Origin of the sequence: Halomonas sp. IOP_14, from assembly GCF_021021315.1 — a bacterium.
GTDB lineage: Bacteria > Pseudomonadota > Gammaproteobacteria > Pseudomonadales > Halomonadaceae > Vreelandella > Vreelandella titanicae.
On sequence record NZ_JAINWD010000017.1, the window covers coordinates 57,062 to 108,957 of the forward strand.

Sequence of the window (51,896 nt, forward strand, 5' to 3'; positions counted from 1 at the left end):
AGCGGTATCAGGGTGCCCGGTCGCTTTCGCAGCGGCTTGCAGCAGGTTCTGGAACAGGTCGATCTCATAGTTGGAGTGGACGCCCTGCATGACAGCGGCGACACGCTCCAGCCCCATACCGGTATCGATGGAGGGCTTGGGCAGCGGGTTGAGCGTGCCCTGGGCATCGCGATCAAACTGCATGAACACCAGGTTCCAGATTTCGATATAGCGATCGCCATCCTCTTCCGGGCTGCCCGGCGGGCCACCCCAAACCTCAGGGCCGTGATCAAAGAAGATTTCCGAACTGGGGCCGCAGGGGCCGGTGTCGCCCATCTGCCAGAAGTTATCTTCATCCAGCTTGGAGAAGCGCTCAGGGTCGATGCCAATCTCATCTTTCCAGATGCGCTCAGCTTCGTCATCGCTGATGTGTACCGTTACCCACAGCTTGTCTTTGGGAAGTCCCAGCGTTTCGGTTAAAAACACCCAGGCAAAGCGAATGGCGTCGCGCTTGAAGTAGTCGCCAAAGCTAAAGTTACCCAGCATCTCAAAGAAGGTGTGGTGGCGTGCGGTATAGCCGACGTTGTCTAAATCATTATGCTTACCGCCCGCGCGAACGCAGCGCTGCGCAGAGGTGGCGCGCACGTAAGGGCGCGGATCGCGGCCTAGAAACACATCTTTAAACGGCACCATGCCGGCATTGGTAAACAGCAGCGTCGGGTCGTTGCCCGGCACTAATGAGCTGGTGGGTACAATCGTATGCCCCTGCTCTTCGAAGAAGGTGAGAAAGGCCTGTCTAATCTCTGCGCTTTTCATAGGGTATCCGTAACAAGAAAGCGTGATGTCCCAGGGCGCTGTTGCCGCTACCCTCAGGGGTCGCAAAGCAGCCATTATAGCGCAGTTGTCAAACGACTAAAGCCGCACTTAGTGGCAGAAAGGCAAACAGCCACGTAAACAACTGGATGAACAAGCGTATTAGAGCGCTACTAGAAATGTAAGAGGGGGTATTGTATAGGCTGGGGAAAACGTATTACAGACAGGAGAGCGCGTAGCGAATTTGTTCAAAATCGAAGCCGCGACTAGCGAGAAAACGTTCACGCCTAGCGCGCTCTTTGGGGGTCTCACCGGGGCTATCAAAACGCCGCGCCAGGGTTTCCCGGGCCAGCTCAAACCAGTCGACCTGCTCGCCCCCCTCCACTTCTTCAAAAGCGGTGGCAAGGGTTTCCTGGTCTATGCCGCGCTGGCGCAACTCGCCTTTAATACGAATCACGCCTTGGCCACGCAGTATGCGCGAGCGCACGAAACTGGCCGCAAAGCGCGCGTCAGACTGCAGCCCTTGTTCAACCAAGGCGTCCAGGCACTCATCAATAGCGGCATCGTCGAAAGACTTTTTCTTCAGACGCTGAGCAAGCTCGGCGCGGGAGTATTCGCGCCGAGCCAGTAAACCAATGGCGATATCACGGGGCGTAGCATCACGCTGGGAGGTGAATGCCATCAGCTTATCTTAGCTAGCATTAGCTTAGTGAGTATCGTCTTACAGCAGATCGTCATCACCCGCATCCAATTCTGCCGCTGCTTCGGCAGGCGCATCTTCCTTCTCCTTTTTAGGATCGGGCTTGGCCAAGAGCTGCTCACGAATCTGCGTTTCGATTTCGAGCATAATTTCCGGGTGCTCTTCCAGATACAGCGCTGAATTGGCTTTACCTTGACCGATTTTCTTACCTTTATAGCTGTACCAGGCACCGGCTTTGTCGACTAGGTTGCACTGCACGCCCAGGTCGATGACCTCACCGGCGTGGTAGATACCCTTGCCGTAAAGAATCTGGAATTCAGCCTGACGAAATGGCGGTGCCACCTTGTTTTTGACTACTTTCACGCGGGTTTCGTTACCGGTGACTTCATCACCCACTTTCACCGAGCCGGTACGACGAATATCCAGACGCACGCTGGCATAGAACTTCAGCGCGTTACCACCAGTGGTGGTTTCGGGGCTACCAAACATGACGCCGATCTTCATGCGGATCTGGTTGATGAAGATCACCAAGCAATTGGCGTTTTTGATATTACCGGTGATTTTACGCAGTGCCTGAGACATCAAACGCGCCTGTAGGCCAACGTGGGAATCACCCATTTCGCCTTCGATTTCAGCGCGCGGGGTCAACGCAGCGACCGAGTCGATAACAATCACGTCAACACCGCCGGAGCGTACCAGCATGTCGGTAATTTCCAGCGCCTGCTCGCCAGTGTCCGGCTGGGAAATCAGTAGATCATCCAGGTTGACGCCTAGCTTTTCTGCGTAGCTAGGGTCAAGGGCGTGCTCGGCATCCACGAAGGCACACACTTTGCCCTGTTTTTGCGCCTGAGCAATCACCGAAAGGGTCAGGGTCGTTTTACCCGACGATTCCGGGCCAAAGATTTCGCACACACGGCCAAACGGCAGCCCGCCGATGCCGAGGGCGATATCCAGACCCAATGAACCGGTGGAAACCGACGGCATGACGACACGCGGTGCGTCGCCTAGACGCATGACGGTGCCCTTGCCGAACTGACGGTCGATTTGGGTGAGTGCAGCGTTTAGCGCTTTAGTGCGGTTGTCATCCTGAGCCATTCAGAGATTCCTCATAACAAGCTGTATAATTAGCCAGTAGTATGCCAAAGATTGCGCCGTAAACAAATCCTTGATCGCGCTTTCTCTCATCTATTTTATCAACAGCCTTTTTGCATATGCGCCTTTTTCTTACGGCTGGTTCGTCTTGCTCGCCTTCTCGCGCTCATTCAGGCGCACCACCAGCCCAACCAAGGCCTGACGCACGGCCTGCTCTCGCACCGACTGACGGTCACCTGGAAAGTGAAAGCATTCAGCTTCCTGGGCAGCAGCATCTCCCCAGGCCAACCAAACCGTACCCACCGGCTTTTCAGCGCTCCCCCCCTCTGGGCCTGCAACACCGCTAACGGCAACAGCTAAGCCCGCGCCACTTTCATTACAGGCGCCCAGCACCATGGCTTTGACGACCTCCTTGCTGACAGCACCGTGCTCGGCCAGCGTGGTCTCAGGCACCCCCAATAAGCGCGTTTTAGCAGCATTCGCATAGGTCACATAGCCCGTCGTAAAGTAAGCAGAGCTACCCGCCACCTCGGTAATGGCGCTGGCAATGCCGCCCCCCGTACATGACTCAGCGGCGGTCACTTCCACATTCAACTGCTTACACAGCCGCCCCAGCCGCTGAGCTAACAGGGTTAAATCAAGATTTTTCAGGCTAGTTTCGCTGGGCACTATGGTCGCTCCTTCAAGTGAGTCGTCTATTCAGCGTAGAATACTGCGTTTAGCTTTCTCAAAGAAATTGCTCAATCAGGACGCCCATGTCACAGGCCACTCCCCCTAACACGCCCATGATCACGCAATATTTAAAGATCAAGCGCGAGCACCCCGAGGTACTGCTGTTCTACCGCATGGGGGATTTTTATGAACTGTTTTTCGACGACGCCAAGCGCGCCGCCGCACTGCTGGATATTACCCTTACCCAGCGTGGGCAGTCAGGCGGCAAGCCTATCCCGATGGCGGGCGTCCCCTATCACAGCGCTGAGGGCTATCTGGCCCGCCTCGTCGCCGGTGGGGAGTCGGTGGCTATTTGTGAGCAAATTGGCGACCCCGCGACCAGCAAAGGGCCCGTTGACCGCCAGGTGGTGCGTATCGTCACCCCCGGCACGCTCCACGATGAAGCGCTGCTCGATGCCCGCCGCGACAACGTGCTGGTATCCGTTTCACCCGGAAAAGAGAGCTGGGGCCTTGCCTGGCTGGAGCTCTCCAGTGGTCGCTTCAACGTACTGGAAGTAGACAGCGAAGCCGAAATGCTCGCCGAGCTGACGCGTCTCTCCCCGGCCGAGCTGCTGGTACCCGAAAGCTTAACGCTACCCGAGGCCTGGTCGCAGAAACGCAGCCTGCGCCGCCAGGGCGAGTGGCTGTTTGATTTGGAAAGCGCTACCCGTAGCCTCTGCGACCAGTTCGAAGTGCAGGATTTACGTGGCTTTGGCTGTGCGCACTTAACCTCTGCGCTAATTGCTGCCGGGGTATTGATCGATTATGCCCGGGACACTCAGCGCTCGCGCCTGCCCCACGTGACCGCCATCAGCGTTGAGAACCGCGACGACGCGGTGGTGATCGACGCTGCCAGCCGCCGTAATCTGGAAATTGATATCAACCTGGGCGGCAGCAGCGACAACACCCTGGCCAGCGTGCTGGATACCTGTACCACCGCCATGGGTTCACGGCTACTCAAACGCTGGCTTAATCGGCCACTGCGTCAACGCGAGATTGTCCAGGCCCGTCATGCGGGTGTGGCGCTGCTAAGCCTGGATGCCGCCTATATGCCGCTGCGCGAGACGTTGAGCGCGGTGGGCGACGTGGAGCGCATTCTGGCCCGGGTGGCGCTGTATAGCGCCCGCCCGCGCGATTTGGCACGGCTGCGGGATGCACTGGTAACGCTTCCGGAACTGGAGCAACAGCTTAGCGAGGTTGAGAGCGGCAGTGCGCTGGATAACCTGCGCCCGCATATTCGCCCCTACCCAGAAATGGCCGATATGCTCAGCCGGGCGCTGGTAGAAAATCCGCCGGTGGTGATCCGCGATGGCGGGGTGATTGCCGATGGCTTTGATTCAGAGCTCGATGAGCACCGTGGCATGGCCGAAAACGCGGGCGACTATCTTATTCAGCTCGAGCTTCGCGAGCGCGAGCGCACGGGGCTAGCCAATCTCAAAGTGGGCTACAACCGGGTGCACGGCTACTTTATTGAGCTACCGCGTTCACAAGCCCAGCAGGCGCCCGCCGACTATATTCGCCGCCAGACACTTAAAAATGCCGAGCGGTTCATTATCCCCGAGCTCAAAGAGTTTGAAGATAAGGCACTCTCCGCTAAATCTCGCGCGTTGACGCGTGAAAAATGGCTCTACGATCGCCTGCTTGGCGATCTCAACGCAAGCCTTCACGCGCTGCAGAGCACCTCGCAAGCCTTGGCGGAACTGGACGTACTGTGCGCCTTTGCCGAGCGCGCCGAGGCGCTGAACTGGGTGCGTCCAACACTCAGCGAAACCACCGGGATTCAAATTGACGCGGGACGACATCCGGTGGTCGAGCAGGTGAGCGAGACACCCTTTGTGCCCAACGACGTGACGCTCAATCCTGACCAGCACATGCTGATTATTACCGGCCCTAACATGGGCGGTAAATCGACCTATATGCGTCAGACGGCGCTCATCGCCCTTCTCGCTCACTGCGGCAGTTTTGTGCCCGCCGATGCCGCCGAGATCGGCCCGCTGGATCGAATATTCACCCGCATTGGCTCATCGGATGACTTGGCCGGCGGGCGCTCTACCTTTATGGTCGAGATGACTGAAACCGCCAACATTCTCCACAATGCCACCCAGCAAAGCTTGATCCTGATGGATGAAATTGGCCGCGGCACCAGTACCTTTGACGGTCTGTCGCTCGCCTGGGCAAGCGCTGAACATTTGGCAAAAGGACGCGCGCTAACGCTGTTTGCGACCCACTACTTTGAAATGACGGCGCTGCCTGAGCATATGGAAGGGGTGGCCAATATCCACCTAACGGCGACCGAGCATGGCGACAGCATTGTGTTTATGCACCGCATCGAAGCGGGCCCGGCCAGCCAGAGCTATGGTTTACAGGTGGCGCAATTAGCGGGTGTGCCCAACCATGTGATTAAACGTGCCCGCGAGAAGCTGATAAGTTTGGAGCAGCGCGATGTGGATAACACGGCGCAGGCGCCGCGAACCGCACCGCAGCAAAACGATCTGTTCGCCGCTGCACCGCATCCGGTGGTCGAGGCGTTGGAAAACGTCGATATGGATGGTTTAACACCGCGGGAAGCGCTATCACTATTGTATCAGTGGCGAGACCTGATCTAATGGTGCTTATAGCATGAAAGGCGATAAGTTAGATTCAGGTGCCAGGGCAGGTTGAAGCGAGGGTCTTTCGACAGGGCCGGAAAATGTTCCCGACTATTCCGGCATTTCCGCCATCCATGGCGGTCAGATGTCGAAAGTAGCGTCTTCGCGGAAACCTGTACTGGCATTGCTACCAACTGGGATCATATGGCGCTTGCCGCCAGGTATGCGCACCTCTAGAATGTCGTTCAAACTTTTAGCTTATAAAAAACGGCTGATTTATAACCATTCACGATTGACCATGGCTGGGAGTTACCCGGCCCTGCAAGAGGGATAGCAAGATGACGTTTGTCGTTACCGAGAACTGCATCCAGTGCAAATACACCGACTGTGTGGAAGTCTGCCCGGTCGACTGTTTTTACGAGGGCCCGAACTTCCTGGTCATTCATCCTGACGAGTGTATCGACTGCGCGCTGTGTGAGCCCGAGTGCCCCGCCGAGGCGATATTCTCCGAGGATGAGCTGCCGGATGGACAGGAGGCCTTTATCGAGATTAACGCTGAGATGGCCGAAGTATGGCCCAACATCGCCGAAAGAAAAGACCCGCTGCCGGACGCCGAAGAGTGGGATGGCAAGCCCGGCAAGCTTGAGAAACTAGAGCGCTAAACGCTGTGACGGTTTAAAAATCAGCACATAGCTCTTTTTAAAGGCTCTCTTTAAAAATTCTCTTTAAACCAGCGCTGGTTGTTAAAAACAGCGCTGGTTTTTTTGTGTTTTCAAAAGTGTATCGTCAAAAATGTGCTGCCAAATTGCGGGCAAAAAAAGGCGACCCGTAGGCCGCCCGCTCCAAGCACTTCCTCTGACCACTCCCTGGATCAACCTCCTCAGATGACGTCCTTGCCAGGGCTCACCTCACTGTATCACCCGGCGCATCTGACCTACATCCCGCTGCATCCTGACTGAAGCGTCCTTGCCTCCCCTTGTCCTGTGTATATTGTGTCAGATCATGGCCGCTTCTCAACAAAGCCAAAATGCAAAAGGGCGAGTCGCTGCGACTCGCCCTTTTTAAAAAACTACTTATTAAACAATATCTTAAACTTTACTTAGTGGCAAAGTAAGCTATTTCTTACCCTAAACCGAGCGATTCTCGTCGGTATTTGTAAGATATCTCTTACAAAATTTTGAGACATCTCTTACAAGCACCTCTAAAAATTCGCTCGATATTGGCATTTTACTGCCCTTTAATGGCTTTCAAACCTGGGTAGGTCACATCACCCAGCTCTGCTTCAATCACCAGCAAACGGTTGTACTTGGCAACCCGATCAGAGCGGCAAAGTGAGCCCGTTTTGATCTGACCGGCACAGGTACCCACCGCCAAATCGGCAATGGTGGTATCTTCGGTTTCACCGGAGCGGTGAGAAATAACCGCCGTAAAGCCAGCATCCTGCGCCATCTTAATCGCGTCCAGCGTCTCGGAGAGCGAGCCGATCTGGTTGAACTTGATCAGGATAGAGTTACCGATCTGCTCATCGATACCGCGCTTGAGAATCTTGGTATTGGTCACGAATAGGTCATCGCCCACCAGCTGCACTTTATCGCCCAGCTTATCGGTCAGCGCTTTCCAACCCGCCCAATCCGATTCATCCATGCCGTCTTCGATAGACACAATCGGGTAATCGGCACACAGGCCTGCCAGGTAATCGGTAAAGCCTTGGGCGTCGTAGCTTTTGCCTTCACCGGAAAGGTTGTACTGACCGTCTTTGTAAAACTCAGACGAAGCACAATCCAGCGCCAGCGTGACGTCTTTACCCAGCTCATAGCCAGCATCGGCAACGGCTTGTTTAATCACCGCTAGCGCATCAGCGTTAGACGCCAGGTTAGGCGCAAAGCCGCCCTCGTCACCGACGGATGTAGAGAGCCCTTTCGCGGAGAGCACTTTCTTCAGCGCGTGGAAAATTTCCGCGCCCATGCGCAGCCCTTCACGGAAGTTAGGCGCGCCCACTGGCTGCACCATAAATTCCTGGATATCGACGTTGTTATCCGCGTGCTCGCCGCCGTTGATGATGTTCATCATCGGCACCGGCATGCTGTACTGGCCAGGTTGACCGTAGAGCTCGGCAATGTGGGCGTAGAGCGGTACGCCTTTGGCGTTAGCAGCTGCTTTAGCCGCCGCCAGCGAAACGGCTAGGATGGCATTCGCCCCCAGATTCGCTTTGTTTTCAGTGTCGTCCAGCGCCAACATGGCATCGTCCAAGCCGCGCTGATCACGCGCATCCATGCCCATCAGCGCTTCACGAATTTTGCCATTGACCGCATCGACTGCTTTCAGCACGCCTTTGCCCAGGTAGCGCGACTTATCGCCGTCACGCAGCTCTAACGCTTCCCGGGAGCCGGTTGAGGCACCGCTGGGGGCACAGGCTTCGCCGACAGCACCGCTGGCTAGGCGGACGTGCGCTTGCACGGTCGGGTTACCACGGGAATCCAGCACTTCCAACGCACTGATAGCAACAATTTTGGTCATGGCAGTATCCTTTCCTGTTAGTCAGATAAAATTATTAATATAACGACCTGATTAGCTAAATACAGCTTAGCGAATCGTTAGCGGCTCAAACCCTTTGACCAGCGCATCCAACTGGGCAAGCTGAGTCAAGAACGGCTCTAATTGATCCAGCGGCAATGCACAGGGACCATCGCATTTGGCGTTGTCTGGGTCAGGGTGGGCTTCCAAAAACAGCCCGGCAAGGCCGACAGCCACGCCTGCACGCGCTAACTCAGCCACCTGGGCACGGCGCCCATCAGCACTATCGGCACGCCCACCGGGGCGCTGCAGCGCGTGGGTCACATCGAAAAATACCGGGTAGCCGGTTTGCTTCATATCACCAAAGCCCAGCATATCAACAATCAGATTGTTGTAACCAAAGCTTGAGCCGCGCTCGCAGAGCATCAACTGGTCGTTACCCGCTTCCTGGAACTTGCTGAGGATATGACGCATTTCATGGGGCGCCAAAAACTGCGGCTTTTTGATATTGATAACCGCGCCGGTTTTGGCCATGGCGACCACCAAATCAGTTTGGCGAGCCAAAAAGGCCGGCAGTTGGATAATGTCAGCGACTTCAGCGGCTGCTTGCGCCTGCCAAGGCTCGTGAACGTCAGTGATGATCGGCACGTTGTGGCGAGCTTTGATATCGGCCAGTATCTGCAGCCCTTTCTCGATACCCGGGCCGCGGTAGGAGTGAATCGAACTGCGATTGGCTTTGTCAAAGCTGGCCTTAAAAACGTAGGGCATACCCAGCTTCTGGGTCACCGTGACGTAGGCTTGAGCGACTTCGTCGGCAAGATCGGCCGACTCCAGTACGTTCATGCCACCCAGCAGCATAAGCGGCAAGGAGTTACCGGCGGTTAAGCCGGCAACGTTAATATGACGCTCTTGAGATCGGTCTTGAGAAGCCATGCTTCTGCCCTCTTATTCCTGCGAGTTCGCGTGGGCGCGACTGCGCGCTGTTTTGTAATCCAAGGCGGCGTTCACAAAGCCAGAGAACAGCGGGTGACCATCACGGGGAGTAGAAGTGAACTCCGGGTGGAACTGGCAGGCTACGTACCAAGGGTGGTCAGCCAGCTCGATGACTTCAACCAGCGATTGGTCGACGCTCTTGCCTGAGATAACCAAGCCCGCCTTTTCAAGCTCATCGATAAACTGGTTATTGACCTCGAAGCGGTGACGGTGGCGCTCGACAATCTCATCCGAGCCGTAGGCTTCGCGTGCTTTGGTTCCCGATGCCAAATGGCATACCTGGCCACCTAAGCGCATGGTGCCACCTAAATCAGACGCTGCATCACGCAGCTCGACTTTGCCTTCTGGGCTTAGCCATTCGGTGATCAAACCTACTACCGGGTGCTGGGTGTCGTGGGTGAACTCGGTAGAGTTGGCGTCGTTCCAGCCTGCCACATTACGGGCAAACTCAATCACCGCCACCTGCATACCCAGGCAAATACCCAGATATGGCACGTTGTTTTCGCGGGCGAATTGAGCGGTCATAATCTTGCCTTCTACGCCACGTTCGCCAAAGCCGCCGGGCACCAGAATAGCGTCTTTACCCGCCAAGCGCTCGGTGCCATGACGCTCAATGTCTTCGGAGTCAATATAGTCGACATTGACCTTGATACGACCCTGGATACCGGCATGAATCAGCGCTTCGTTGAGCGACTTGTAGGCATCCAGCAGCTCCATGTATTTACCGACCATGGCAATACTGACGGATTTGAGCGGGTTGAGCTTGGCATCAAGTACCTTCACCCACTCGGATAAATCTGCTTCCGGGGCTTCCAGGCGCAGCTTATCGCAAACGATCTCGTCCAGACCGTGTTCATGGAGCATCAGCGGAATGCGATAGATCGTATCGGCATCCTGCAGCGGTACCACGGCACGCTCTTCGACGTTGGTGAACAGAGCGATTTTGCGGCGCTCGCTCTCTTCCAGCTCAACTTCGCTGCGGCAAATCAGAATATCCGGCTGGATACCGATAGAGCGCAGCTCTTTAACGCTGTGCTGGGTCGGCTTGGTTTTGGTCTCACCCGCCGTTTTGATGTAGGGCACCAGGGTCAGGTGCATAAACAGCGCGCGGTTGGCGCCCTGCTCACTACGAATTTGGCGGATCGACTCCAGGAAAGGCAGTGATTCGATATCACCAACCGTGCCGCCGATCTCTACCAGCGCCACATCAAAACCTTCACCGCCCGCGTAAACGCGCTCTTTAATCTCGTCGGTGATATGCGGAATGACCTGGACGGTGCCACCGAGATAGTCGCCCCGACGCTCTTTACGCAGCACGTGCTCGTAAACACGGCCGGTCGTAAAGTTGTTGCGCTGGGTCATTTTGGTGCGAATAAAGCGCTCGTAATGCCCGAGATCAAGATCGGTTTCGGCGCCATCTTCTGTGACGAACACCTCACCGTGCTGGAAGGGGCTCATGGTGCCCGGATCCACGTTGATGTACGGGTCGAGCTTGAGCATGGTGACCTTAAGGCCGCGGGCCTCTAAAATCGCCGCAAGCGAGGCGGAGGCGATGCCCTTGCCAAGAGAGGACACAACGCCGCCGGTCACGAAGATATATCGTGTCATGGATAACCTGTCGAAACGTGATCAGAAGGCACGGCAGAAAGCCACGCCAGGATGGGTCGACAGACTAGCAGATTACGACCTAAGGCTCAATTTGAACTGCACTGCTTAAAGTACGCACTGTCATTCTGAAGCATCGCATCTTGTCATTGCGAGGAGCGCAGCGACGCGGCAATCTAACCCAGATCGCCACGCTTCGCTCGCGATGACATTATGCTAAATATGCGCTGTAATTGTGAAGCATCGCGCCCTGTCATTGCGAGGAGCGCAGCGACGCGGCAATCTAACCCAGATCGCCACGCTTCGCTCGCGATGACATGAAGCTAAATACGCGCTGTAAATTGTGAAGCATCGCGCCCTGTCATTGCGAGGAGCGCAGCGACGCGGCAATCTAACCCAGATCGCCACGCTTCGCTCGCGATGACATTAAGCCTATAAAGGCACTTCTTTCACACGCCCAGGTAATCCAGAATACCTTCTGCAGCCTGGCGACCTTCGTAAATCGCCGTGACCACCAAATCAGAACCGCGCACCATATCGCCACCGGCAAAGATTTTTTCGTTGCTGGTTTGGAAGGCGTACTGGCCGTGCTCCGGCGCGGTGACGCGATCGCGCTCGTCCACCTGAATATTGGCGCTATCGAACCACGGTGCAGGGCTTGCCTGGAAACCGAAGGCGATAACCACGGCATCCGCCGCAATGATCTCTTCAGAACCGGGCACTACTTCAGGACGCTGACGGCCGTTTTCATCAGGTTCACCCAAGCGTGTGCGCACAACCTTCACGCCCTCGACCTTCTCTTCACCGACGACCGCCACCGGCTGACGGTTGAACAGAAACTCAACGCCCTCTTCACGAGCATTGGAGACTTCACGGCGCGACCCCGGCATGTTGCCTTCGTCACGACGGTACGCACAGGTCACGCTGGTAGCGTTTTGACGAATCGAGGTACGGTTACAGTCCATCGCCGTATCACCGCCGCCCAGCACTACCACACGCTTGCCTTCCATAGAGATATAGTCGTTGGGATCTTTTTCAAAGCCCAGGCAGCGGTTGACGTTGGCAATCAGGAAATCGAGGGCCTTGTACACGCCCGGCAGATCTTCACCGGGGAAGCCGCCTTCCATGTATTTATAAGTCCCCATCCCCAGGAAGACCGCGTCGTACTCCTGCATCAAGGTCTCAAACTCGATATCGGTGCCAATCTCGGTATTCAGGCGGAACTCGACGCCCATCTCTTCAAAGACTGCCCGGCGGCGCTCCATCACGCTCTTTTCCAGCTTGAACTCGGGAATACCAAAGGTCAGCAGGCCACCGATTTCCGGGTACTTGTCGAACACCACCGGCTTGACGCCGTTACGGGCCAAAATATCCGCACAGCCCAGGCCCGCGGGGCCTGCGCCAATGATGGCGACTTTTTTATCCGTCCAGGTAACGTGGGACATATCCGGACGCCAGCCCATGGCAAACGCCGTATCGGTGATGTACTTCTCCACCGAGCCGATGGTGACGGCACCAAAGCCGTCATTCAGCGTGCAGTCGCCTTCGCACAGACGATCCTGCGGGCACACGCGACCACATACTTCGGGCAGCGAGTTGGTTTTGTGCGACAGCTCAGCGGCTTCAATAATGTTGCCTTCCACCACCAGCTGTAGCCAGTTGGGAATATAGTTGTGCACCGGGCACTTCCACTCACAGTACGGGTTACCGCAGTGCAGGCAGCGATGCGCCTGGCTCGCCGCATCGGTGGGCTTGTAAGGTTCGTAAATTTCCGCAAACTCTTTGGCACGGGCACGGGCGTCTTTCTTCTGTGGATCCTGACGACCCACATCAACAAACTGAAAATCGTTATTTAAACGGTTAGCCATGATCTCTCTCCTGTCAGCGTGAGGGGCATAAACGGGTTATTGCGGCTGACGCCGAGACTGATCCAGCAAACTACCCAAGCTGGCCGCTTTTGGCTTAACCAGCCAGAAGTGGCGCGCATAGTCGCTGAAGTCTTCCAGAATAGCCGCCCCACGCGCGGAACCCGTCGCGGCCACATAGGCTTCGATCATTTCACGCAGGTGACGACGATACGCCTCCATGGCCTCTGTGTTAACGCGGTGAATCTCGACCAGTTCGTGGTTGTACTTATCCACGAAGGTGCGCTCTTCATCCAACACATAGGCAAACCCACCGGTCATGCCCGCGCCGAAGTTGACTCCGGTCTCACCGAGCACGCAGACCAAACCGCCGGTCATATATTCGCAACAGTGGTCGCCAGCGCCCTCGATCACCGCTGAGGCACCAGAGTTACGTACTGCAAAGCGCTCGCCCGCGGTACCGGCGGCGAATAGCGTTCCGCCGGTGGCACCGTAAAGGCAGGTGTTGCCGATAATGGCCGTTTTATGACTCTCAAACTGGCTGACTTTGGGCGGCACAATCACGATACTGCCGCCATTCATACCCTTGCCGACGTAGTCGTTGGCGTCGCCTTCCAGGAAGAGATTCAGACCCCGAGCATTCCACACCCCGAAGCTCTGCCCCGCCACGCCAACGAAATTGGCCGTGACCGGCGCCGCTTCTAGCCCCTCTTCACCATAGCGTTTGGCAATGGCACCAGAGGTGAGTGCGCCCACGCTGCGGTCACAGTTGGTGATGGTGAAGTGGAATTCACCGCCCGACTGGCTTTCGATAGCATCTTTCAGCGCCGCCAGCACTTCCTGGTTTTTAGCGCCCGGATCGTGGGGCACGTTACGGCTAACCCTGCAGAACTGCGGCGCATCTTTGGGTACAAAATCATTGGCCAGCAGCGGCGTTAGATCGAGCTTACGCTGGGAAGCCGTATCGCCTTCAAGTACTTCCAAAAGGTCGGTACGCCCGATCAAATCAGTGAGCTTGCACACACCGAGCATGGCCATCAGCTCACGCACTTCTTCGGCGATAAAGCGGAAGTAGTTCTTGACCATATCCACGGTGCCGCGGAAGTGCTCGCCGCGCAGGAAGTCATCCTGAGTCGCGACCCCAGTGGCACAGTTGTTGAGGTGACAGATGCGCAGGTACTTACAGCCCAACGCCACCATGGGCGCGGTGCCGAAACCGAAGCTCTCGGCGCCAAGAATCGCCGCTTTGACAACATCCAGACCGGTTTTCAGGCCGCCATCGGTCTGCAGGCGAATCTTGTCGCGCAGCCCGTTGATGCGCAGCGCCTGATGCACTTCCGGCAGCCCCAGCTCCCAGGGTGAACCGGCGTGTTTGATCGAGGTCAGCGGGCTTGCCGCTGTACCGCCGTCGTAGCCTGATACGGTAATCAAATCCGCGTAGGCCTTGGCCACACCGGTGGCGATCGTGCCGATCCCCGGCTCGGAAACCAACTTCACCGACACCTGAGCCTCAGGATTGACCTGCTTGAGGTCAAAAATCAGCTGGGCCAAATCCTCGATAGAGTAAATATCGTGGTGCGGGGGCGGCGAAATCAGCGTGACGCCAGGGACTGCGTAGCGCAGCCGAGCAATCAGTTGGTTTACCTTGCCGCCAGGTAGCTGACCGCCCTCACCTGGCTTGGCACCTTGGGCGACTTTGATCTGCAGCACTTCCGCATTGACCAGATACGCCGGGGTCACGCCAAAGCGGCCTGAAGCAATCTGCTTGATCTTGGAGCTGCGAATGGTGCCGTAGCGGGCTGGATCTTCACCGCCCTCACCGGAGTTGGAACGCCCGCCGGCTTCGTTCATGGCCTGGGCCAGCGCTTCGTGGGCTTCCGGCGATAGCGCACCCAGTGACATACCGGCGCTATCAAAGCGCGGCAATAAATCTTCAACCGGCTCTACGTCTTCCAGCGCAATCGGTGTTTCCGCAGGCTTGAGCTTGAGCAAGTCACGAATAGTGGCCACAGGCCGCTCGTTCACCAATTGAGCAAACTTTTTCCACTTGGTATAGCTGCCTTCCTGAACCGCCGCCTGTAGTGACATCACCACATCGGGGTTGTAGGCGTGGTACTCGTGGCCGTGCACATACTTGAACATGCCGCCCTGGGAGATGCCTTTACGGGGAATCCAGGCATCTTTCGCCAGCAGCGCTTGCTGCATCTGAAGCTCGGCAAAACCGGCGCCTTGAATGCGCGACGCCATACCGACAAAGCAGAGATCCATTACTTCATCTGCCAAGCCCACGGCTTCAAACAGCATCGAGCCGCGGTAGGAAGCCAACGTCGAGATACCCATTTTAGACAGGATCTTGAACAGGCCTTTCTGCAGCCCTTTACGGTAGTTCTCACGACCGTCAGCCGGGTTGCCGGTCAGCTCGCCCGTGCGGTGCATATCCGCCATGACCTGATAAGCGAGCCATGGATAAACCGCCGTAGCGCCCACGCCAAACAGCACCGCCATTTGGTGGGCGTCGCGAGCGTAGCCGGTTTCTATCACGATGTTGGCGTTGGGGCGCAGCGCCAACCGGCCTAAGTGAGAGTGCACGGCACCCACGGCCAGGGCAGCCTGAATGGGGATCAGCCCTTTCGTCAGCTCCGCATCGGTGAGCACCAAAATGACCTTACCGGCGCGGACTTGAGCTTCGGCCTCTTCACATAAAGCCTTAAGCGCTTGATGCAAGCTCTGCTGTTCGGGATCGTAACCCAACGACAGTGTATAGCTGGCAAACGCAGGATCGTCCTGGCTAACCAGAGCGGTAAACTTGCGTGGGGACAGTACCGGCGTGGTCAAGATCAAGCGGTGCGCGTGCTCAGGCGTCGCTTTAAAGACGTTAAGCTCAGCGCCACAGCAGGTTTCCAGCGACATCACGATCGCTTCGCGCAGCGGGTCGATGGGCGGATTGGTGACCTGGGCAAACTTCTGACGGAAGAAGTCAGTTAGCAGGCGCGGGCGGCTCGACAGCACCGCCATGGGCGTATCGTCGCCCATGGAGCCAACGGCTTCCTGACCACTCTCTGCCAGCGGGCGCAGCACCTGGTCACGCTCTTCGAAGCTAACCTGGAACAACTTCTGCTGAACGTTGAGCGAATCGGCATCCATGGTTTGGAAACGCGCAAGCTCGGTCAGTGCCGACTCTAAATAGTTCGCCTCCTGCTTAAGCCAACGCTTATAGGGGTAGGCGGATTTCAGCCGCTCATCGATATCGGTGGTGTGCAGCACTTCGCCGGTTTCGGTATCCACGGCGAGCATTTGACCAGGGCCAACGCGGCCTTTAGCGACCACGTCTTCCGGCTTATAGTCGTAGGTGCCAATTTCAGAGGCCAGGGTAATATAGCCATTCTTGGTCATTACCCAGCGCGCCGGACGCAGGCCGTTACGGTCAAGCATACACACCGCTTGGCGGCCGTCGGTCATCACTACGCCCGCCGGGCCGTCCCACGGCTCCATGTGCATGGAGTTGTATTCGTAGAAGGCGCGCAGCTCGGCGTCCATGGTCTCTACGTTCTGCCAGGCGGGCGGCACCATCATGCGTACCGCGCGATGCAGCTCCATACCGCCGGTCAGCAACACTTCCAGCATGTTGTCCATACTGGAGGAGTCGGAGCCGGTGGTGTTAACGATCTCGTCCAGCTCGGTGATATCCGGCAGACGCTCGTTAACGAAGTTGGCTTTACGCGAGTTCGCCCAGCCGCGGTTGGCCTCAATGGTGTTGATCTCGCCGTTATGGGCCAATAGACGGAACGGCTGTGCCAACGGCCAGCGCGGCGCGGTATTGGTCGAGAAGCGCTGGTGAAACACGCAGATGGCGGTTTCCAGGCGCGGGTCATTCAAGTCCTGATAAAACGCCGGTAGGTCTTCCGGCATCACCAGGCCTTTATAGGAGACCACTTCTGACGAGAGCGAGGCGACGTAGAAGTCTTCTTCACCGCGTAGCGCCTGCTCGGCACGGCGGCGGGCCATAAACAGGTCAACATCGAAGTGTTCACCCTGGCCTGGCTGCACAAACAGCTGACGAATACGTGGCAGGCAGTCCAGCGCCATGGGGCCGCAAACGCTGGAATCGGTGGGCACATCGCGCCAGCCAACCACGTTCAGCCCACGTGCTTCCAGCTCGCCAGTCAGGGTATCGCGGGCATGCGCTTCACGGGCATCATCGTTGGGTAGAAACACCACACCCACGGCAAAGCGTTCGCCCAGCTCAGCATCAAACGCCTCTTTGGCCAGCGCCTGCATAAACGGGGTCGGCATTTTCAACAGCAGACCGCAGCCATCGCCGGTTTTGCCGTCGGCAGCGATACCACCCCGGTGGGTCATGCAAGTCAGGGATTCAATGGCAGTTTTCAGCAAATCGTGGCTAGCCTGGCCTTCCATATGGGCAATCAGGCCAAAACCACAGTTATCGCGAAACTCGCCAGGCTGGTGAAGACCTCTATTCATGGGCGTGCCTCTACTAGTCAGCGTATTTTTTTAGCAGCGTGCTTATGGTATAAAGGACGGTTTCGCTTTTTTTATAGTGCTTATAACCTGCCCAGAATGGGGTACTTCCCAAGTTCGCTGCCGCAACAAAATGGCCGGTCAGCATAGCGATTGCTAGCCACTTTGCGCAATCTCTTGGCGCCCACATTGTTAGAGAAACTCTTTTCAAATCCTGTATTTGCATCCTCATTCAAGGAAAAAATACATATACTTCAACCACTTGTAACAAGGTAAAACGCTATTTTAACGCTCTTTATTTTCCATTAAACTTTAGTCTAAACAGCGCCCAAAAACCCATGCCGATAGCGCATAAGGCATACGGATTATATAAAACAGCGTTCGACAAATGGGCTCACGATGTAGCCGAGCGAATAAAAAACCGCCCAATGAAAACCACTCTACGTAAGGAGCGATCCATTGGGCGGGTAGGATATAGCTGGCCAGTTTTTGGAATGAATAAGTTTTGAAATGACTAGCTTGTGAAAGGATTACTTTTCCACTGGACAGCGCGGGTAATCATCGAGCAGCGTGCGAAGGACATCAACGGGCGTGGCATCGCTAACACAAGCATCGCCCAGGGCGTTAAGCAGCACCAATCGCAGCCGCGTATCGATATTTTTCTTATCCAGCCGCATGCGGGTTAAAAAGTCATCGCTGGTCATATTCGCCGGTGCCGCTAACGGTAGCTCGGCGCTCTCGATCACCGCCAGGCTGCGTGCTAGCGCCGCATCGGTGAGCCAGCCCAAGCGTCGGGAAAGCGTTGCCGCCATGGCCATGCCAGCGCCCACGGCTTCGCCGTGTAGCCAGTTGCCGTAGCCCTGATGCGCCTCAATGGCATGACCAAAGGTGTGGCCCAGGTTGAGCAGCGCGCGGACGCCCTGTTCCGTCTCATCTTCGGCAACAATGTCTGCTTTGATTTGGCAACTGCGCGCAATGGCGTCTGCGACGACCTCAGGCTCCACATCAAGTAGTGCGGGCATGTTGGCTTCCAGCCAGCTTAAAAACGCTTCGTCGCGGATCAGGCCGTACTTGATAACCTCGGCCAGCCCGGCGGAGAGTTCGCGACGGGGCAGACTCTTGAGCGTATCAATATCCACCAGCACCGCTTTGGGCTGCCAGAAGGCGCCAATCATGTTTTTCCCCAGCGGATGGTTAACGCCGGTTTTACCCCCCACCGACGAATCCACCTGGGAAAGCAGCGTGGTGGGCACTTGGATAAACGCTACACCTCGCTGATAGGAAGCGGCGGCGTAGCCGACCATATCGCCGATCACTCCACCGCCTAAAGCAATTAGCGTGCAGCGGCGGTTAAAACCGGCCTCTAGCAGCGCGTCCCAAATACGGCTGACCTGTTCGATGGTTTTGTATTGCTCGCCATCGGGGAGTATGACCGTGCGCACTTCCAGATGATCCGGCAGGCTAGCGCAAAGCGTGTCCAGGTAGAGCGGCGCGATAGTCTCGTTAGTGACGACCATCACCTGCTGGCCGGCCAGATAAGGCGTTAGCATATCGGCACGCCCCATCAGCTCGGTGCCAATATGAATCGGATAGCTGCGCTCGTCTAAAGCAACATGAAGGGTGCGTTGCGCGCTGGCTGTCGAGTTCATGGCGATACCTTATGGTTAAGCGTTTTAGCCGACGATGATGAGGGCTCGAGTGGATCTACCAGCCGATGCACCCGGCGCAGGATTTCATTGACCACCGCTCGCGGGCTGCGCCGGTCGGTGCGCACGGCAATATCCGAGGTGGCGCGATAAAGCGGGTCGCGCTGGGCAAACATATCGTTGAGCACCTGCTCGCGGTTGGCGCACTGCAGCAGTGGCCGGTTGCGATCTTTCGCTGTCCGTTTGAGCTGCTGGTCGACGGTGGTCAGCAGATAAACCACCGTGCCACGCTCGCGAAGTGCGCGGCGATTCTCTTCGCGCAGCACCGCACCGCCGCCTGTGGCGACGACGACCGGAGAGAGCCGGGTTAGCTCATCAATCATATGAATTTCCCGCAGGCGAAAGCCTTGTTCGCCCTCGACATCAAAAATCCACGGGATATCTGCCCCGCAGCGGTCTTGGATGGCGTGGTCACTGTCGTAAAACGGGCGCGCAAGCTCGGCCGCCAATAGGCGACCAATGGTGCTTTTGCCAGCCCCCATGGGGCCTATGAGAAATAAATTGGGTAAATCCTGCATCAGCGAACCGTTAAGCCATCGTCTAGGAGTCGTGGAGTAATAAAGACTAACAACTCTACCTTTTCATTGCTCTCTTCGGTATAGCGAAACAGTCTACCGAGCAAAGGAATATCACCCAAAAGCGGTGTTTTGGCGATTTGGCGCAGCTCTTCGGTGGTCAAAATTCCGCCTAACACCACCGTTTGGCCGTTATCTACCAGCACTTGGGTCTCAATTTGGTTGGTATCAATCGGCGGTTCACCGCCAAACGCCGATTCACGAAAGCTGTCATTTTTAATCACCAGATCCATAATAATGCGGTTATCCGGGGTAATCTGCGGGGTGACTTCCAATGAAAGCTCGGCTTCTTTGAATTCGGTATCCGGATTGTCGTTGCCATCCACACTCTGGAAGGCACGCTCTTCACCCTGGCTAATTTTGGCGGTACGTTGATTGGCGGTAATAATTCTAGGCTGAGAAATAGTCTGGCTTTTCCCTTCACTTTCCAGTGCGCGCAGCTCCAAATCCAACAGGATATCACCGGATAAGTAGCCAAAGCTAAAACCGGTGCCCGGCCCAGTGGCAGCACCTAAATCCACAGCCAAGCCGCCCTGTGCCCGGTTGATGCCATCAGGGTTGATATCCCGTCGGCTGAAGGTGCCATCTTCCCCCTCCTGAAAGCCGCGGGTACTCGACATCCCCCAGTTAACTCCCAGTTCACGGGAAGCAGTGTCCCTTGCAATGACAATGCGCGCCTCAATCTGTACCTGCCGAACAGCCACATCCAGGCGGTCAATGGTGCGGGCAATATCGCGCACTTGATCAGCGGTATCTTGCACCAGCAGTGTATTGGTGCGGTTATCAATGCTGACGCGTCCCCGCTCGGTAAGCAAACCAAAGCCATCACCGTCACCTCCGCGTAGCAACTGAGCTAAATCTTTGGCCCGCGCATACTTGATCTCGATAAACTCGGTAACCAACGGCGAGAGTGTTTCGCGCTGATTGCGTGCCTCTAGTTCCTGGCGTTCCAAATCGGCCAATTCACTAGCGGGCGCTACCACGATCACATTGCCCTGCTCACGGCTCGATAGCCTCTTGCTTTGCAGAATCAGTTCGAGCGCCTGATCCCAGGGCACATCATTTAAATTGAGCGTTACACGCCCCGATACGCTATCGCTGGCGACTAAATTTAGCCCGGTAAATTCGGCCAGTTTCGCTAGCACCGAGCGTACTTCTATATCCTGAAAATTAAGACTCAACCGTTCGCCGGTGAAGCGTTCACCTGTCGTCTGGGAGGGTTGCGCCTTCTGACTGGCGGGCTGGACTTCCACAGTCAGCGTGCGGCCATTTTGCGTGGAGATCATCGCATAAGCGCCCTGCGTGGCGATCGCTAACTGGGTGGCGTCCTGGCTGGTGCGGGGCGTAATCCGTGTTATGGGAGTGGCGAAATCGGTGACATCGTAGATTTGGTTAAGCGAGTCTGGCATCGCCACATCGCGCAGATCCACCATCACTTGATCGGGGCCGCCTTCCCGTACATTCGCCTCGACGCCTTCGCGATCAAAGGTGACTATCAACCGTCCGGCACCATCTGCACCGCGACGAAAGTCAATATTCTCAACCTGCGGCCCTTCATCGGTTTCAAGCCCCGCTGAAGCGATGCTGGGCGAAGGGCTAGGCAAGCGGCTGGCACCTGAAGCAAAGGTAATGCGTAGGCGATCATCCATTACCCGTGATGTGAACGCCTGCGACTCGCTCAGATTGACCACCAAACGCGTGCGGCCATTGCCCTCCAGCGCGGTAATCTGTTCGATACCGTTACGATTAACGTTGATGCGCCGATCAGTGAGACCACTTTGGGTTGCTGCCAAATCCAGCGTCACTCGGGGAGGAGAGTCTAAGCGGTAGCTGCGTAGTTCAGGCATATCACCGGTAAAACGCAGGTCAAGATGGGTTCCACCGTTCTTAGCGGGTTGAACCTCAATACCGGTCAGCACCGAGGCAGCTGCCAATGAGGGCAACAGTAAGCATAGTGCGGCCATGGCCATGTAGAGAGTGATTCGCCAAGCTGTAACTGCCATGAGCTGTATCCGCTTACTCGCTGTTTTCGTTGATGACTAGTGACACTTGCCGCTCCTGCCACCCTTCAGGCTGAGTGAACACCCGTTCGGTAACGCGTATTTCTTGGGCGTTGATCTGGGAGATACGCCCATAGTCGGTGCCCATATAGTTACCCTCTTTGACGCTGATCACGTTGCCATCCGGCGATGCAATCAACGCCACTTGTCGCTCTCCCATACGCATAGTACCGACCAATCGCAGCTCTTGCAGTGAGAAGCGCTCCAGCGGCTCTGGCGCGCGCTGCCGGTCGGGAGCGAGCGCAACTTCGCCTCGATCAGCGCTATCCTGAGCAATCTCGTCGGGAGGCAAAAAAGGGCTACGCCCGTCGCTATACAAGTAGGATAAATCTTGGTTTTCGGGCAGCGCGACAGCCATAACCGGCGGTTGCCCGCCAGGGGACTGACGAATATCGGCCAGCGTGCCTTCAAGCTGAGCCAAGTCGGCGTCTGCACAGCCGGTGAGCACCACCGCGGAGACCGTCAAGGTGACGGCCGAGGTTGCCCTTCTTGTTGCTACAAAAAGCAGTTGTTCAGCTCTCATGGCGCCTGCGCCCCCTCTGTGGAGGTTTGGTCGCTCTCCTCCACATAGCGGTAGGTGCGGGCCAAGAGCGAAAGACGCAGCGCTTCGCCGCGGCCATCGGCGGGTTCCAGGTTAAAATCGTGCTGGGTCACCATGCGGGGTAGCGAGGCGATATCGGCACTAAAGCGCGCTAACTGGTGATAGCCGCCACGCACCTGTATATCCAGCGGCTGCTCGACATAATGGGCCTGGGCTTGCGCTGGGCGCAGCCGAATCGTTTCAATGGTCAGGCGGTTATCGGCGGCGGCATCGCTAATGCTATCCAGCAGCGAGGGGATTTCTGCATCGGTAGGGAGCATGGTACGCAAGCGCCCCACCTGCCCTTCCAGGGTCGCCAACTGATCGCGCATTTCCGGCAGGAAGGCCGCTTGCGAGGCTTTGCTGCGGTATTCGCTCAGCAGCCTGGCTTCTTGGCGCTGGGCGACCATCAAGGCCTCGCGCTGTTCACTCACCACTAGCCACAGCATGACGCTCAATGCTGCCAGCAGCGCCAAGCAGCAGCACAGCACTTTTAATAGCCACGGCCAGCCGCCGGCCTCTTTAACGTCTAGATCCCGCCAGTCGACATCCCACAGGCGCTGCCACTCAATAGCCCACTGCTCGCGGTTAAGCGTCATGGAAGCGCCTCCTCAGCACCTTGCGGCAGCGCTGCGGTGGCCTGTTCCACATCAAAACGAAATACCCGGCCTGAGCCGTTTTGCTCACTCTCTACCGCCAATAACGAGGGCACAGCCAACCCCGGCAGAGCGGCAATGCGGCGCAGTTGCTCGGAAACCTGGCGCTCACTGTCTGCCACCGCAGTGATACTGACGTTATTACCGTTCTTCGATAAGCGTTGATAAATGACGCCATTGGCCACGCTCTCTGCCACATCATTCAACAGCTGCACAGCATCCGTTCGCTCGGTCTGCAGCGCCTGAAACACCGCGATCTGCTCGCCTAATCGCTCGGCGTCGCTGGCGTAGCGTGAGACGCTCTCGATATCGGCATTAAGACGCTCAATGTGGCTACTAATGTAAGCATTACGTTGCTGCTGGGCTGCCAGCTTGAGCTGGTAAAAATGCGAGATCAGCAGGCCAAGTACAACACCCACCACCAGCATGCCTGCCACCACGACGTAGAATTTGCGGGTTCGCCGTTCACGTTGCGCTTCACGCCAGGGCAGTAGGTTAATGGTCATGCTCATTGGCGAACCCTCATTGACTCACCCTCATGGCCAAGCCACCCGCGGTGAGCATCGCTGGGGCATCGCTAGTCAACGCCTGAAGGTTCAAGCGCTTGTCCACCCGCATGCGCTGGAAGGGGTTGGCAATGGTCACCGACATACCGCTATCTTCAGCAATGCGCTCGGCAAGCCCTGGAATCACACTCGAACCGCCCGCTAATACGATGTGCTGCACTTTTTGCTGACGCCCGGCGGTGTAATAGAGCTGCAGGGAACGCCCCACCTGCTGCACCACGGTTTCCAAAAAAGGGTTGAGCACACGCTCATGGTAATCATCGGGTAGCCCGCCGCGCTCTTTGGCGAAACCCGCTTCCTCCATGCTTAAACCGTAGCGGTCGCGAATCGCATCGGTGAGCTGACGACCACCAAACACCGTATCGCGGGTATAAACGATATGCCCACCGCGGACGACGTGGAAAGCATTCATATTGGCACCAATGTCCACCAGACCAACACAGGCGGTAGGGTCACTCTCCACCTTAAGCTGGCGCCGCAGCTCGGCAAGTGAACGCTCCATGGCGAAGGTCTCCACGTCCACTGCCGCGGGCTCTAAACCTGCCTGTTCTAGCGTGTCGGTAAGCTGCGTCACATCCTGCTGCCGACAGGCGACCAACACTACCTGCTGGTGCTCATCGTCAAAGGGTGCGGGGCCAAGGCACTCAAAATCAAATGCCACTTCATTGAACGGAAATGGAATATGGCGGTCGGATTCGGCCACGATGCGCTCTTCGATCTCCTCATCGCTTAGCCCGATAGGGAAGCTCAGCGTTTTGGTAATCGCGGCGCTAGCGGGAACAGCCACTGCGGCTTTACGGGTAGAGGGTTTAGCGTGCTCCACGGCACGGCTAAGCACACTGGCAACGTCATCGATATCGCGAATTCGACGCTCCACAACCGCCCCTTCGCGAAGTGGCCGCACGGCATAGCTTTCTACCTGGTAATTATCGTGGCATTGTTTTAGCTCAAGCAGTTTGACGGTCGCCGAGGTAATATCGACGCCAATCAACCCTTTACCAGGTTTTAGAAAGCGCATATTGGGTCTGGCTCCACCTGCTTGTCGCCCGTTTTCACATGTGATTTGAGGTTACATGATTTTTAGTTCCGTCACACGCGAACCCACTTAGCGCATATCAACACTGGTGGCCGCCGCTTCAGGTTCCTATAATGGCTGCCAATTGCATGATACGGCTGTTTAGATGCCGATCTTTTCATTCTTCCCAGGGTGCTCTTCGTACATGACGTTTCTTCGAACCCTTATTGTGTCGCTGTTTTTCCTCATCGTCTCGTTGGTGGGCGCCACTGCCTTAGCCGTGGTGGGGGCCGCCATTTACTTTGCCCCAGGGCTGCCCGACGTCCGCCAACTGCAGGACTTCGAACTGCACACACCGCTACGTATTTTCACCCAAGACGGTAAATTGATTGGCGAGTTCGGCGAAGAGCGCCGCATGGCGATCAATTTTGATGAAATTCCGCAGGATATGATCAATGCCTTGATCGCCGCCGAAGATGCCAGCTATTTTGACCACGCAGGTGTCGACCCGCGGGGCTTGGCGCGGGCGGTGGTTCAACTTGCGATGAGTGGCGATATCCAATCGGGCGGCTCGACGATCACCATGCAGGTCGCGCGTAACTATATGCTGACACTCGATCAGACGTTTACGCGTAAAATTCGTGAAATCCTGCTGGCACTACAAATGGAGCAGATACTCGATAAAGAGGAAATCTTCGAACTTTACGTGAACAAGATTTTCCTGGGCAATCGCGCCTACGGTATCGCTGCCGCCGCTGAAACCTATTACGACAAACCCCTCGCCGAGCTTAGCCTAGCGCAAACGGCCATGATTGCGGGGTTGCCCAAGGCACCTTCTGCCTTTAACCCGCTGGCTAACTCCGAGCGTTCGCTGATTCGTCGCAACTGGATTCTGTTCCGTATGCGCGAACTCGGCTACATCGATGATGCCACCTATCAGACAGCGGTTCAGGATCCTGTAACGGCCCGCCGCCACTATACCCAAGCTGAAGTCGATGCCGCCTATGTCTCCGAAATGGCACGTCAGTATGCCGTGGAACGCTTTGGCGATGACGCTTACACCGGTGGCTATCGTATTTACACTACGATTGATAGCGAGCTGCAGCCCTTTGCCCGCCAAGCGCTGGCCAACGGCCTGACGGCCTATGACCTTCGCCATGGCTGGCGCGGGCCGGAGCAGCGTGAGATCGCGGCAAGCCTTGTCGAGGCCCAGGAGCAAACCGCGACCCAAGGCCTGGAGGAGGAGCTTTCTGAGTCTCCCGAAATTCGCCAAACCGCACGCCAAGCCGCCCAGCGCAGCCAAACGGAAGTCGAAGGGATCGAGGGCGACGTCAGCAACTGGGTTCAGGTGCTTGAGCGCACGCCCAATTATGGCCTGCTTCAGCCCGCCATCGTGGTAGAAAGTAGCGGCCGCGAAATGCAGGTGCTAACTCGCAACGATGGTCTACAGACGATCGGCTGGGAAGGTTTGAACTGGGCACGCCCTTACCTGAGCCCGCGGAGCCGCGGAGCTGCACCCAGCTCGTCTGAGGAGATTGCTGTACGGGGTGATATGGTGCGCGTCATTGAGAATGAAGACGGTTCGCTACGCCTCTCTCAACAGCCGGATACCGAAGGCTCGCTGGTCGCTCAAGACCCTCAAACGGGTGCTATCCTGGCACTCCAGGGCGGTTTCGACTTTAACGCCAGTAAGTTCAATCGTGCTGTACAGGCACGACGCCAATCAGGCTCTATCTTCAAGCCGTTTATTTACTTAGCGGCCCTTGAGGATGGAGAGATGAACGCCGCCAGCGTCGTTAACGATTCGCCCGTGGTTCTCGACGATGGCAGTAACTCATTGTGGCGTCCGGTCAACTCCAGCCGTGACTTTCAAGGCCCTATGCGCTTACGTCCAGCCCTTGCCCGTTCGCGCAATCTAGTCACTATTCGCGTTCTACAAACCATGGGGCTGGATTACACGATTAACTTTTTGGAGGGCTTCGGCTTCTCTCCCGCCCAGCTCCCTCGTGGCTTATCATTAGCGCTAGGCAGTGCGAGCTTAACGCCGATGGAAATGACCAACGCTTACGCGGTGCTCGCCAACGGTGGTTTCCAGGTGTCGCCCTGGTTTATTGAGCGGGTTACCCGTGACGACGACAATGAGCTGATTGATGAAGCCACGCCGCAGGTTGCCTGCCCCAGCTGTGCCGAAGACCAGGAGACAGTGGAAATTGATGGCCGCGAATACCCGATCGCCAAACGGGTAGCCGACCCGGCCGCTGTCTATATTCTGCGCGATATGCTGCGTGACGTTATCACCTCGGGCACTGGCCGCGGCGCACTGAGCCTTAACCGTGAGGATATCGTCGGCAAGACTGGTACCACCAACAGCCAGCGTGACGCCTGGTTTGCGGGCTTTAACAGCGATCTAGTCACTACGGTATGGGTCGGTAAGGACAGCAACGAGACCATTTCTGAGTATGGTTCTCAGGCCGCGCTACCCATTTGGGTAGAGTTTATGGGGGATGCCCTGGAAGGTACGCCAAACGCCGTGCCCGAGCGCCCCGCGACGATTGTCACTGCGCGCGTAGACCCAACGACAGGCCAACGTTTATCTGACGGCCAGTCTGGAGGTATCACTGAACTGTTCCATAAGGATCACTTGCCGGATTACCAGCAGCGCCGTATCAGCCGCGAGCTGGAAGAAGCCAGTGGTTCTGAGGGTTCAGGCACCGCTGAGTCGATCTTCTAACTCGATCTTCTAAACCAGTCAATCCTGTAGCACACCAAGCAAAAGGCCCGGAGATTATCTCTCCGGGCCTTTTCTGTTACTGGCTACCTTTGGGTCTGTATATAGGGTCGCCTAACGTTTAACCACTAACGGGGGTCGCAGGTGCTTCGCGCTTACTGGCCAACCAGTTAGCACCAATGGCGACGATCATGACCGCGACACCAGCAATTTCGGTCATCAGATTAGGATAGAACACCCCAAAGATCGCGGCGGTAATCGCGATGCGCGGTAGCCACGACATTTTGGTAAACAGATAGCCTTCCAGCGCCGCGGCAAAGGCACCTAATGCCAGAATGGCAATCACTCCATTCCAGATGACCACCGGCACCGGGCCACCAATGATAATCTCAGGGTTGAAGACCATAAACAGTGGGATCAGGTAGAGCCCTTTGGCAAATTTCCACGCCTGGAAGCTGGTTTCCATCGGCTTACTGCCCGCAATCGCCGCCCCGGCAAAGCCTGCCAAGGCGATGGGAGGCGTCACGTTGGAATCCTGGGAGTACCAGAACACGACCAGGTGGGCGACCAGCAGCGGCACACCAAACTCGGCTGTCAGTGCAGGGCCGACGAGGACGATGAGCACGATATAGCTGGCGGTAACGGGCAGCCCCATCCCCAGTACTAAGCTTGCCAACAGTACCATCACCAGCGCCAATACCAGGTTGCCGCCGGAGAAAGCCAGCATCATGGAGGAGAATTTCAGTCCCAAGCCGGTTAAACCCACTACCCCAACGATAATCCCGGCGACTGCACAGGCCATGGAAACCGCTACCGCATTGCGAGCACCTAGTTCCAAGCCCTCGATCAGCTTGGCAAAGCCTGTACGTACCACGTCTTTAACGGCCGTTGCGGTCACTGGCTGGCCCTGCCTGGGCGCCACAAAGAAGAACCACAGCACATAGCGCAATACCGCTACCGCCAAAATGGTGATCACTGCGTAGTAGCCTACCCGCATGGGCGACATACTCATCGCCAGCAGCCAGACCAGCACCGCCAACGGCAGCAGGAAGTGCCAGCCATCCTTCATGACCTGGCGCATCTGCGGCAGTTCATCCTTGGGTAGCCCCTGCATGCCCTGCTTGAGAGCGATGATATGCACAAACAGGTACACCGTCGCGAAATACATGATCGCTGGCAGGATACTGACCTTGACGATGTCCAGATACGGCGTATTGGTGTACTCAGCAATCAGGAACGCCCCGGCCCCCATTAACGGCGGCATGATTTGCCCGCCGGTCGAGGCCGCCGCTTCGATACCACCTGCCTGCTTGGCTTTGTAGCCCAGCCGCTTCATCAATGGAATGGTAAAAGCACCGGTGGTGACCACGTTGGCAATCGCGCTGCCAGAAATCGAGCCCATGCCCGCCGACGCCAATACCGCCGCCTTGGCTGGCCCGCCACGCTGGCGGCCGGTCGCCGCATAGGCCATATCGATAAAGAATTTACCCGCCCCGGTGCACTCCAAAAAAGCACCAAAGAGGACAAAAATAAAGATATAGGTCGCCGCAACGCCTAGCGGCAGGCCGAAAATACCCTCTTGCCCCAAGTAGAGTTGACCGGCAACTCGATCAATGGTGTATCCGCGGTGTTCCAGAATGCCCGGCATCCACTCGCCAAGCCACGGCAGCTCGCCCCGCGGCCCCGCAAAGGCATACACAATCGCCAAGAGGCCAATCACGGTCATACCAAAACCTACCGCGCGACGGCTGGCTTCCAGTACCGTCACCGTGGCAATACAGGCGACCAGAATATCGGTCTCATTCCAGAACCCTGCACGGCTAAAAATCTCATCCAGGTTGAGTACCAAGTAACCACCGGTGAGAATCGCCCCGGCAAAAAACACTAGATCAAGCCCCCAGCCCAATACACCACGTTTGCGAGTGGGCCCAAAGGCTGGAAACATTAGAAATGCCAGCACCATAATCAGTGCCAGGTGAATACTGCGCTGATAAAAAAGCCCTAAGGGCTGAATACCGGCAGAGTAGAGCTGAAACAGGGAAAGACCCACCGCCACAATGGTGATCGACCACAGCACCATGCGGGGTTGAATCACATTACCGCCGGGCACCACGCTCGACGGTTGATTGGATTCGCTCATGAAGTCCTCGGAAGCGTTAACTAATGTCGTTTTTATTCACGCGGGGATGCGTGAGGGTCTATCAACTGAATGGTTACGCGTTGTCCAGCGGCGTGCTCACTGAGGCTCACTGGCGCATGCTCACCGCCAGGCCACACCACACGATGATTAACAGCCGGTGAACCTACCCTCAACACATAACGGTTATTGGCTACAGGCTCGTTAATGGCATTAATCCAGTAACCGCCCTCACCGTCTGATACCTGCTCGCCGCGGCCAAAAATATGCCCAAGCCCTGCGGCGAAATCGGGTTGATGGCTACGCTCTAATTGCATGACGCCCGCTACATTACGATAGCAGTCCAGCACCGTGAAATGTTCAACGGAGTGCTGCCACTTAATACACCAGCGACCGTCAGCCGGCACCGCTTCATCCACTAGCGTGTCGCCTTGTTCGGTCACCACGGCTAGGCGCATAAACGCCGACGCCGAAGCGGGGGAAGCCCCCACTTCGGCGAACGGACAACATGCAATCAGTAGCGCCATCAGTCGTCGCTGCCACTGCATGGCAATGTCCTTATGGCAATCTGATTATGAAAATATCATTACACGATTAAGGACGCAGACGATCCGGGATTTCAGCACCGACTTCTTCGAAATAGCGCAGTGCGCCCGGGTGCAGCGGCACGGGGGTCGACTCCATAGTGAACTCAACGGTGGTGTCGTTAGCCGCCGGGTGAACCGCAATCAGCTCATCGGTGTTTTCAAACAGCAGTTGGGTGAGTTGATAAGCCAGCTCTTCGTCCATATCGGCATTAACGACCAGCACGTTGGGGATACCGATGGTCTGAACGGCTTCGTCCATACCGTCGTACATACCCGCAGCAAGCTGGTAGGGAGCAAATACCGCTTCTTCTTCCTGGGCATTGGCTACCTCTTCATCAGACAAGCCAATCAGGCGAATATCGCGGGTGGCTGCCAGGTTGAGAATCGAGCTGGTGGGTGGCCCAACGCTCCAGAAGCCGGCGTCGATATCACCGTCTCGAATGGCATCAGCGGTTTCGTTGAAGTTAAGGCGCTGGGGAGTGAAGTCTTCATAGCTAATGCCATTGGCTTCAAGCAATGCACGGGCGTTCAGCTCGGTGCCGCTACCCGGTGCACCGACGGAAACGCGCTTACCCGCTAGATCAGCAATCGATTCGATATCCGACTCGGCCAGGGTCACCAGCTGTACCGCGTTGGGATAAACCGACGCCAGTGCGCGAGTATTTTCAATCTGGCGACCTTCAAAATCATCCGTGCCGGTATAGGCTTGATAGACCGTATCGGCCAGAGCCAGGGCAAGATCCGCGTCACCGCGCATGATCAGGCCCATATTTTCAACCGAGGCACCGGTCACTTCAGCAGTCGCCTGAGCGCCTTCGATATGGTTGTTGATCATTTCGGCAAAACCACCGCCGATAGGGTAGTAAACGCCACCAGTACCGCCAGTCGCGATTGAGAGTTGTTGAGCGCTTGCTGGAAGTGCAACCGCGAGCATAGAAGCGGCAGCGGCTGTGGCGTATAGAGAGCGTAGAGTTTTCATGAGCATTTCCTCCGTCCTGCTTGGACTTATAGGTATGGTTGACGATAAAAAGGAGGTGTTGAAGCCCCAGCTTCTGGCTGCCGTCACGACGAACCGGAAGCGGTGGAGGTGAAGTTAGCACGGCTTATGCGTTGGATGCTAATAGGGCGTTATCAGCGCAGCAGTGCCTTTACCTCATACAGCCATGAGTGCCTCAGAAGGTGTAACCGCCCAGCAGCTGGATCGAATAGCCAGCTATTAAAATCCTGAAATCCCGCATAAATGTCTTATTTTATGCCGAATTGTTATTATTTATTGATAATGGCCGTCAATTTCGCCCACCCCACCGTTATTATTGATTCAGGATAGGAGCCACACTGCTATGGAGCCCGGTTTTAAAGAGGACAATAGTCGGGATAAAGGCGCGCCGCGGCAGAACCTCGCCATTAGTGCTTACCGCCAACTCAAGCACGACATTATTCGTGGCCGCTATGCGCCTGAGCAGAAGCTGCTGATGAGCAGGCTCAAAGAGCAGTACGGCGCCAGCACCGGGCCGCTACGGGAAGCGCTATCGCAGTTAGTCTCTGACCGCCTTGTGGTCGCGATAAGCCAGCGCGGCTACCGGGTAGCACCCATGTCGCTGGCCGAACTCAACGATATTTACGACGCCCGGGCTCAGCTTGAAGGGCTGATCCTGCGCTTGGCTATAGAGCGCGGCGACGACGATTGGGAAGCCACGGTGCTGGCTACCGCACATCGGCTGGCCAAGGTCACCGACATCAACACCCCCAACGACCTGCTCGACATCTGGGATCAGCGCCACAAAGCCTTCCATACCGCCATTGCCAGCGGCTGCAACTCCCCTCACCTACTGCAAATGCGCAACACCCTGTTTGACCAGGTAGAGCGCTACCGCCACCTGTGGTTGCAGGAAACCGTGATGTCGTCCCAGGCGCTGGAGCTTAAGCGCCAGGAGCACGCTGCGCTGGTCGATGTCATTCTGGCGCGCGATACCGCCGAAGCCGACACCCTGATGCGCGATCACCTGATGACCCCCGTACCGATCATTACCCGCGTCCTTCAAGAGCGCGGCATCGGCTGAGCTTTTCGCTTCGGCTCTTCGTCCCAGACCAAAGTTCTACGTTTTAAAAAAATGTAGATATTTTAAAAAAACGGCGATACATTGGCTGCAAGCTATTTTGCATCTATTCCTTCCCACTATCCGAGGAATCTACGCCATGACGCATTTCAACTGGGACGACCCGCTACTTCTGGAACAACAGCTCACCGATGAAGAGCGCCAGATCCGCGATGCGGCCTACGACTACTGCCAGGAAAACCTTCAGCCCCGCGTGCTAACCGCCTTCCGTGAAGAGCGCTTTGACCGCGAGATCATGACCGAAATGGGTGAGCTTGGCTTGCTGGGCGCCACCGTTTCCCCCGAGTACGGCGGCGCAGGCGTTAACCATGTAGCCTACGGTTTGATTGCCCGCGAAGTGGAGCGCGTAGACTCCGGCTACCGTTCGGCCATGAGTGTGCAGTCATCGTTGGTAATGTACCCCATCGAGACCTATGGCTCTGAAGAGCAGAAGCACAAGTACCTGCCTAAGCTTGCCAGCGGTGAAATGGTTGGCTGTTTTGGCTTGACCGAACCCGACCACGGCTCTGATCCGGGTGGCATGATTACCCGCGCGGAAAAAGTCGACGGCGGCTACCGCTTGACTGGCGCAAAAATGTGGATCACCAATAGCCCAATTGCCGATATCGCGGTGGTATGGGCGAAATCAGCGGCTCACGACAATCAGATTAAAGGCTTTATTGTCGAGCGCGGCACCGAAGGTTTCACCACGCCCAAAATCGAAGGCAAAGTCTCTTTGCGCGCATCGATTACCGGTGAGATCGTGCTGGATAACGCCTTTGTTCCCGAAGAGAACCTGCTGCCCAACGTCAGTGGCCTGAAAGGCCCCTTCGGCTGCCTCAACAAAGCCCGCTACGGCATCGCCTGGGGTGTGATGGGCACGGCAGAGTTCTGCTGGCACGCAGCGCGCCAATACACCCTCGACCGCAAGCAGTTTGGCCGCCCGCTGGCCGCCAACCAACTGATCCAGAAAAAGCTCGCCGATATGCAGACCGAGATCACCCTTGGCTTGCAGGCAGCCCTGCAGGTGGGCCGGCTAATGGATAGCGGCAACTGGGCACCGGAAATGGTCTCGCTGATCAAGCGCAACAACTGCGGCAAAGCGCTGGATATCGCCCGCCAGTCTCGCGATATGCACGGCGGTAACGGCGTCTCCGACGAGTACGGTGTTATTCGCCATATGGTCAATCTGGAGTCGGTAAACACCTACGAAGGCACCCACGATGTACACGCTCTGATTCTGGGTCGCGCCCAGACAGGCATTCAGTCGTTCTTTTAATCACCGCACCTTGATCACTTGTCATTTATTAACGGAGCCTCTATGAACGAGCCAACCAAACCACTGGCCGGTATAAAAGTACTCGATATTTCCCGCGTACTGGCCGGGCCTTGGTGCGGACAAATGCTCGCGGATATGGGGGCAGATGTGATTAAGGTAGAGCGCCCCGGTAGCGGCGATGACACCCGCCACTGGGGCCCTCCTTGGCTGGCGGGCAGTGAAGAGTCGGCGTACTACCTGTGCGCTAACCGAGGTAAACGCTCGCTGACGGTCGATATGGCCAAGCCCGAAGGCCAGGCAGTGATCAAGCAGCTAGTCGCTAACTCTGACGTGCTGATAGAGAACTTTAAAGTTGGCGGCCTGAAACGCTACGGGCTGGATTACGCTAGCTTAAAGGCGCTCAACCCTAGGTTGATCTACTGTTCGATTACCGGTTTCGGCCAGGAGAGCCCTTACGCTCACCGCGCCGGTTATGACTTTATGATCCAAGCCATGGGCGGGATCATGAGCCTAACTGGCAAGCCCGACAGTGAACCCGGCGGTGGCCCGGTAAAAAGTGGCGTCGCCTTTACCGATATATTCACCGGGTTATATGCCGCTAATGCAATTTTAGCGGCGCTTTATCAGCGCCGTGATAGCGGCGAGGGTTGCCATATCGATATGGCATTAATGGATGTGCAGGTAGGCGTACTCGCCAATCAGGCACTCAATTACCTCACCTCCGGCAATGTGCCCCAGCGATTGGGTAACGCTCACCCCAACATCGTGCCTTATCAGGCGTTTGCCACCCAGGATGGCCATATGATTATGGCTGTCGGCAACGACGAGCAGTTCAAGCGTTTTTGCGCGGTGCTGTCACTACCGGCTTTGGCGGAAGATCCACGCTTTGCCACCAATGGAGCCAGGGTAAACAATCGTGCTCTACTCGTTCCGCAGCTGGAAGCGGCGTTGGCCCAGCGCAGCACTGATGAATGGCTAGCCGCTTTTGAAGCCGTAGGCGTTCCCTGCGGGCCGATCAATACGCTGGATCGGGTGTTCGACGACCCCCATGTGAAAGCCCGCGGACTTAAGCAGACCCTGCCCCACGACCAAGCAGGTCAGGTGGATCTGGTCGCTAACCCTATCCGTTTTAACGGTGCCCAAATGAGCGCCACTACGGCGCCGCCCCACTTAGGCCAACATACGGAAAGCGTGCTGGAAGAACTTGGTATTAGCTTGGAGCAGCGCACTGCGCTTCGCGCAGCAGGCATCATTTAATAGCACTAATGGTTTATGCACTTCCCTCTTATAGGCGCCTACTTGGCGCCTTTTTTTAAGCCAAAAGAACCGACCAATATTGCAAGCCAAGAAGCAGGCACCTGGCTAATGCTTCGCAACCCATGGTTGTACAAAAGCTATACAAAACGTATATTAAGACCTAAAGTTAAGAGCGTTGAATGCTTCAACATAGGCTATAGGCATTAATCTATCTAATGTTATGGCATTAACAGCGCCATCCAACACCCATCCCTCAGGAGCAGCTATGAGCCAGTGCGCACGCGTCAATGGCAGTTGCAAACGCTGTGAAGGCGACTTGCCCTTTGAGTTCACCATGGCCTTTCAGCCAATCGTGGATCTATCGCTGGCCCAAATCGTCACCTATGAAGCACTGGTTCGTGGGCCGTGCGGTGAATCCGCTTGGAGCGTCATTTCGCAAGTGACTGATGAGCTCCTCTACCGTTTTGATCAGGCCTGCCGGGTAAAAGCAATCGAAATGGCCAGCGCACTGGATATGCAAACCGACCTTTCGATCAACTTTCTGCCCAACGCCGTTTATGAGCCCGAAGCCTGCATCCAGGCAACGTTAGCGGTATCAAAACGGGTGGGTTGGCCAACTCATCGGCTAATTTTTGAAATCACCGAAACCGAGCGCGTCCGCGACCGGCAGCACCTGTGCAATATCATCGATGCTTACCGCTCCATGGGCTTTAAAACGGCGCTTGACGACTTTGGCAATGGTTACGCCAACCTTGACCTGCTCACTGACTTAACCCCCGATAAACTTAAAATCGATCGTGAGCTGGTGATGAACTGCGATAAGGATCTTCGCCGCCAAGCACTGTTAAACGCGATCATCCTGCTCGCCCAAGAGCTCGATATGACTCTTATCGCCGAAGGTGTCGAGACTCGTGCCGAAGCCTTATGGCTCGCCCGCGCGGGGATTGTTCATCAGCAGGGTTTCTACTACGCAAAACCGGCGATTAACACTTTGTGCACCAATATTGTTCCGCTATTAGTGGGGTTAAAAAATGAAGTAGATAGCAGCTCAGGAGCGGTGTATGAAAGAGATTAGTCTCGACAGACTCTACCAGTTATTTAACCGCTCAAAGCGCAATACCGAAAACGTTATCAAAGCGGCACCGATTGGAATCTGTATTACAACCCCTTCGGGTCACTTTGAAATGGTCAATCCAGCTTACTGTGAATTTTATGGCTACCGGCAGGAAGAGCTTTTAGGCCAGCACCTTACCCACGTAGTGCCCGAAGAGAACCATGCGATTTTATCAGCGCTGCATGCTGAGTTTATGCAGGGCAACGAGGATCAAGAGCTGCGCCAAGAGTGGGATGTGGTTCTCAAAAACGGCGGAATACGCACCATCATCGCCGAAGCTGCGCGTATTGAGGCTGACGACGGCGAACCGCGTAAAGTCACTTTCATAATCGACATTACCCAGCGCAAACAGCTAGAAGAGCGGCTCAAGCAGGCTAATGAGCGCTTGGATCATTTGGCTCACCACGATGAGCTAACGGAGCTGCTCAACCGTCGTGCCGGTTTGCAGCGCCTGGATGAAGAGATCAAGCGCTGCGAGCGATATGGAACACCTTTCAGCATCGCGATCTATGACCTGGATGACTTCAAAGCGATCAACGATACCTATGGGCACAGCGCGGGCGATAGCGTTTTACAACAGATCACCTCCTTAGTGAGTGCTGTACTGCGCGATACCGATTTGCACATACGATTGGGCGGTGAAGAGTTTTTAATCATTATGCCAGGCGTAAATTCTGAAGAAGCCTACCAAGGCATGGAACGCATTCGTGAAAGCGTCGCGCAACAAACGTTTACTAAGCACCAATTAACGATGACGCTCTCATCGGGGATTACCAGCTACGTTGAAGCCTCGGGCACACGGTTACTTGATCGTGCTGATAAAGCTATGTACCAAGCTAAACAGACGGGGCGTAATCGTGTTGTCATTGCCTCGTCATTCATGTAAGCAACGCTTTTAAACTTCACAATCAGGCCCCTATCAGGCACCCCTATTAAGCACTATGCTAAAAGATCAATCCTCATCAATTAGGAAGTAAGCCATGAGCAGCAATGCCGAACTAAACGAGCTAAAACATAAATACGTCGCTGCTGGCGCTGCAAGCCCCGCAACGGCGTTCGCCGACCACGCTGAAAACGCTGAAATCTGGGACGCGGACGGCAACCGCTTTATCGACTTCGCAGGCGGCATTGGCGTACTCAACGTAGGTCACCGTCACCCCAAAGTGGTCGCAGCGGTAAAAGCCCAGCTCGATAAGCTGATGCATACCTGCCAAACGGTCATGCCTTATGAAGGCTACGTGAAAGTCGCGGAAAAACTCAGTCACATCGTGCCCGTTCGTGGCCATGCCAAAGTCATGCTGGCCAACTCGGGTGCGGAAGCGCTGGAAAATGCGGTCAAGATCGCCCGCGCCGCCACTGGCCGTTCTAACGTTATCTGCTTCGATGGCGGCTACCACGGCCGTACCTTCTTCACCATGGCCATGAACGGCAAGGTGGCGCCTTACCAGAGCGACTTCGGCCCCATGCCGGGCACCGTTTTCCGTGCGCCCTACCCGGTGCCTTACCACGGCGTTAGCGAAGACGAAGCCATTCGCGGCCTGAAAATGACGCTGAAAACCGATGCCAACCCCAAAGATACCGCGGCCATCGTGCTCGAACCGGTGCTTGGCGAAGGCGGTTTCTACCCGGCCTCTACCAGCTTCCTGACCAAGGTTCGCGAAATCTGCGATGAGCACGGCATGCTGATGATAGTCGATGAAGTGCAGTCAGGCTTTGGCCGTACCGGCAAAATGTTTGCCATCGAGCATAGCGGCGTTGAGCCGGACATTATGACCATGGCGAAGAGTATGGCCGACGGCATGCCGATCTCCGCCATCGTAGGTACTGACAAGGTGATGGATGCTTCAGGCCCTAACTCATTGGGCGGCACCTACACCGGCAGCCCCACCGCCTGTGCGGCCGCGTTGGCGGTCATGGAAGTGTTTGAAGAAGAGAACATTCTGGAGAAGAGCCAGGCTTTGGGCGACAAGCTGGCCAAGCGTTTCAATGTGTGGGCAGACAAGTTTGATTGCATCGACAACGTGCGCAACATGGGCGCCATGGCTGCATTTGAGCTGGTGTCGAACAAAGCCGATCACACGCCTAACCCTGAACTGGCTGCCGCGCTGTGCAAGAAAGCCCGCGAAGAGGGCTTGATCCTGCTTTCCTGCGGCATGTACGGCAACACCATCCGCTTCCTGATGCCTGTCACCATTCAAGATGACGTGCTCAATGAAGGGTTGGATATTATTGAGTCCTGCCTGGATTCACTGGTGTAATTAAGCGTTAGTCAGCAAGAACCAAACCGCCGCCCAAATTTGGGGCGGCGTTTTTACTTGTGTGGATACCTAACCTGCTTATTCCGCCATAAAGCGAGGCAGCCACAAGGCAATATCCGGCCATAAGCTGATGATCAAGGCCGCCACGCACATCAGCAGGAAGAAAGGTAGCGCTGCCAGGGCCACCCGGCTGATGCTTTCCCCCGTCAGGCTTTGCAGCACAAACAGGTTGAATCCGACTGGAGGCGTTATCTGGCCAAGCTCGATCATGATGATCAGGAAGATGCCAAACCAGATGGGATCGAACCCCGCCAGCAGTACGATCGGCAGCGTAATCGGCAGGCTCATCACGGTGATCGAAATACCGTCCAGGAAAAGCCCCAGCACCACATAGAAAACCGCCAGCGCCAGCAACAACGACATCGGGGTAAAGTTTTGCGCGGCGATCCACTCCGCAAGCTCCCGGGGCAGGTGCAGGTAGCCCATCGCCGTGGAGAGCAACGTGGCGGTAATCAACAGGCTGCACACCATGATACTGGTGATTAACGTGCCTCTGAACGCCTCGATAAACAGCCGCGCCGAAAGCTGGCGCTCGACGCCAAGCAGCACCAGCGTTGCGGCCACGCCCACCGCCGCCGCCTCTGAGGGTGTGGCAATACCGCTATAGATAGAGCCAATCACGATGCTGATCAACACCAGCACGGGCAGCAGAAGCAGAATGGATTGCCCTACGCTCTGGTCAGTCGCCGCCTGTTTGGGTGCCAACGACGGCGACAAATAGGTCCTCGCGCCGATATACACGCTATACAGCAGCGCAATTAACAGGCCCGGCACTACCCCCGCCATGAACAGCTGACTAATGGAGACTTCCGCCTGAACGCCATAGACGATCATCACGATCGAAGGCGGAATCAACAGCCCCAGGCTACCGGCGCCCGCCAGCGAACCGATCGATAGGTTGCGATCGTACCCCCTCGTTTTCAGCTCCTGGGTGGTGATTTTGCCAATCGTCGCGGTCGTCGCCGCGCTGGAGCCGCTCACCGCCGCAAACAGCGTACAGCCAAGCACGTTGGTGTGGAGAATGCCGCCCGGCAAATGGCGGGTGATCGGCACCAGCCCTTTGAAAAGCCGCTCGGAAATATTGGAGCGAAAAATCAGCTCGCCCATCAATATAAACAGCGGGATAGCCGATAACTCCCAGCTATTACTGGCACGATAGAGAATTCGCGAAAAAATCAGACCGATACGATCAGCACCGAAGTCGCCAAACAGCCAAAGCGAGCCAATGGACACGGCCAGCATGGATGCAAAAATCCAGGTGCCCATCGACAAAAAGAACAACAGCAGTACGCCGACCCCGACGGCCGACCAAAAAATATCCATAACGCCTTTCCTATTAGTCGCTGCTTCAATTGACGCTAGACGAGTAGCCTGAACGCAGAGCCATTATTTTTAGGGCTCTGACTAACAGCGTGATGGAAATTAACCACATGCCCACGAGGATGGCGCTCTCCGGCAGCCAAATAGGCGTCTCTGCCATGGTTTCACTGACGGTGCCGCGGCTGTAGCTACGCAGAACATTCTGAAACCAGAAGGTCGAGAGCCACACAAAGCAACCTGCCGTTACCAAGCTGCTGAATAGCTCCAGCGGCCAGCGCATGGTTTCAGGAAAGCGTTCCAGAAGCAGAGAGACACGGATCAGCCCGCCCTTCTCCAGCACATAAGGCAGGCCTAAAAAGGACATCGTAGCCACGGCATAGCCGATATACTCATCGAGGATAAACGTCGAGTGGCCAAACAGCCTCAGCGCTATCTCTAACAGGATATGGCCGAGTATATAAATAATGAGCAGCACGGCAATGACAGCACCGACCCGATTGAGCAGTTTAGAGATACGCTCAATGACATTGAGCGCCCTCATTCGGCGCCTCGGAACTCGCTCAGAATCGACTCGCCGTCATCACCAGTATTCTCCAGCCAGCTCTCGACCACGCCACTGAAAGCTTCCTTGAGAGGCGTTAGCAACTCGTCCGAGACGGGATCGCTGATCACGACATCGTGCTCACCAAGCGTCTGATAGTTCTCTTCGGTACGCGTTTCAACCGCTTCCCAGTTGTGTTGGTCAGTCAGGCTGGCCGCTTCCATGACCGCATCCTGTTGCGCGTCGGTAAGCGATTCGAACGCATCGCGATTCATGTGCACCATGTTAAGAGGAATGGCGTACTGAACCCCGGCAAAGTAATTCTGGTGCTCCCAAAAGCTGGCATTGGCCCCCGCTTCGGCGGACGTTAACACCGCCTCGATACCGCCGGTGGCCAGTTGGGGTACCACATCGGCCCAGGACAGGCTGACCGGCGAGGCACCTACATTTCTAAATGTCTCGGTACCGTTACGGTCAAAGGTGCGAATCTTCAGGTTCTCGAGATCATCCTGGCTCGCGATCTCGTCTTCAGACCAGATGCCGCTCGGCGGCCAGGGCGAGGCATACAGCAGCACCTGGTTATTATCGGCGAACACCTCTTCGTAATAGGGTTTTGCTATGTCATAAAGCCGCCGCGCATCGGCAACGTCGTCGACAATAAAGGGCAGCGAAGAGAGTAGAAACAGCGAATCGATACCGCTCATGGTGCCCGAGAGCGTATCCGCTATCTCGACGGCGCCATCGGCCACGCCATAAAAATGATCACCGGAATTAAAGCCGAGCGAGCCACCCGTATGCAGCGTGATATCCATATCGCCATCGGTTAATTCGGCAAGCTTATCAATAAAATAGGCATCGCCCTGAGCATGAATGGAGGACGCATTATACTCATTGGAGAAGTCCATACTGACCGACTGGGAATGCGCATAGCCACTGACGAGTAGTGCCCCTAGCGCTATCGAAAGTTTTTTACCTGAATGAGGGAATTTGTTATTTAAATCAGCAGGATGGAACATTCTTTTAACCCCTATTTTTGATTGGTATAGGGATTAAACTACAGTCATTTGGGAACCATTTATGTCCCATAGCGACGCGAACGGACCAGACAACGACACGCCGCCCAGTGGGCGGCGTTTGCTGCGTGATTAACGCGGTCGGCGGTCGCCTTCGAGAAAGTTGGCCGTGAAGACCGCTTTGCCGTGGGTTTCGAACGACCACTTCATCACCTCGCTCAGTCCCGCCATGACCGCATCGAACTCGCCAAATACCTGGGTGCTCATGCGATTCGGGTGTACTTCCAATCCCGTCGCCTCAAGGCGTTTCACCACCTCTTTGACCACCGGCTTGAAGTCATCGGCCAACGGGTAATAGCTAAGCTGTACGGAAAGATACATAACGCCTCCTTACGCTGTGTTTTGGGGCTGACGGACGCTGGATAAACGCTGCCAGGCAGCCAAAATAGCGGCACGGGTCTCGTCCGGATGCTCCATCGGGAACATATGCGTACCGGGGACTTCACTCACCGATAGCCCTCTACGCTTCAAGCGTTTTATACGTGAAGCGGTCAATAGGTGGGACTCTTTGCCCGCCACCAGTTCTAACGGCACGCCCAAACGCTGCGGCAGGCGCGAGAGGTGATCCGGCAGGTGGCGGAAAATTTCCACCTCAATACCAGGATCAAAGGTCAGTTCTGCACTACCATCGTTTAGCAAGCGCGTCCCTGCTTCAATGTAGTCGTTGAGCGCCTCCGGGGTAAAGCGACGAAACAGCCCCCGGCGACCCAGCGAGCTTGCCATCGCTTCGCGACTCGGCCACACAGTGCGCCGCCCCAAGGTTTTTCCAGCAGGAGTAACCCGATCCACAAAGCCAAACCGCTTGGCGGCTTTCATTGCCCAGGCGTCCTTCCCCAGCATCAAAGGGGGATCAAGCATAATCACCCCGCAGAAGCGCTCGGGCTGCTTATCCGCGGCCATGGCCATTAGCGTGCCACCCAAAGAGTGCCCCACGCCCAGAAGCGGCGTATCCGTCTCGGGTAGATAGCTCAGCAGCTCATCCACCAAGTTGCCCCAGTTATGATTAACGGGGTAGTCAGGGTGGTGACCCAGGCGATCCAGAGGGTGCAGATCAAAGGTCTCTGCCAGTGGGTTCAGCAGGCTGCGATAGCTTAAGCCCGGAAAACCATTGGCATGGGCAAACACTAAACGGGGACGTTGGGCAGCATTAGCAGACATGGCAAGGCTCGCGCGTTAAAAAAGGCAGGAAGACGGCTAATGTGAAACATGGTTATTTATGCCGCCTATCATACATCTGTTTTAACGCGCTACTGCATGAGCGTCAATCGACAAAAGGATTAACAGGCTAATTAAAACAACGACAGCTGATGCTCCTGGCTGTTGTCCGCCAGCCGATACCCCACGCCAAGCAGACGCACGGGGCGCTCGCCGCGTGCCCAGCCAACGTTAAGCAGGCTTTCAAACTGTTCAAGGTTAGGCGCGGGGTCGGCGTGTTCGACGGTGGTTTGAGTAAAGTCGTTGAACTTCACTTTTACGATTAGCCCGCGCACCGCCAGTGGCGGGTCAAGCCGTGCATAGCGGCGCTCTAAATCTTCGATCAGCGCGGGTAGCTCTCGGTGGCAGGCATCGAGGTTGGGTAAATCCTGGGCGTAGGTCTGTTCGGTGCTGACCGATTTGCGCTCCCGGTGAGTTTTCACCGGGCGCTCGTCCCGCCCCCAGCTCAGCTCATGCAGCCGCCGTCCAAAACGGCCAAAGTGCTCGACCAGGTCGGTTAGCGTGCGGGTACGCAGGTCAGCGCAGGTGTGAATATCCAGCCCTGCCAGTTTCTCGGCCGTGCGGGGCCCTACCCCGTGGATTTTCTTGACCGGTAACTGTTGTACGAAGCTATCGACCTTATCCGGCGTAATCACGCACAGGCCGTCAGGTTTGTTCCAGTCGCTGGCAATTTTGGCCAGAAACTTGTTGGGCGCTACGCCCGCCGAAACGGTGATCCCCACTTCGCGGCTGACCCGTTCGCGGATCGCTTCGGCCATGAGTGTCGCGCTGCCGTGATGCTGGGTGACCTCCGAGACATCCAGAAAGGCCTCATCCAGGGAGAGCGGTTCGATCAGTTCAGTCACATCGCGATAAATGGCGAAGACCTGGCGGGCGACCTCTTTGTATTTGGCCATCTCACCGCGAATCACGGTGAGATGCGGGCAGCGCTTGAGTGCCTGGGCCATCGGCATGGCCGAATGAATGCCAAATTCGCGGGCGGGATAGTTGCAGGTGGCGACCACCCCGCGCTGCTCGACGCTGCCGCCAATGGCAATCGGTATATCCCGCAGCGCGGGATTATCGCGCATTTCCACTGCTGCATAAAAGCAGTCACAGTCGCAGTGAATGATTTTGCGCACCGGCTAGCCTTCCAACTGTAAAAAAACACAGTCTAGCATAGGCGTTATGTGCCACAGAAGGTTCTTAGCACCTGCTCATTTTCCGTGGCGGGCGCCGCTAAACGGCGCGCTTCAACAGATTCATCGAACGGCTTAGTCACCACTGCCAATAAGGTGTGGAAAGGCGCAAAATCACCGTCGTAAGCGGCATCAATGACCTCTTGAACCCGGTGGTTACGGGGAATAATGACCGGGTTGGCGCTTCGCATGGCCGCAAAACGCTCACTATCTTGGCTGGCTATCTGCGCTTGCTGCCAGGTATCCAGCCACGCGGTCAAACCGTCAGGCTGAGTCGTCAGTGCCAGCAGTGCCTGGCGGTACTCATCGCTCGGAGAGGCTGCGTATTGCGTGAGCGCATCAAAGGTAGCGGTCATGTCCATCCGCCCCTGATGCATCTGGCTTTCGAGGCCTTCCATTAGCGCTTCGGCCTGGGGGCTTTCCGCCGCTAAACCGAGCTTATCGGCATGCAGGCGGACTTGCTCGGCGCTGAACAGTGATTCAAAGCGCCGGATGGCGTCAGTGGCCTGCTCCACGACCGCGTCGCCCTCTTCCCGCATCAACGGCAGCAGCGTTTCGGCAAAGCGGGCCAGATTCCACTGAGCAATCGCTGGCTGGTTGGCAAAGGCGTAGCGTCGGCCTTGATCGATGGAACTGTACACCTTCTGCGGATCGAACTGCTCCATAAAGGCGCAGGGGCCGTAATCGATGGTTTCGCCGGCGATGCTGCAGTTATCGGTATTCATCACGCCGTGAATAAAGCCGACGCTGATCCAGCGGGCAATCAGCACTGCCTGACGAGCGACCACCGCTTCCAGCAGCGCCATATAGGGATCTTCTGCGTTGGCGGCATCCGGGTAGTGGCGCGCAATCACATGATCCGCCAGGGCTTTGAGCAATGCTTCATCCCGCTGTGCAGCGGCAAACTGAAAGGTGCCCACGCGAATATGGCTGCTCGCCACGCGGGTAAAGACGGCGCCGGGCTCAGCCATTTGCCGTACCACTCGCTCGCCGCTCGCCACGGCCGCAAGGGCACGGGTGGTGGGAATCCCCATGGCGGCCATGAACTCGCTGACCAGGTACTCACGCAGCACCGGCCCTAACGGCGAACGACCATCGCCACCACGGGAAAACGGCGTGCGACCGCTGCCTTTTAGTTGCACATCGCGGCGAACGCCATTCTGATCGATCACTTCACCCAGCAGCAGCGCACGGCCATCGCCCAGTTGCGGCACAAAGTTGCCGAACTGGTGCCCGGCGTAACCTAAGGCGCCCGGTTTGGCATCCGGCATGGGCTGGTTGCCGCTAAACCACTCGGCAAGCGTTGTAGAGTCAGGTATTTCTTTGGCCCCTAGCTCATGGGCAAGCGGCGCATTGAACGCAATCAGCTCCGGGCTGGCCACAGGTGTTGCTTGGGTGGCGACCCAGAGGGGTTCAGGCAAGGTGGAATAGAGATGTTCGAATGGCAGCACGATAGGCTCCGCTATTGATGGCGATATCTACCTAATACCCTAGCACTTTAGTCAAGTAAACGCCGCTGCAAACAGCGCACAGCCTGCTCAAGCACCGGCGTCAACGGCGCCCGCCACTGGTGGGTCAATAGCGCATCTGCCCGGGTGACGCCGAGCGATAGCGATGCTAGCGGCATGCCCCGTTCATGGGCGGCACGGCAGAAACGGTAGCCGGAAAACACCATCAACGAGGTGCCCACTGCCAGTACCGCATTCGACTCGGCCAGCGCTACCTGCGCTGCAAGCCGCCGTTCGGCGGGCACCACATCGCCGTAGAACACCACGTCAGGCTTCAGGATGCCGCTGCAGCGCGGGCAGTCGAAAATGCGAAAGGTGCTGAAGTCGGTTTCCAGGTCGGCATCGCCATCCGGAGCGTGCCCCGCCTGCAAACCAGTAAAGCTCGGATTCATGCGCGCCATTTCGGCATGCATGGCGTGGCGCATCATTTGATAGTCGCACACCATGCACTTCACCATGTCCGCTCGACCATGCAGGTCGATCACCCGGCGGGAACCAGCGCGCTGATGTAAACGGTCAACGTTTTGGGTCACCAACTGCTGGATATAACCCTGTGACTCCAGCGCGGCCAACGCACGGTGTGCGCCGCTGGCTTGGGCTTCGCGCATGGCGCTAAAACCGATCAGCGCGCGGGCCCAGTAGCGCTGGCGAACGTGATGAGAACTCATGAAGTCGCCATGCTGCACCGGGGGTGGCCGCTTCCACTGACCATCCGCATCGCGATAGTCCGGAATGCCACTGTCGGTACTCACACCGGCACCGGTAATCACCCACAGTTTGGGGTGCCGCTGAATAAAATCAGCCAGTTCCTCGCCCGCCAGGGCAACGCTTTCTGCAATTTCCACGGCCTGCGTCAATCGTTCACCTCTAGGCAATGTGGCTCAAACTCAACGATACTGTATAGCAACAGCGGGCCATGCAACGCGCCCTTTAACGGTTATTGTGCACCCAGGAGATACTCTTATGCAGCACGATCATGACATTATTATTGTCGGTGGCGGCATGGTGGGCGCCGCCCTGGCGGCCCGCGTGGGTCATGCGGGCTTCTCCGTAGGGCTGGTGGAGCACGGCGATTCCCCTACTCCCCCTAGCGGTGACTATGACCTGCGTATTTCCTCGCTGAATGCGCGCTCGTTAGCCTTTGTTAAGGCCAGCGGCACGACGTTACCTGAGGAGCGTTGCTGCCCTTTTCGGCATATCGATGTCTCCAACCAGGACGGCACCGGCCATTCGCTGTTTTCCGCTCAGGATAGTGGCATGGATGACTTCGGCATCTTTATCGAAAACCGCACGTTGCAGTACGCGCTATGGCAACGGCTAGAACAACTGCCCAGCGTCACCTGCTACACCCACTGCGCGCCGTTAAGTACGATCACCTCAAGCACTGGCCGCCTGCTGGAGCTGGATAATGGCAAAACCCTAAGCGCCCGTTTGATCGTCGGCGCCGACGGCGCGCAATCGACCCTACGTGAGCTAGCGGGGATCAACGTTAGTAGCCACGACTACCATCAGCGAGCGATGATTATTAACGTGGAAACCGAACTGCCCCAGCAGGATGTCAGTTGGCAGGTCTTCACCCCCACGGGCCCCATTGCCATGCTGCCATTGCCCGGCCATCGCGCTTCCTTGGTGTGGTACGACACAGATAAAACCACCCAAGCCCGCGAACAGCTGGACGATGACGCACTCAAAGCAGCCATCGAAATGGCCTTCCCTAAACGCCTGGGCAACCTCATCCGCATCGTCGCCCGGGCCAGCTTTCCCATCAAGCGCCAACACGCCCACCGCTATATCGGCAAGCGCCTGGCACTTATTGGCGACGCGGCCCATGTGGTGCACCCGCTGGCAGGCCAGGGGTTAAATATCGGCCTGCACGACGCCGACACCCTTGCCGAGATCATTATCCAGGGCCGCGACCCCGGCGACTATGTCAACCTACTCCGCTTTGAGTGCCAGCGCCGCGCGGCCAACCAAGCGATGATCGCCGCCACCAACAGCTTTCACCACCTGTTTACCGGCGCCAAGCCGCTGCGCCAACTAGGCGATCTAAGCCTGCAAATAGCCGAGCGCTTCCCGTTCGCCAAACGCATGATGATGCAGCAAGCTAATGGGCTGAATCCGTTTAAAATGCGCTAGGGTCTACTACGCTGAGAGGGTGGTCACTGCCGGTGGCCCATAACAATCACAATAACCCCTCGTTAAAGGCAACCCTATGGCATCTACACGATATGCGCTGTTCACGGCAACGCTCTGTTCCGGCCTTGGCCTCCTTCTGGCTCCTCCCCTGTGGGCCTGGGATGGCGTCGTCGAGAAGCAGACCTTTGAAATGGACAGCTTCACTACCCAGGGCGGTGAGACGATCCCTAACATCACGGTGGGTTGGGAAGCCTACGGCGAGCTCAATGACGCCCGCGATAACGTCATTCTAATCACCCACTTCTTCTCTGGCACCAGCCATGCGGCAGGCCGCTATGAGGAAAATGGGCAGCCGACCGGCTACTGGGATGCCATCATTGGCCCCGGCAAGCCACTCGATACCGATGAGTACTACATCATCTCCTCGGATACGCTGGTTAACCTGAATGCCAAAGACCCCAACGTCACCACCACCGGGCCCGCCTCCATCAACCCTGACACCGGCGAGCCCTGGGGCATGGACTTCCCGGTCGTCACCATCCGCGACTTTGTCGAGGTACAGCGCGAGCTACTCGAAGGCCAAGGCATTGAATCACTGCATGCGGTGATGGGTGCCTCAATGGGCGCGCTACAGGCCTTCGAGTGGGCCAGCGCCTATCCTGACCGAGTAGAACGGCTAATCTCAGTGATTGGCGGCGGCGTTGCCGACCCTTGGCTGCTGGCAACCCTAAGCGCCTGGGCCGCGCCGATTCGTTTAGACGCCAACTGGAACGAGGGTAACTACTACAACGGCGAACCGCCTATCGACGGGCTAAAAGAAGCGCTGAAACTGGTGACACTCAACGCCAACCACTGGCAGTGGGCTAACGAAACCTTTAACCGCGATTGGGCCGACGAAGAACGCGACCCAGCCCAGGATATCAACGCCCGCTACGCGATTGAGAAAACGCTGGATGACATCGCCGCCGCTCGTGCTGCCACCTCCGATGCCAACCACCTACTCTACCTGGTGCGCGCCAACCAAACCTTTATGGCGGGCCACGGCGACTCTTTAGAAGAAGGCCTTGCCGCCATCGAGGCACCGACACTAATGCTGTATAGCGAAAACGATCTCGTCTTCGCACCCGAAGGCGTGCGCCGCACTGCCGAGTTGATTGAGGCAGATGGCACTGAGGTGACGCTTGAAACCCTGGAAGGCAATCGAGGCCATTTGGATGGCGTTGTTTCCATCGACCAAGCTAGCGATACATTGCGGGCGTTTTTGCAGTAAGGGATTGAGCGCTGACTTTGAGTCTTAAACCCAGCGCTGAAGAAGTTGCAATATGAGCCAGCCTTACCAGCCGCATCTCAGGCCAGAGCCTCTAAAACATTAGCGGCTGGCGTTCTCTTCGGCCACCTGACGAAGCGCATCGACAAGCACTTCAGCTGGCTGGGCGCCCGAAATCAGGTAGCGCCCGTCGAGGATGAATCCCGGCACGGCAGTGACCCCTGCTTCCATGAATCGCTGTTCTGCCGCTCGAACTTCGTCTGCGTACTGATCAGACCGGGCGATGGACTCGGCAACGTCACCGTCAAGCCCGACCTCAATGGCCTTCTCGCGTAGAACCTCTGGGTCTGAAGGGTTTTTCGCCTCACCAAAGTAGGCATCAAACAGTGCCAATTGCAGGGGTGTCTCTAGGTTCTGCGTTGCAGCCCACGCAAGCACGCGGTGGGCAGCGAAAGTGTTGTTCGCCCGACGCTCCTGGGCACCACGAAAATTTAATCCAAGCTCTTCGGCCACCGCCATAATCTCGCGCTGGGACTGCGCCATGCTGGCAGCATCCTTACCGTACTTGCGGCACAAGTGCTCCAGGACCAGCTCGCCCTCAGGCGGCATATCCCGGTTGAGCTCGAAGGGCTGCCAGAAAAGCTCAACGTCGATCTCGCCATCAAGGGTTTCTAGCGCTTGTTCCAAGCGCCGATAGCCGATCGCGCACCATGGGCAGGCTACATCGGACACTAGATCAATTCTTACCTTCTGCATGATGGATCTCCTCGTTGGGTTCGGTCATCAGCGCACAAACTGCGCTAAGCCTTGGCTTTTATCAAGCAACACCTAAGCGCAACCCGCCTAGTCGGTTGTGCACTTTTTCCAACCCATTGACGGCGTTGGTAAGCCAAAGCCTCTTACTCACGGCTTAGCAGCTTACTAGTTCCAACGCTGGGGGTTGAATTGGTAACGAGGAATAAAGTGCGTCAGCACCAGGTGGGCAGCTCTGTCTATTCGGCAAACGCGGCGATCAAGAGAAAGGCAACCACACCCGATACAGTCTGTCATCATATCTCTCAGTTCAATTAACTGCGTTATCTTCCTGTTTAGCTCGCCTGCCACCTAGAGCCCAATTTGTTCCAATCAAAAAGAGTGATACGGGTAGGATTCGGAAGCTCTTCAAGCTCAAATAAAATGCCTATCAGTTTATTTTTCACCCCCCTCTTGACCTCAACCTAAGTTGAGGTTTCAGAATAACCCTACGTCAAAGCCAACTCAAGCTTATCGCTTCAGATAATATTTTTATTAAATACGTGTAACTAAAACCAAACCAACACCCTTGGAAAAATCAACCCAGAGGATTTTAAAATGAAAGTACTTGCCTTCGGCGCTAGCAACAGCAAAAACTCCATTAACAAAAAGCTGGCGCTTTATGCAGCACAACAGATCAACAACGCAGATATTTCGTTAATCGATCTTAACGACTTTGAAATGCCTATATTTAGCGAAGAGAGAGAAAAGGGGTCTGGCATCCCTGCATTGGCGCATGCTTTTTACAACGCTATCGGTGAGGCAGATGTCATTGTCATGTCATTCGCGGAACACAACGGATCCTATACGTCAGCCTATAAAAATCTATTTGACTGGACATCACGAATAGATATGAAAGTATTTCAAAATAAACCCGTTCTTATGCTATCTACCTCCCCTGGCCAAAGTGGGGCACAAAGTGTCTTAGCTTCCGCACAAGCGTCAGCGCCCTATTTTTCAGCAACCGTTATAGGTGCGCTTTCCTTACCAAGCTTTTTCGACAATTTTGACTTAGAGCAGGGTGTCGTTACTAACCAGCAGTTTAACCGGGATTTACTTGGAATATTAAGTAACATTTAAACTTGTCTATTTTGGGAAATCGTCTGCAGTCTGTCATCACTGGCGCTATAGAAACTTATAGCGCCTGCCATCACCAGTGGCAAAACCGCTGCGACTCGAAGGATATGACACCTGGAGAATGACCTGGCTATGTGCTATTTCAGGCCGCAACAAGCTTCTTCACGTTGAGCTCTTCGCGATATTGGTCAGCACCACAACCAAGCTCTAGGACTGGCCCGCAGTCAGCTCGATCAGTGATAAGAGGTAACCAGCGTTGAAGCCAGGGGGCTGAGGACATGGGAAATCCTGAAGATATCTAGTTAACAGTGATCTCATAAATTAATTTAACTCTACCCCATTGATTCCCTCACGAACAAAAATAAATTCAGCAGTGTTTGAAGCAACCACCGGACGTACCCCTGTTCATAATCAGCAAGCCGGTGTTTAACTTTCTAAAACACCTCAGCAGCATATAGCCCATCGACATATACCAAAATACGTTCAAACTGATGAAAGTACATTTCCTCCTATACAGAGCAACACCCAGTAATGATAAGGAGCCAGCTATGAAAAAAGCATTATTAGCGCTAATCGCTACGATGCTGATAAGCGGGTGTAGCAACAGCAACACCTCCGCATCAAACGCGCCCGCTTCAGATACTACAACCGAGCAAAACCAGCACCACCACCAAGTGACCGACCAATGGGTCGGCCGATGGATTGGCGTTGAAGGGTTATTCCTGGAAATCAGTAAGGACGATTTTGCAGGCCCGGGCCATTATCTCCTTCACATGCGCTACGGCCTGGATGCCGACCAAATCGGCACCTTCGAAGGGCAGGCCATCGCCGAAGGCATTCGCTTCAACCGCGGGGAGGGCCCACAGCTGCTTCTTGCGAGCGACGGTGAAGCCAACGGCATGAAGTGGCTATTGGAAAAGGAAGACTGTCTGGTAGTCGCAACAGGTGAAGGCTATTGCCGCGACTGGCCTGCGCGGCAAGCCTCAACGGGTGGGGGATGAAAGCAGTTATTCTGCCGCCAGTTCAGCAAAGTGGCCCGCTTAATCCAGGGTGTACTTAAACCACCGCTGCTTTAAGCGGCAACCAGCCTCTTTACTTTAAGCTCTTTGCGATGCTGTTCGGCATGCCAAAGCTCGTATTGGGACTGCTGGTTCAACCAGCTTTCCGCATAGGTATCAAACGCAATAGAAAGCCGCACAGCCATTTCAGGACTAATACCCGCTTTGCCGTTCAGCACGGCACTGAGCGTTTTGCGGCTTACACCCAGCGCTTCGGCAGCAGCTGTCACAGTAAGGCCTAGAAGCTCCAAGCAAAGCTCGCGTAATACTTCACCAGGGTGGGGTGGATTGTGCATCAACATTGGCGCTACCTCAGTGGTAATCTTCGTAATTCACTATCTCGGCATTAGTATGGTACACACCAAAAAGAGTTGAGAAACTTGCTATGCCAGTTCAGCAAAGTGACCCGATTTATCCAGGATGTATTCGCTAAAATCCCGCGCCAGGTAAAGCGAGCCCGAATAGACGCTCCGGGCTTCTTGTCGGATGTCCTCAATAGACGGCGACGCATGGGGGTTGAGCTGGTAACGGGGGCTGAAGTGCGTCAGCACCAGATTGGGCAGCTGTGCGGTTTCGGCAAACTCAGCGACAAGCTTGGCGTAGCTATGCCCTACATCACCGGCCTTCTGGGCCATCTCTTCGGTGTAGGTGGCTTCATGCACCAGCACCTGTGCACCCGCGCACGCATCAAACAACAAGTCAGGCTGGTCATTGTCCC

At 56.1% G+C, this 51,896-nt stretch carries 42 protein-coding genes and 1 pseudogene (1 of these 43 cut by a window edge); 13 read left to right on the forward strand and 30 right to left on the reverse strand.

All coding sequences use genetic code 11. The features are described from left to right. The 4 genes from alaS to K7H09_RS13465 form a co-directional block, all read right to left on the reverse strand. Positions 1-795, reverse strand: partial view of an alanine--tRNA ligase gene (gene alaS, locus K7H09_RS13450; RefSeq protein ID WP_230804911.1) — the 5' portion only. 1,815 nt of this gene lie to the left of the window's left edge; 795 of the gene's 2,610 nt are visible here — the first part of the coding sequence; it begins with the start codon at positions 793-795; its stop codon lies off the left edge, out of view. 214 nt (positions 796-1,009) lie between these two features. Further along, positions 1,010-1,474 carry a regulatory protein RecX gene (locus K7H09_RS13455; RefSeq protein ID WP_022519966.1) on the reverse strand — a complete coding sequence of 155 codons (465 nt, stop codon included), beginning with the start codon at positions 1,472-1,474 and terminating at the stop codon, positions 1,010-1,012. A gap of 39 nt (positions 1,475-1,513) precedes the next feature. After that, on the reverse strand, positions 1,514-2,587 hold the full coding sequence (gene recA / locus K7H09_RS13460) for a recombinase RecA (RefSeq protein ID WP_009286780.1): 1,074 nt from the start codon (positions 2,585-2,587) through the stop codon (positions 1,514-1,516). A 129-nt stretch (positions 2,588-2,716) separates the two neighbouring features. Then, positions 2,717-3,256: a CinA family protein gene (locus K7H09_RS13465; RefSeq protein WP_230804949.1), complete on the reverse strand. Its 540-nt coding sequence runs from the start codon at positions 3,254-3,256 to the stop codon at positions 2,717-2,719. 83 nt (positions 3,257-3,339) lie between these two features. On the opposite strand from K7H09_RS13465, the gene mutS reads away from it, so the two are divergent. Then, positions 3,340-5,901, forward strand: coding sequence for a DNA mismatch repair protein MutS (mutS, locus tag K7H09_RS13470; RefSeq protein ID WP_009286779.1), 2,562 nt, complete (start codon positions 3,340-3,342; stop codon positions 5,899-5,901). 320 nt (positions 5,902-6,221) lie between these two features. Further along, on the forward strand, positions 6,222-6,545 hold the full coding sequence (fdxA, locus tag K7H09_RS13475; protein ID WP_007111508.1) for a ferredoxin FdxA: 324 nt from the start codon (positions 6,222-6,224) through the stop codon (positions 6,543-6,545). Positions 6,546-7,110: 565 nt separating this feature from the next. On the opposite strand, the gene eno is transcribed toward fdxA, so the two are convergent. The 12 genes from eno to pilM form a co-directional block, all read right to left on the reverse strand. Continuing rightward, the gene (eno, locus tag K7H09_RS13480) at positions 7,111-8,400 is read right to left on the reverse strand and encodes a phosphopyruvate hydratase (protein ID WP_041157616.1); all 1,290 of its coding nucleotides are present in this window, start codon (positions 8,398-8,400) and stop codon (positions 7,111-7,113) included. 66 nt (positions 8,401-8,466) lie between these two features. Next, positions 8,467-9,330 (reverse strand): 3-deoxy-8-phosphooctulonate synthase, encoded by an 864-nt coding sequence (kdsA, locus tag K7H09_RS13485; RefSeq protein WP_022519970.1) that lies wholly within the window; start codon positions 9,328-9,330, stop codon positions 8,467-8,469. 12 nt (positions 9,331-9,342) lie between these two features. After that, the gene (locus K7H09_RS13490; protein WP_022519971.1) at positions 9,343-10,998 is read right to left on the reverse strand and encodes a CTP synthase; all 1,656 of its coding nucleotides are present in this window, start codon (positions 10,996-10,998) and stop codon (positions 9,343-9,345) included. 446 nt (positions 10,999-11,444) lie between these two features. Next, positions 11,445-12,863, reverse strand: a complete 1,419-nt coding sequence (locus tag K7H09_RS13495) for an FAD-dependent oxidoreductase (RefSeq protein ID WP_009286775.1) — start codon at positions 12,861-12,863, stop codon at positions 11,445-11,447. A 36-nt stretch (positions 12,864-12,899) separates the two neighbouring features. Next, complete coding sequence (gene gltB, locus K7H09_RS13500) at positions 12,900-17,342, reverse strand: glutamate synthase large subunit (protein ID WP_041157615.1); 4,443 nt, start codon at positions 17,340-17,342, stop codon at positions 12,900-12,902. 527 nt (positions 17,343-17,869) lie between these two features. Beyond that, entirely contained in the window at positions 17,870-18,988 is a 1,119-nt protein-coding gene (gene aroB, locus K7H09_RS13505) for a 3-dehydroquinate synthase (RefSeq protein WP_041157614.1), read from the reverse strand. Then, complete coding sequence (gene aroK, locus K7H09_RS13510; RefSeq protein ID WP_009286772.1) at positions 18,985-19,563, reverse strand: shikimate kinase AroK; 579 nt, start codon at positions 19,561-19,563, stop codon at positions 18,985-18,987. The genes aroB and aroK overlap by 4 nt, the downstream gene beginning before the upstream one ends. After that, the gene (pilQ, locus tag K7H09_RS13515) at positions 19,563-21,623 is read right to left on the reverse strand and encodes a type IV pilus secretin PilQ (protein ID WP_230804913.1); all 2,061 of its coding nucleotides are present in this window, start codon (positions 21,621-21,623) and stop codon (positions 19,563-19,565) included. Before pilQ ends, aroK begins: the two co-directional genes overlap by 1 nt. 13 nt (positions 21,624-21,636) lie before the next feature. Then, positions 21,637-22,203, reverse strand: a complete 567-nt coding sequence (locus K7H09_RS13520) for a pilus assembly protein PilP (RefSeq protein ID WP_041157612.1) — start codon at positions 22,201-22,203, stop codon at positions 21,637-21,639. Continuing rightward, positions 22,200-22,859 (reverse strand): type 4a pilus biogenesis protein PilO, encoded by a 660-nt coding sequence (locus tag K7H09_RS13525; protein WP_027957366.1) that lies wholly within the window; start codon positions 22,857-22,859, stop codon positions 22,200-22,202. Before K7H09_RS13525 ends, K7H09_RS13520 begins: the two co-directional genes overlap by 4 nt. After that, positions 22,856-23,428, reverse strand: a complete 573-nt coding sequence (locus K7H09_RS13530) for a PilN domain-containing protein (RefSeq protein WP_041157611.1) — start codon at positions 23,426-23,428, stop codon at positions 22,856-22,858. The genes K7H09_RS13525 and K7H09_RS13530 overlap by 4 nt, the downstream gene beginning before the upstream one ends. 10 nt (positions 23,429-23,438) lie before the next feature. After that, positions 23,439-24,500, reverse strand: a complete 1,062-nt coding sequence (pilM, locus tag K7H09_RS13535) for a type IV pilus assembly protein PilM (RefSeq protein WP_041157610.1) — start codon at positions 24,498-24,500, stop codon at positions 23,439-23,441. Positions 24,501-24,702: 202 nt separating this feature from the next. Between pilM and K7H09_RS13540 the strand changes: the two genes are divergently transcribed. Further along, positions 24,703-27,228, forward strand: coding sequence for a penicillin-binding protein 1A (locus tag K7H09_RS13540; protein ID WP_230804915.1), 2,526 nt, complete (start codon positions 24,703-24,705; stop codon positions 27,226-27,228). 118 nt (positions 27,229-27,346) lie between these two features. On the opposite strand, the gene K7H09_RS13545 is transcribed toward K7H09_RS13540, so the two are convergent. Genes K7H09_RS13545 through K7H09_RS13555 form a run of 3 tightly spaced genes read right to left on the reverse strand, consistent with a single transcriptional unit; the run spans position 27,347 to position 30,928 of the window. Next, entirely contained in the window at positions 27,347-29,365 is a 2,019-nt protein-coding gene (locus K7H09_RS13545; RefSeq protein WP_041157609.1) for a TRAP transporter permease, read from the reverse strand. Between the two features lie 32 nt (positions 29,366-29,397). After that, entirely contained in the window at positions 29,398-29,910 is a 513-nt protein-coding gene (locus K7H09_RS13550) for a DUF1850 domain-containing protein (protein ID WP_009286764.1), read from the reverse strand. A gap of 46 nt (positions 29,911-29,956) precedes the next feature. Further along, positions 29,957-30,928, reverse strand: coding sequence for a TAXI family TRAP transporter solute-binding subunit (locus tag K7H09_RS13555; RefSeq protein ID WP_027957372.1), 972 nt, complete (start codon positions 30,926-30,928; stop codon positions 29,957-29,959). Between the two features lie 361 nt (positions 30,929-31,289). Here K7H09_RS13555 and csiR point away from each other — a divergent pair, with 361 nt between their 5' ends. The 6 genes from csiR (at position 31,290) to gabT (ending at position 37,953) form a co-directional block, all read left to right on the forward strand. Further along, positions 31,290-32,009: a DNA-binding transcriptional regulator CsiR gene (gene csiR / locus K7H09_RS13560; RefSeq protein ID WP_022520012.1), complete on the forward strand. Its 720-nt coding sequence runs from the start codon at positions 31,290-31,292 to the stop codon at positions 32,007-32,009. A gap of 136 nt (positions 32,010-32,145) precedes the next feature. Continuing rightward, positions 32,146-33,324, forward strand: a complete 1,179-nt coding sequence (locus K7H09_RS13565) for an acyl-CoA dehydrogenase (RefSeq protein ID WP_022520013.1) — start codon at positions 32,146-32,148, stop codon at positions 33,322-33,324. Between the two features lie 42 nt (positions 33,325-33,366). After that, positions 33,367-34,581, forward strand: coding sequence for a CaiB/BaiF CoA transferase family protein (locus K7H09_RS13570; protein ID WP_041157608.1), 1,215 nt, complete (start codon positions 33,367-33,369; stop codon positions 34,579-34,581). A 265-nt stretch (positions 34,582-34,846) separates the two neighbouring features. Beyond that, complete coding sequence (locus tag K7H09_RS13575) at positions 34,847-35,656, forward strand: EAL domain-containing protein (RefSeq protein ID WP_141439966.1); 810 nt, start codon at positions 34,847-34,849, stop codon at positions 35,654-35,656. Beyond that, positions 35,643-36,581, forward strand: a complete 939-nt coding sequence (locus K7H09_RS13580) for a GGDEF domain-containing protein (protein ID WP_230804917.1) — start codon at positions 35,643-35,645, stop codon at positions 36,579-36,581. The genes K7H09_RS13575 and K7H09_RS13580 overlap by 14 nt, the downstream gene beginning before the upstream one ends. 94 nt (positions 36,582-36,675) lie before the next feature. Further along, complete coding sequence (gabT, locus tag K7H09_RS13585) at positions 36,676-37,953, forward strand: 4-aminobutyrate--2-oxoglutarate transaminase (protein ID WP_027957377.1); 1,278 nt, start codon at positions 36,676-36,678, stop codon at positions 37,951-37,953. Between the two features lie 78 nt (positions 37,954-38,031). Here gabT and K7H09_RS13590 read toward each other — a convergent pair whose 3' ends face one another. From K7H09_RS13590 to K7H09_RS13625, 8 genes are all read right to left on the reverse strand, one after another. Continuing rightward, positions 38,032-39,336: a TRAP transporter large permease gene (locus K7H09_RS13590; protein ID WP_022520018.1), complete on the reverse strand. Its 1,305-nt coding sequence runs from the start codon at positions 39,334-39,336 to the stop codon at positions 38,032-38,034. A gap of 25 nt (positions 39,337-39,361) precedes the next feature. Next, positions 39,362-39,874 (reverse strand): TRAP transporter small permease, encoded by a 513-nt coding sequence (locus K7H09_RS13595; protein ID WP_230804919.1) that lies wholly within the window; start codon positions 39,872-39,874, stop codon positions 39,362-39,364. Further along, positions 39,871-40,890, reverse strand: coding sequence for a TRAP transporter substrate-binding protein (locus K7H09_RS13600; RefSeq protein ID WP_230804921.1), 1,020 nt, complete (start codon positions 40,888-40,890; stop codon positions 39,871-39,873). Before K7H09_RS13600 ends, K7H09_RS13595 begins: the two co-directional genes overlap by 4 nt. Before the next feature lie 129 nt (positions 40,891-41,019). Continuing rightward, a complete protein-coding gene (locus K7H09_RS13605; RefSeq protein WP_027957380.1) occupies positions 41,020-41,268 on the reverse strand; it encodes a YkoF family thiamine/hydroxymethylpyrimidine-binding protein in 249 nt (82 codons plus the stop codon). Positions 41,269-41,277: 9 nt separating this feature from the next. After that, a complete protein-coding gene (locus tag K7H09_RS13610; protein ID WP_022520022.1) occupies positions 41,278-42,105 on the reverse strand; it encodes an alpha/beta fold hydrolase in 828 nt (275 codons plus the stop codon). A 131-nt stretch (positions 42,106-42,236) separates the two neighbouring features. Beyond that, positions 42,237-43,283: a DNA polymerase IV gene (gene dinB / locus K7H09_RS13615; protein ID WP_230804930.1), complete on the reverse strand. Its 1,047-nt coding sequence runs from the start codon at positions 43,281-43,283 to the stop codon at positions 42,237-42,239. 44 nt (positions 43,284-43,327) lie between these two features. Continuing rightward, positions 43,328-44,791: a protein adenylyltransferase SelO gene (locus K7H09_RS13620; protein WP_230804932.1), complete on the reverse strand. Its 1,464-nt coding sequence runs from the start codon at positions 44,789-44,791 to the stop codon at positions 43,328-43,330. Between the two features lie 47 nt (positions 44,792-44,838). Next, on the reverse strand, positions 44,839-45,705 hold the full coding sequence (locus tag K7H09_RS13625; protein WP_230804934.1) for an NAD-dependent protein deacetylase: 867 nt from the start codon (positions 45,703-45,705) through the stop codon (positions 44,839-44,841). A gap of 106 nt (positions 45,706-45,811) precedes the next feature. Here K7H09_RS13625 and K7H09_RS13630 point away from each other — a divergent pair, with 106 nt between their 5' ends. Both K7H09_RS13630 and K7H09_RS13635 read left to right on the forward strand, forming a co-directional pair. Beyond that, positions 45,812-46,984, forward strand: a complete 1,173-nt coding sequence (locus K7H09_RS13630) for a UbiH/UbiF/VisC/COQ6 family ubiquinone biosynthesis hydroxylase (RefSeq protein WP_230804936.1) — start codon at positions 45,812-45,814, stop codon at positions 46,982-46,984. Positions 46,985-47,060: 76 nt separating this feature from the next. Next, entirely contained in the window at positions 47,061-48,254 is a 1,194-nt protein-coding gene (locus K7H09_RS13635) for an E22 family MetX-like putative esterase (protein WP_230804938.1), read from the forward strand. A 99-nt stretch (positions 48,255-48,353) separates the two neighbouring features. On the opposite strand, the gene K7H09_RS13640 is transcribed toward K7H09_RS13635, so the two are convergent. Next, on the reverse strand, positions 48,354-49,007 hold the full coding sequence (locus tag K7H09_RS13640; RefSeq protein WP_230804940.1) for a DsbA family oxidoreductase: 654 nt from the start codon (positions 49,005-49,007) through the stop codon (positions 48,354-48,356). Between the two features lie 594 nt (positions 49,008-49,601). On the opposite strand from K7H09_RS13640, the gene K7H09_RS13645 reads away from it, so the two are divergent. Together K7H09_RS13645 and K7H09_RS13650 are read left to right on the forward strand one after the other, a co-directional pair. Continuing rightward, positions 49,602-50,123, forward strand: coding sequence for an NADPH-dependent FMN reductase (locus tag K7H09_RS13645; RefSeq protein WP_230804942.1), 522 nt, complete (start codon positions 49,602-49,604; stop codon positions 50,121-50,123). Between the two features lie 545 nt (positions 50,124-50,668). After that, complete coding sequence (locus K7H09_RS13650; RefSeq protein WP_230804944.1) at positions 50,669-51,121, forward strand: hypothetical protein; 453 nt, start codon at positions 50,669-50,671, stop codon at positions 51,119-51,121. Between the two features lie 71 nt (positions 51,122-51,192). On the opposite strand, the gene K7H09_RS13655 is transcribed toward K7H09_RS13650, so the two are convergent. Beyond that, the gene (locus K7H09_RS13655; protein WP_230804946.1) at positions 51,193-51,480 is read right to left on the reverse strand and encodes a HigA family addiction module antitoxin; all 288 of its coding nucleotides are present in this window, start codon (positions 51,478-51,480) and stop codon (positions 51,193-51,195) included. An 81-nt stretch (positions 51,481-51,561) separates the two neighbouring features. Further along, positions 51,562-51,896 (reverse strand): annotated as a pseudogene (locus K7H09_RS13660) (MBL fold metallo-hydrolase); the annotation flags it as partial.

What these genes read in the sequence shown, in the direction of transcription:
- fdxA (WP_007111508.1), top strand. Translation starts at nt 6,222, where the DNA reads ATGACGTTTGTCGTTACCGAGAACTGCATCCAGTGCAAATACACCGAC.
- K7H09_RS13630 (WP_230804936.1), top strand. Translation starts at nt 45,812, where the DNA reads ATGCAGCACGATCATGACATTATTATTGTCGGTGGCGGCATGGTGGGC.
- K7H09_RS13600 (WP_230804921.1), bottom strand. Translation starts at nt 40,890, where the DNA reads ATGTTCCATCCTGCTGATTTAAATAACAAATTCCCTCATTCAGGTAAA.
- aroB (WP_041157614.1), bottom strand. Translation starts at nt 18,988, where the DNA reads ATGAACTCGACAGCCAGCGCGCAACGCACCCTTCATGTTGCTTTAGAC.
- K7H09_RS13610 (WP_022520022.1), bottom strand. Translation starts at nt 42,105, where the DNA reads ATGTCTGCTAATGCTGCCCAACGTCCCCGTTTAGTGTTTGCCCATGCC.
- K7H09_RS13545 (WP_041157609.1), bottom strand. Translation starts at nt 29,365, where the DNA reads ATGAGCGAATCCAATCAACCGTCGAGCGTGGTGCCCGGCGGTAATGTG.
- recA (WP_009286780.1), bottom strand. Translation starts at nt 2,587, where the DNA reads ATGGCTCAGGATGACAACCGCACTAAAGCGCTAAACGCTGCACTCACC.
- K7H09_RS13565 (WP_022520013.1), top strand. Translation starts at nt 32,146, where the DNA reads ATGACGCATTTCAACTGGGACGACCCGCTACTTCTGGAACAACAGCTC.
- K7H09_RS13490 (WP_022519971.1), bottom strand. Translation starts at nt 10,998, where the DNA reads ATGACACGATATATCTTCGTGACCGGCGGCGTTGTGTCCTCTCTTGGC.
- K7H09_RS13540 (WP_230804915.1), top strand. Translation starts at nt 24,703, where the DNA reads ATGACGTTTCTTCGAACCCTTATTGTGTCGCTGTTTTTCCTCATCGTC.
- K7H09_RS13605 (WP_027957380.1), bottom strand. Translation starts at nt 41,268, where the DNA reads ATGTATCTTTCCGTACAGCTTAGCTATTACCCGTTGGCCGATGACTTC.
- K7H09_RS13580 (WP_230804917.1), top strand. Translation starts at nt 35,643, where the DNA reads ATGAAAGAGATTAGTCTCGACAGACTCTACCAGTTATTTAACCGCTCA.
- K7H09_RS13590 (WP_022520018.1), bottom strand. Translation starts at nt 39,336, where the DNA reads ATGGATATTTTTTGGTCGGCCGTCGGGGTCGGCGTACTGCTGTTGTTC.
- K7H09_RS13455 (WP_022519966.1), bottom strand. Translation starts at nt 1,474, where the DNA reads ATGGCATTCACCTCCCAGCGTGATGCTACGCCCCGTGATATCGCCATT.
- K7H09_RS13525 (WP_027957366.1), bottom strand. Translation starts at nt 22,859, where the DNA reads ATGACGCTTAACCGCGAGCAGTGGGCTATTGAGTGGCAGCGCCTGTGG.
- K7H09_RS13645 (WP_230804942.1), top strand. Translation starts at nt 49,602, where the DNA reads ATGAAAGTACTTGCCTTCGGCGCTAGCAACAGCAAAAACTCCATTAAC.
- K7H09_RS13595 (WP_230804919.1), bottom strand. Translation starts at nt 39,874, where the DNA reads ATGAGGGCGCTCAATGTCATTGAGCGTATCTCTAAACTGCTCAATCGG.
- K7H09_RS13575 (WP_141439966.1), top strand. Translation starts at nt 34,847, where the DNA reads ATGAGCCAGTGCGCACGCGTCAATGGCAGTTGCAAACGCTGTGAAGGC.
- aroK (WP_009286772.1), bottom strand. Translation starts at nt 19,563, where the DNA reads ATGCAGGATTTACCCAATTTATTTCTCATAGGCCCCATGGGGGCTGGC.
- gabT (WP_027957377.1), top strand. Translation starts at nt 36,676, where the DNA reads ATGAGCAGCAATGCCGAACTAAACGAGCTAAAACATAAATACGTCGCT.
- pilM (WP_041157610.1), bottom strand. Translation starts at nt 24,500, where the DNA reads ATGCGCTTTCTAAAACCTGGTAAAGGGTTGATTGGCGTCGATATTACC.
- gltB (WP_041157615.1), bottom strand. Translation starts at nt 17,342, where the DNA reads ATGAATAGAGGTCTTCACCAGCCTGGCGAGTTTCGCGATAACTGTGGT.
- K7H09_RS13530 (WP_041157611.1), bottom strand. Translation starts at nt 23,428, where the DNA reads ATGAGCATGACCATTAACCTACTGCCCTGGCGTGAAGCGCAACGTGAA.
- K7H09_RS13635 (WP_230804938.1), top strand. Translation starts at nt 47,061, where the DNA reads ATGGCATCTACACGATATGCGCTGTTCACGGCAACGCTCTGTTCCGGC.
- K7H09_RS13520 (WP_041157612.1), bottom strand. Translation starts at nt 22,203, where the DNA reads ATGAGAGCTGAACAACTGCTTTTTGTAGCAACAAGAAGGGCAACCTCG.
- pilQ (WP_230804913.1), bottom strand. Translation starts at nt 21,623, where the DNA reads ATGGCAGTTACAGCTTGGCGAATCACTCTCTACATGGCCATGGCCGCA.
- K7H09_RS13495 (WP_009286775.1), bottom strand. Translation starts at nt 12,863, where the DNA reads ATGGCTAACCGTTTAAATAACGATTTTCAGTTTGTTGATGTGGGTCGT.
- eno (WP_041157616.1), bottom strand. Translation starts at nt 8,400, where the DNA reads ATGACCAAAATTGTTGCTATCAGTGCGTTGGAAGTGCTGGATTCCCGT.
- csiR (WP_022520012.1), top strand. Translation starts at nt 31,290, where the DNA reads ATGGAGCCCGGTTTTAAAGAGGACAATAGTCGGGATAAAGGCGCGCCG.
- K7H09_RS13550 (WP_009286764.1), bottom strand. Translation starts at nt 29,910, where the DNA reads ATGCAGTGGCAGCGACGACTGATGGCGCTACTGATTGCATGTTGTCCG.
- mutS (WP_009286779.1), top strand. Translation starts at nt 3,340, where the DNA reads ATGTCACAGGCCACTCCCCCTAACACGCCCATGATCACGCAATATTTA.
- K7H09_RS13655 (WP_230804946.1), bottom strand. Translation starts at nt 51,480, where the DNA reads ATGTTGATGCACAATCCACCCCACCCTGGTGAAGTATTACGCGAGCTT.
- K7H09_RS13650 (WP_230804944.1), top strand. Translation starts at nt 50,669, where the DNA reads ATGAAAAAAGCATTATTAGCGCTAATCGCTACGATGCTGATAAGCGGG.
- K7H09_RS13640 (WP_230804940.1), bottom strand. Translation starts at nt 49,007, where the DNA reads ATGCAGAAGGTAAGAATTGATCTAGTGTCCGATGTAGCCTGCCCATGG.
- kdsA (WP_022519970.1), bottom strand. Translation starts at nt 9,330, where the DNA reads ATGGCTTCTCAAGACCGATCTCAAGAGCGTCATATTAACGTTGCCGGC.
- K7H09_RS13570 (WP_041157608.1), top strand. Translation starts at nt 33,367, where the DNA reads ATGAACGAGCCAACCAAACCACTGGCCGGTATAAAAGTACTCGATATT.
- K7H09_RS13555 (WP_027957372.1), bottom strand. Translation starts at nt 30,928, where the DNA reads ATGAAAACTCTACGCTCTCTATACGCCACAGCCGCTGCCGCTTCTATG.